This window comes from Bradyrhizobium vignae (assembly GCF_900324035.1).
GTDB classification, from domain to species: Bacteria; Pseudomonadota; Alphaproteobacteria; order Rhizobiales; family Xanthobacteraceae; genus Bradyrhizobium; species Bradyrhizobium vignae.
Genome location: NZ_LS398110.1, coordinates 1,230,822 through 1,287,156, shown reverse-complemented (window position 1 = coordinate 1,287,156; position 56,335 = coordinate 1,230,822). Strand labels below are relative to the sequence as shown.

General features: G+C 64.7%; 52 protein-coding genes and 1 tRNA gene (2 of these 53 only partly in view). 24 read left to right on the top strand and 29 right to left on the bottom strand.

Annotated features, from left to right (window positions below; all coding sequences use genetic code 11):
• The 4 genes from BRAD3257_RS06230 to BRAD3257_RS06215 form a co-directional block, all read right to left on the bottom strand.
• On the bottom strand, positions 1–382 hold the 5' end (the start) of the coding sequence (locus BRAD3257_RS06230) for a sensor histidine kinase (protein ID WP_122401118.1). 695 nt of this gene lie to the left of the window's left edge; the window shows 382 of its 1,077 coding nt (coding positions 1–382); it begins with the start codon at positions 380–382; its stop codon lies beyond the left edge, outside the window.
• Positions 369–1,061: a response regulator transcription factor gene (locus BRAD3257_RS06225; protein ID WP_122401117.1), complete on the bottom strand. Its 693-nt coding sequence runs from the start codon at positions 1,059–1,061 to the stop codon at positions 369–371. The genes BRAD3257_RS06230 and BRAD3257_RS06225 overlap by 14 nt, the downstream gene beginning before the upstream one ends.
• Positions 1,062–1,158: 97 nt before the next feature.
• On the bottom strand, positions 1,159–1,653 hold the full coding sequence (locus BRAD3257_RS06220; protein ID WP_122401116.1) for a hypothetical protein: 495 nt from the start codon (positions 1,651–1,653) through the stop codon (positions 1,159–1,161).
• Between the two features lie 290 nt (positions 1,654–1,943).
• Entirely contained in the window at positions 1,944–4,280 is a 2,337-nt protein-coding gene (locus BRAD3257_RS06215; protein ID WP_122401115.1) for a Tex family protein, read from the bottom strand.
• A gap of 327 nt (positions 4,281–4,607) precedes the next feature.
• Between BRAD3257_RS06215 and atzD the strand changes: the two genes are divergently transcribed.
• Complete coding sequence (gene atzD, locus BRAD3257_RS06210; RefSeq protein WP_122401114.1) at positions 4,608–5,714, top strand: cyanuric acid amidohydrolase; 1,107 nt, start codon at positions 4,608–4,610, stop codon at positions 5,712–5,714.
• A gap of 107 nt (positions 5,715–5,821) precedes the next feature.
• Positions 5,822–7,291 carry an amidase gene (locus BRAD3257_RS06205; RefSeq protein ID WP_162500134.1) on the top strand — a complete coding sequence of 490 codons (1,470 nt, stop codon included), beginning with the start codon at positions 5,822–5,824 and terminating at the stop codon, positions 7,289–7,291.
• A gap of 39 nt (positions 7,292–7,330) precedes the next feature.
• Here the strand turns inward: BRAD3257_RS06205 and BRAD3257_RS40015 are convergent, their stop codons facing one another.
• Complete coding sequence (locus tag BRAD3257_RS40015) at positions 7,331–7,648, bottom strand: hypothetical protein (protein ID WP_162500133.1); 318 nt, start codon at positions 7,646–7,648, stop codon at positions 7,331–7,333.
• 144 nt (positions 7,649–7,792) lie between these two features.
• Here BRAD3257_RS40015 and BRAD3257_RS06195 point away from each other — a divergent pair, with 144 nt between their 5' ends.
• The 3 genes from BRAD3257_RS06195 to BRAD3257_RS06185 all read left to right on the top strand — a co-directional run bounded on the left by BRAD3257_RS06195 (position 7,793) and on the right by BRAD3257_RS06185 (position 9,762).
• Positions 7,793–8,701 (top strand): PaaI family thioesterase, encoded by a 909-nt coding sequence (locus tag BRAD3257_RS06195; protein WP_122401112.1) that lies wholly within the window; start codon positions 7,793–7,795, stop codon positions 8,699–8,701.
• Positions 8,702–8,808: 107 nt separating this feature from the next.
• Entirely contained in the window at positions 8,809–9,099 is a 291-nt protein-coding gene (locus tag BRAD3257_RS06190; RefSeq protein ID WP_122401111.1) for a hypothetical protein, read from the top strand.
• 297 nt (positions 9,100–9,396) lie between these two features.
• The gene (locus tag BRAD3257_RS06185; protein WP_162500547.1) at positions 9,397–9,762 is read left to right on the top strand and encodes a hypothetical protein; all 366 of its coding nucleotides are present in this window, start codon (positions 9,397–9,399) and stop codon (positions 9,760–9,762) included.
• 197 nt (positions 9,763–9,959) lie between these two features.
• On the opposite strand, the gene poxB is transcribed toward BRAD3257_RS06185, so the two are convergent.
• The 3 genes from poxB to BRAD3257_RS06170 form a co-directional block, all read right to left on the bottom strand.
• Positions 9,960–11,696 carry a ubiquinone-dependent pyruvate dehydrogenase gene (gene poxB, locus BRAD3257_RS06180; protein WP_122401110.1) on the bottom strand — a complete coding sequence of 579 codons (1,737 nt, stop codon included), beginning with the start codon at positions 11,694–11,696 and terminating at the stop codon, positions 9,960–9,962.
• A 103-nt stretch (positions 11,697–11,799) separates the two neighbouring features.
• Positions 11,800–12,432 (bottom strand): 2-dehydro-3-deoxy-6-phosphogalactonate aldolase, encoded by a 633-nt coding sequence (locus BRAD3257_RS06175; RefSeq protein ID WP_122401109.1) that lies wholly within the window; start codon positions 12,430–12,432, stop codon positions 11,800–11,802.
• 1 nt (position 12,433) lies between these two features.
• A complete protein-coding gene (locus BRAD3257_RS06170) occupies positions 12,434–13,360 on the bottom strand; it encodes a 2-dehydro-3-deoxygalactonokinase (RefSeq protein ID WP_122401108.1) in 927 nt (308 codons plus the stop codon).
• Positions 13,361–13,576: 216 nt separating this feature from the next.
• On the opposite strand from BRAD3257_RS06170, the gene BRAD3257_RS06165 reads away from it, so the two are divergent.
• Together BRAD3257_RS06165 and BRAD3257_RS06160 are read left to right on the top strand one after the other, a co-directional pair.
• On the top strand, positions 13,577–14,674 hold the full coding sequence (locus BRAD3257_RS06165) for an LLM class flavin-dependent oxidoreductase (protein WP_122401107.1): 1,098 nt from the start codon (positions 13,577–13,579) through the stop codon (positions 14,672–14,674).
• A 57-nt stretch (positions 14,675–14,731) separates the two neighbouring features.
• A complete protein-coding gene (locus BRAD3257_RS06160) occupies positions 14,732–15,286 on the top strand; it encodes a flavin reductase family protein (RefSeq protein WP_122406402.1) in 555 nt (184 codons plus the stop codon).
• A gap of 154 nt (positions 15,287–15,440) precedes the next feature.
• On the opposite strand, the gene BRAD3257_RS06155 is transcribed toward BRAD3257_RS06160, so the two are convergent.
• From BRAD3257_RS06155 to BRAD3257_RS06145, 3 genes are all read right to left on the bottom strand, one after another.
• Positions 15,441–17,294: a sigma-54-dependent Fis family transcriptional regulator gene (locus BRAD3257_RS06155; RefSeq protein ID WP_162500132.1), complete on the bottom strand. Its 1,854-nt coding sequence runs from the start codon at positions 17,292–17,294 to the stop codon at positions 15,441–15,443.
• Positions 17,295–17,534: 240 nt separating this feature from the next.
• On the bottom strand, positions 17,535–20,840 hold the full coding sequence (locus BRAD3257_RS06150) for an acetyl-CoA carboxylase family protein (protein ID WP_122401105.1): 3,306 nt from the start codon (positions 20,838–20,840) through the stop codon (positions 17,535–17,537).
• A gap of 13 nt (positions 20,841–20,853) precedes the next feature.
• Positions 20,854–22,575 carry an AMP-binding protein gene (locus BRAD3257_RS06145; protein WP_122406401.1) on the bottom strand — a complete coding sequence of 574 codons (1,722 nt, stop codon included), beginning with the start codon at positions 22,573–22,575 and terminating at the stop codon, positions 20,854–20,856.
• On the opposite strand from BRAD3257_RS06145, the gene BRAD3257_RS40725 reads away from it, so the two are divergent.
• From BRAD3257_RS40725 to BRAD3257_RS06130, 3 genes are all read left to right on the top strand, one after another.
• Positions 22,574–23,572, top strand: coding sequence for a hypothetical protein (locus BRAD3257_RS40725; protein WP_244607871.1), 999 nt, complete (start codon positions 22,574–22,576; stop codon positions 23,570–23,572). The genes BRAD3257_RS06145 and BRAD3257_RS40725 overlap by 2 nt on opposite strands.
• A 13-nt stretch (positions 23,573–23,585) precedes the next feature.
• Positions 23,586–23,711: a hypothetical protein gene (locus tag BRAD3257_RS41660; RefSeq protein ID WP_283809938.1), complete on the top strand. Its 126-nt coding sequence runs from the start codon at positions 23,586–23,588 to the stop codon at positions 23,709–23,711.
• Positions 23,712–23,863: 152 nt separating this feature from the next.
• Positions 23,864–24,259, top strand: a complete 396-nt coding sequence (locus tag BRAD3257_RS06130) for a GFA family protein (RefSeq protein WP_122401104.1) — start codon at positions 23,864–23,866, stop codon at positions 24,257–24,259.
• Between the two features lie 15 nt (positions 24,260–24,274).
• Here BRAD3257_RS06130 and BRAD3257_RS06125 read toward each other — a convergent pair whose 3' ends face one another.
• Both BRAD3257_RS06125 and BRAD3257_RS06120 read right to left on the bottom strand, forming a co-directional pair.
• On the bottom strand, positions 24,275–25,204 hold the full coding sequence (locus BRAD3257_RS06125; protein WP_122401103.1) for a CobW family GTP-binding protein: 930 nt from the start codon (positions 25,202–25,204) through the stop codon (positions 24,275–24,277).
• A 3-nt stretch (positions 25,205–25,207) separates the two neighbouring features.
• The gene (locus BRAD3257_RS06120) at positions 25,208–26,698 is read right to left on the bottom strand and encodes an amidohydrolase family protein (RefSeq protein ID WP_244607870.1); all 1,491 of its coding nucleotides are present in this window, start codon (positions 26,696–26,698) and stop codon (positions 25,208–25,210) included.
• Positions 26,699–26,849: 151 nt separating this feature from the next.
• On the opposite strand from BRAD3257_RS06120, the gene BRAD3257_RS06115 reads away from it, so the two are divergent.
• Both BRAD3257_RS06115 and BRAD3257_RS06110 read left to right on the top strand, forming a co-directional pair.
• Entirely contained in the window at positions 26,850–27,065 is a 216-nt protein-coding gene (locus BRAD3257_RS06115) for a hypothetical protein (RefSeq protein WP_181956129.1), read from the top strand.
• A 184-nt stretch (positions 27,066–27,249) separates the two neighbouring features.
• A complete protein-coding gene (locus BRAD3257_RS06110) occupies positions 27,250–28,272 on the top strand; it encodes an alpha/beta hydrolase (RefSeq protein WP_122401101.1) in 1,023 nt (340 codons plus the stop codon).
• A gap of 218 nt (positions 28,273–28,490) precedes the next feature.
• Here the strand turns inward: BRAD3257_RS06110 and BRAD3257_RS39600 are convergent, their stop codons facing one another.
• The 4 genes from BRAD3257_RS39600 to BRAD3257_RS06095 form a co-directional block, all read right to left on the bottom strand.
• Positions 28,491–28,631, bottom strand: coding sequence for a hypothetical protein (locus tag BRAD3257_RS39600; RefSeq protein WP_160118753.1), 141 nt, complete (start codon positions 28,629–28,631; stop codon positions 28,491–28,493).
• 25 nt (positions 28,632–28,656) lie between these two features.
• Positions 28,657–29,193, bottom strand: a complete 537-nt coding sequence (locus BRAD3257_RS06105) for a right-handed parallel beta-helix repeat-containing protein (RefSeq protein WP_122401100.1) — start codon at positions 29,191–29,193, stop codon at positions 28,657–28,659.
• Positions 29,194–29,398: 205 nt separating this feature from the next.
• Positions 29,399–31,216 (bottom strand): UvrD-helicase domain-containing protein, encoded by a 1,818-nt coding sequence (locus BRAD3257_RS06100; RefSeq protein ID WP_122401099.1) that lies wholly within the window; start codon positions 31,214–31,216, stop codon positions 29,399–29,401.
• 487 nt (positions 31,217–31,703) lie between these two features.
• Positions 31,704–32,318, bottom strand: a complete 615-nt coding sequence (locus tag BRAD3257_RS06095) for a TetR/AcrR family transcriptional regulator (protein ID WP_160118752.1) — start codon at positions 32,316–32,318, stop codon at positions 31,704–31,706.
• Positions 32,319–32,429: 111 nt separating this feature from the next.
• On the opposite strand from BRAD3257_RS06095, the gene BRAD3257_RS06090 reads away from it, so the two are divergent.
• From BRAD3257_RS06090 to BRAD3257_RS06065, 6 genes are all read left to right on the top strand, one after another.
• Positions 32,430–33,320 (top strand): metallophosphoesterase, encoded by an 891-nt coding sequence (locus BRAD3257_RS06090; protein WP_122401097.1) that lies wholly within the window; start codon positions 32,430–32,432, stop codon positions 33,318–33,320.
• A gap of 23 nt (positions 33,321–33,343) precedes the next feature.
• The gene (locus BRAD3257_RS06085) at positions 33,344–34,648 is read left to right on the top strand and encodes an ABC transporter substrate-binding protein (RefSeq protein WP_122406400.1); all 1,305 of its coding nucleotides are present in this window, start codon (positions 33,344–33,346) and stop codon (positions 34,646–34,648) included.
• Positions 34,649–34,721: 73 nt separating this feature from the next.
• Positions 34,722–35,690: a carbohydrate ABC transporter permease gene (locus tag BRAD3257_RS06080; RefSeq protein WP_244607869.1), complete on the top strand. Its 969-nt coding sequence runs from the start codon at positions 34,722–34,724 to the stop codon at positions 35,688–35,690.
• Positions 35,680–36,558 (top strand): carbohydrate ABC transporter permease, encoded by an 879-nt coding sequence (locus tag BRAD3257_RS06075; RefSeq protein WP_122401096.1) that lies wholly within the window; start codon positions 35,680–35,682, stop codon positions 36,556–36,558. The genes BRAD3257_RS06080 and BRAD3257_RS06075 overlap by 11 nt, the downstream gene beginning before the upstream one ends.
• Entirely contained in the window at positions 36,558–37,295 is a 738-nt protein-coding gene (locus BRAD3257_RS06070; protein WP_244607868.1) for a tyrosine-protein phosphatase, read from the top strand. The genes BRAD3257_RS06075 and BRAD3257_RS06070 overlap by 1 nt, the downstream gene beginning before the upstream one ends.
• On the top strand, positions 37,295–38,416 hold the full coding sequence (locus tag BRAD3257_RS06065) for an ABC transporter ATP-binding protein (protein WP_122401094.1): 1,122 nt from the start codon (positions 37,295–37,297) through the stop codon (positions 38,414–38,416). Before BRAD3257_RS06070 ends, BRAD3257_RS06065 begins: the two co-directional genes overlap by 1 nt.
• A 545-nt stretch (positions 38,417–38,961) precedes the next feature.
• Here BRAD3257_RS06065 and BRAD3257_RS06055 read toward each other — a convergent pair.
• Together BRAD3257_RS06055 and BRAD3257_RS06050 are read right to left on the bottom strand one after the other, a co-directional pair.
• Positions 38,962–39,036 (bottom strand) — tRNA-Glu (locus BRAD3257_RS06055).
• A 217-nt stretch (positions 39,037–39,253) separates the two neighbouring features.
• Positions 39,254–39,598: a hypothetical protein gene (locus tag BRAD3257_RS06050; protein WP_122401093.1), complete on the bottom strand. Its 345-nt coding sequence runs from the start codon at positions 39,596–39,598 to the stop codon at positions 39,254–39,256.
• On the opposite strand from BRAD3257_RS06050, the gene BRAD3257_RS06045 reads away from it, so the two are divergent.
• Positions 39,597–40,604 carry an RluA family pseudouridine synthase gene (locus BRAD3257_RS06045; RefSeq protein WP_122401092.1) on the top strand — a complete coding sequence of 336 codons (1,008 nt, stop codon included), beginning with the start codon at positions 39,597–39,599 and terminating at the stop codon, positions 40,602–40,604. The genes BRAD3257_RS06050 and BRAD3257_RS06045 overlap by 2 nt on opposite strands.
• Before the next feature lie 217 nt (positions 40,605–40,821).
• On the top strand, positions 40,822–41,721 hold the full coding sequence (rpoH, locus tag BRAD3257_RS06040; RefSeq protein ID WP_122401091.1) for an RNA polymerase sigma factor RpoH: 900 nt from the start codon (positions 40,822–40,824) through the stop codon (positions 41,719–41,721).
• A 167-nt stretch (positions 41,722–41,888) separates the two neighbouring features.
• Here the strand turns inward: rpoH and BRAD3257_RS06035 are convergent, their stop codons facing one another.
• The 5 genes from BRAD3257_RS06035 to BRAD3257_RS06015 all read right to left on the bottom strand — a co-directional run bounded on the left by BRAD3257_RS06035 (position 41,889) and on the right by BRAD3257_RS06015 (position 46,522).
• Positions 41,889–42,515, bottom strand: coding sequence for a peptidoglycan recognition protein family protein (locus BRAD3257_RS06035; protein ID WP_122401090.1), 627 nt, complete (start codon positions 42,513–42,515; stop codon positions 41,889–41,891).
• Between the two features lie 35 nt (positions 42,516–42,550).
• Entirely contained in the window at positions 42,551–43,762 is a 1,212-nt protein-coding gene (locus BRAD3257_RS06030) for a GGDEF domain-containing protein (protein WP_122401089.1), read from the bottom strand.
• A gap of 635 nt (positions 43,763–44,397) precedes the next feature.
• Positions 44,398–45,009 (bottom strand): LysE family translocator, encoded by a 612-nt coding sequence (locus tag BRAD3257_RS06025; protein WP_122401088.1) that lies wholly within the window; start codon positions 45,007–45,009, stop codon positions 44,398–44,400.
• Between the two features lie 56 nt (positions 45,010–45,065).
• The gene (locus BRAD3257_RS06020) at positions 45,066–45,440 is read right to left on the bottom strand and encodes a response regulator (RefSeq protein WP_122406398.1); all 375 of its coding nucleotides are present in this window, start codon (positions 45,438–45,440) and stop codon (positions 45,066–45,068) included.
• A 275-nt stretch (positions 45,441–45,715) separates the two neighbouring features.
• On the bottom strand, positions 45,716–46,522 hold the full coding sequence (locus BRAD3257_RS06015) for a lytic murein transglycosylase (protein ID WP_122401087.1): 807 nt from the start codon (positions 46,520–46,522) through the stop codon (positions 45,716–45,718).
• 158 nt (positions 46,523–46,680) lie between these two features.
• On the opposite strand from BRAD3257_RS06015, the gene BRAD3257_RS06010 reads away from it, so the two are divergent.
• Positions 46,681–47,091 (top strand): hypothetical protein, encoded by a 411-nt coding sequence (locus BRAD3257_RS06010; protein ID WP_244607867.1) that lies wholly within the window; start codon positions 46,681–46,683, stop codon positions 47,089–47,091.
• Positions 47,092–47,347: 256 nt separating this feature from the next.
• On the opposite strand, the gene BRAD3257_RS06005 is transcribed toward BRAD3257_RS06010, so the two are convergent.
• Together BRAD3257_RS06005 and BRAD3257_RS06000 are read right to left on the bottom strand one after the other, a co-directional pair.
• Positions 47,348–48,232, bottom strand: a complete 885-nt coding sequence (locus tag BRAD3257_RS06005) for a DUF4231 domain-containing protein (protein ID WP_145986952.1) — start codon at positions 48,230–48,232, stop codon at positions 47,348–47,350.
• An 85-nt stretch (positions 48,233–48,317) separates the two neighbouring features.
• Entirely contained in the window at positions 48,318–49,634 is a 1,317-nt protein-coding gene (locus tag BRAD3257_RS06000; protein WP_122401085.1) for a tetratricopeptide repeat protein, read from the bottom strand.
• Positions 49,635–49,812: 178 nt separating this feature from the next.
• On the opposite strand from BRAD3257_RS06000, the gene BRAD3257_RS05995 reads away from it, so the two are divergent.
• The gene (locus tag BRAD3257_RS05995) at positions 49,813–50,049 is read left to right on the top strand and encodes a hypothetical protein (protein ID WP_122401084.1); all 237 of its coding nucleotides are present in this window, start codon (positions 49,813–49,815) and stop codon (positions 50,047–50,049) included.
• A gap of 152 nt (positions 50,050–50,201) precedes the next feature.
• Here BRAD3257_RS05995 and rpoD read toward each other — a convergent pair whose 3' ends face one another.
• Both rpoD and dnaG read right to left on the bottom strand, forming a co-directional pair.
• Complete coding sequence (rpoD, locus tag BRAD3257_RS05990) at positions 50,202–52,337, bottom strand: RNA polymerase sigma factor RpoD (protein ID WP_122401083.1); 2,136 nt, start codon at positions 52,335–52,337, stop codon at positions 50,202–50,204.
• 374 nt (positions 52,338–52,711) lie between these two features.
• Positions 52,712–54,715, bottom strand: coding sequence for a DNA primase (gene dnaG, locus BRAD3257_RS05985; protein WP_122401082.1), 2,004 nt, complete (start codon positions 54,713–54,715; stop codon positions 52,712–52,714).
• Between the two features lie 279 nt (positions 54,716–54,994).
• Between dnaG and BRAD3257_RS05980 the strand changes: the two genes are divergently transcribed.
• A complete protein-coding gene (locus BRAD3257_RS05980; RefSeq protein ID WP_122406397.1) occupies positions 54,995–55,558 on the top strand; it encodes a chlorite dismutase family protein in 564 nt (187 codons plus the stop codon).
• Here BRAD3257_RS05980 and BRAD3257_RS05975 read toward each other — a convergent pair.
• Positions 55,555–55,953 carry a gamma-glutamylcyclotransferase family protein gene (locus BRAD3257_RS05975; protein WP_122401081.1) on the bottom strand — a complete coding sequence of 133 codons (399 nt, stop codon included), beginning with the start codon at positions 55,951–55,953 and terminating at the stop codon, positions 55,555–55,557. The genes BRAD3257_RS05980 and BRAD3257_RS05975 overlap by 4 nt on opposite strands.
• Before the next feature lie 76 nt (positions 55,954–56,029).
• On the opposite strand from BRAD3257_RS05975, the gene BRAD3257_RS05970 reads away from it, so the two are divergent.
• Positions 56,030–56,335, top strand: partial view of an N-formylglutamate amidohydrolase gene (locus BRAD3257_RS05970; protein ID WP_122401080.1) — the start only. It continues 498 nt past the right edge of the window; 306 of the gene's 804 nt are visible here — the first part of the coding sequence; it begins with the start codon at positions 56,030–56,032; its stop codon lies off the right edge, out of view.

The window sequence follows — 56,335 nt, the reverse complement described above, 5'->3', positions numbered from 1 at the left end:
CGAGCATCTGGTTGAGATTTTCGGCGACGCGATCCCACTCGTCATTGCTGCCCCGCAGGGGAATACGCTGGTCGAGGCCGGAGAGCATGATGGCGCGGCTGGTGGCGTTGATCTGTTCGATCCGTCCGACCGTGCGTCGCGTCACCAGCACGGCTGCGAGCCCGGCGAGCACCAGCAGCAGCGCAGCGACGGCAGCCATCGCGAGCTCGATCATGCCGGTGAAACCGTCATGATCGACGACAGTGCCGACCCGGCGCTCGACATAGGCGAGCGTGCCGAAATAGACATAGGCCATGATCGCCGCCACGATCAGCCCGAATGTCGCGATCGCGATCAGCGCCAGGCGGAAGGTCGAGGAGCGGAGGGTCTTAGCCAGGAGCACGGAGACAGTATCCGATGCCGCGGATGGTGTGGATCAGCGGATAAGCCTGGGCGTCGTCGACCTTGCGGCGGACGCGCCCGACATAGACGTCGATGATGTTGGTAGAGGGATCGAAATGCAGGTCCCAGACATGCTGCAGGAGCATCGCGCGGGAGACGACGCGGCCCTCGTTGCGGACGAGATATTCGAGCAGCTGGAATTCACGCGGCAGCAGCGGAATCTTGCGGCCGCGGCGGCTCGCGCTACGCGCGATCAGGTCGATGGCGAGATCGCCGACGCGCAGCAGCGTTTCCTTGGCGATGGTCTCGCTGCGGCGGCCGAGCGCCTCCAGCCGCGCCAGCAATTCGGTGAAGGAAAATGGCTTGACGAGATAATCGTCGCCGCCGGCGCGCAGGCCGCGCACGCGGTCGTCGACTTCGCCGAGTGCGGAGATGATCAGAAAGGGTGAGGCGACGCCGTCATCGCGCAGCTGGCGCATCACGCTGATCCCGTCGATATCGGGTAGCATGCGGTCGATTGTGATCACGGCATAGTCGCGCGCCGAACCATGGCTCAGCGCTTCGCGCCCGGTGGCGGCGAGATCGACGTCATAGCCCGAGGTCGTCAGTTCCTCGACGAGCTGGCCTGCGGTTTCCGGATCGTCCTCGACGACCAGGATGCGGCGGTGACCTCCGGTCATGCAAGACTCCGCGCGACGGTCGCCACCAGACTATCCCGTTCCGGGGCTGAGCGGAACTGCCCGGTGGCGATCGCGACAATGGTGCGGTCCGGCGATGCTAGTACCAATCGTACCCGCACACATTGACCCATTGCCATCCGTAGGGCGTCCAGCTCCTGCGCCAGCAGCCGTCATAGTAACTGGCATAGATGAAAGGCGCGCCGAAGAAGGCGAAGCGGTGGAAGCGATGATGCCGGAAGAAGAAGGCATGTCGGCCAATGAAGGGCCTGTGGAATGCCGTGCCGGCAAACCGCGGTCCGAAGGCGGCGCGGGTCGCGAACGGCGCACCGGCAAAGCGCGGCCCGATCGCCGCGTGAGCGGCCATCGGGGAACCGGCGAAGCGGGCGCCACCGAAATGAGCGCCGCCCATGCCGCCCATCCGCATGCCCCCGCCCATTCCGCCGACGTGCATGCCGCCACCACCGAAATGCCCGCCGCCAAAGCCACCATGGCCGCCGCCGCCAAAACCACCGCGCGCGAGAGCGGGCGCCGCAGCCGCCAGCGTCGCAGCAACTGTCGCCGCGACGAGCCCTGTGAGAAGCCTGTTCTTCATCGGAATATCCTCCTTGCAGTGCAGCGCTAGTCCCGCTGCACGAAGGGGATCAGGAGATGCGAATGGGCTGTCCCTATCAACTTACAAATGCGCCAGTTTCTGACGCCGGTGTTAGGGAGGGCAGGCTCTCTCCCCGTCATTGCGAGGAGCCCTTGCGACGAAGCAAATCCAGAGTCCCGCCGCGAAAGGGTTCTGGATGGCTTCGCTGCGCTCGCAATGACGATGTGGAGAGAGTTTGCCGTACGGCGAGTAGCCGACCTCTCTCCGCAAAGAGCGGGGAGAGGCAGAAGTCACGCCCGCTTACCGCCGCTCTTCTCCGCAGCCCTGCGCAGCGCCTCCGCGAGCGCGCCGCCGCCGGAGGACTCCTGCTTGCGCGGCGCCGACGAGGTCATACGGCTCGCGTTGCGCGAGCCGTTGTCGCGCTGCATGCCGGGGGCGTCCTTCTTGGCGCCGACCTCGTCGTCGAGGCGCAGCGTCAGCGAGATGCGCTTGCGGGCGACCTCGAAATCCAGCACCTTAACCTTGACGATGTCGCCGGGCTTCACCACCTCGCGCGGATCCTTGATGTAGTTCCTGGACATCGCCGAGATGTGCACGAGGCCGTCCTGGTGCACGCCGATGTCGACGAAGGCACCGAAGGCAGCGACGTTGGTCACGGTACCCTCGAGGATCATGCCCTTCTTCAGGTCCTTGATCTCCTCGACGCCCTCCTTGAACACGGCAGCCTTGAACGCCGGTCGCGGGTCGCGGCCGGGCTTTTCCAATTCGCGCAGGATGTCGGTCACGGTCGGCAATCCAAACGTCTCGTCGACGAAATCCTTCGGCTTCAGCGTGCGAACGACGTCGCTGTTGCCGATCAATGCCTTGATGTCGCTCTTGGTCGCTTCGAGAATCCGGCGCACCACGGGATAGGCTTCGGGATGCACGCCGGAGGCATCGAGCGGGTCCTCGCCGCCGAGGATGCGCAAGAAGCCCGCGCACTGCTCGAACGCCTTCGGCCCGAGCCGTGGCACGTCCTTGAGCGCCTTGCGCGACTTGAACGGGCCGTTGGCGTCGCGATGCGCCACGATGCTCTGGGCAAGGCCGGAGCCGACGCCCGACACGCGTGCCAGCAGCGGCGCGGAGGCGGTGTTGACGTCGACGCCGACGGCATTCACGCAATCCTCGACCACGGCATCGAGCGATTTGGCGAGCTTGGCCTGGCCGAGGTCGTGCTGATACTGGCCGACGCCGATCGCCTTGGGCTCGATCTTGACGAGCTCGGCGAGCGGATCCTGCAGGCGACGCGCGATCGAGACCGCGCCGCGCAGCGTGACATCGAGGCCGGGCAACTCCTCCGAGGCAAAGGCCGAGGCCGAATAGACCGAGGCACCGGCTTCCGACACCACGATCTTGTTCATCTTCAGCTCAGGCAGCCCCTTGACCAGCTCGGTCGCGAGCTTGTCGGTCTCGCGCGAGGCGGTGCCGTTGCCAATCGCGATCAGCTCGACGCGATGCTTCAGCGCGAGCCGGCCGAGCGTCGCCAGCGACTCGTTCCACTGCCGCTGCGGCTCGTGCGGATAGATCGCGGTGGTGTCGACCACCTTGCCGGTGGCATCGACGACGGCGACCTTCACGCCGGTGCGGTAGCCGGGATCGAGCCCCATGGTGACGCGGGTGCCGGCGGGCGCCGCCAGCAAGAGGTCGCGCAGGTTCGAGGCGAACACGCGCACGGCCTCGGTCTCGGCCGAGTTCCACAGCCGCATGCGCAGGTCGATGTTGAGATGGACCTGGATCTTGGTGCGCCAGGCCCAGCGCACGGTGTCGATCAGCCAGCGGTCGCCGGGGCGCTTGAGATCGGCGATGCCGAAGCGCTTCATGATCTTGAGTTCATAGGCACTCGGCACGCCCGGCGGCGGCGCTTCGGCCTCGGCTTGAATTTGCAAGTCGAGGATCTCTTCCTTCTCGCCGCGGAACATCGCGAGGATGCGGTGCGACGGCAGCTTGGTCAGCGGCTCGGAGAAATCGAAGTAGTCGGCGAACTTTTCGCCCTCGGTCTTCTTGCCGTCGCGCACCTTGGAGGCCATGCGCGCGTTGGTCCACATTTCCTCGCGCAGAGCACCGATCAAGTCGGCGTCCTCGTCGAAGCGTTCGACCAGGATGGCGCGGGCACCGTCGAGCGCGGCGGCGGCATCCGCCACGCCCTTCTCGGCGTTGACAAAGCCTTCCGCCACGACCTTCGGATCGTTGCCGGGCTCGGCCATGAGCTGATTGGCGAGCGGCTCGAGGCCGGCTTCCTTGGCGATCTCCGCCTTGGTGCGGCGCTTCGGCTTGAACGGCAGGTAGATGTCCTCGAGGCGTGCCTTGCTGTCGGCGGCCATGATGGAGGCTTCGAGGGCTGCGTCGAGCTTGCCCTGCTCGCGGACCGATTCGAGGATGGCCTTGCGGCGGTCTTCGAGCTCACGCAGATAAACCAGGCGCTCCTCCAGGGTGCGCAATTGCGCGTCATCGAGCGCACCGGTCGCTTCCTTGCGGTAGCGGGCGATGAAGGGAACGGTGGCGCCGCCGTCGAGCAGCGTCACCGCCGCCTCGACCTGCTCGGCGCGAACCCCAAGCTCCTGCGCAATTTTCTGGTTGATGTTGGCCACGCGAGATTCCCTCTGTCAAAGCACGCGGCGCAGGGGCGAACCACCGGCCGCGGGACGGAGCTTATGGACCAACCAAGGTTGATTCATCAAGGTGCGGCGGAGGACCTTCGACAGAGGATTTTTTGCTGGATCGATGCGATCTCGCCACATTCGTGGGGGCTGGCGGCTTCTCTCTTGCGTCGCGGCAGACCAGAATAGCCGGCCGTCATCCTGAGAGGGTGTGAACCTTTTCAGGCTGACGGTGAAAGTGCATCGCTTGCGGCTTGACATCAGCCCCGCGTTCCGCGCCTGCTTGATCCGCCGGACCACCGAACTCTGAGGACCAGTATGCCTGCAACATCGGTCGGCGTTTTCAAGATCGCCACCAGCGGCCCCGGCGACGTCTCCGGCCTCATGAGCCTGATCAGCTCCGGCACGATCGATCCCAAGTCGATCCTCGCGATCCTCGGCAAGACCGAGGGCAATGGCGGCGTCAACGACTTTACGCGGGAATATGCCGTTGCCGCGCTGTGCACCGCACTTGCACCACACCTCAACCTGCCGCCGCACGACGTCGAGCAGCGCATTGCCTTCGTGATGTCCGGCGGCACCGAAGGCGTGCTCAGCCCGCATGTCACGGTATTCACACGCCGGACGGTCGAAGCTCGTCCGGACGGCCGCTCCGGCAAGCGGCTGAGCATCGGCATGGCGCAGACGCGGGACCTCCTCCCTGAGGAGCTCGGCCGCGCGGCGCAGATCACGGAAACGGCGACGGCCGTGAAGGCCGCGATGGCGGACGCCGGCATCAGCGATCCCGCCGACGTCCATTTCGTGCAGATCAAATGCCCGCTGCTCACCAGTGATCGCATCGCGGCGGCAGCGGCGCGCGGCAGCAAGACAACGACGACCAGCGCCTACGCCTCGATGGCCTATTCCCGCGGCGCTTCCGCGCTCGGCGTCGCCGTCGCGCTCGGCGAGATCGCGCCTGGTATCCGCGACGAGGACGTGCTGCGGCGCTACGACCTGTTCTCGAAGGTCGCCTCGACCTCGTCCGGGATCGAGCTGATGCACAACGTCGTCATCGTGCTCGGCAATTCAACATCGTCAGCAAGTGAGTTCGAAATCGGGCACGCCGTGATGAAGGACGCGATCGATGCCGCCGCAGTGATGGCGGCCCTGAACAGCGTCGGGCTTGGTACTACGCCGCGATCAAGCCGTGAGCTCGTCAACGTCTTCGCCAAGGCCGAGGCTTCGCCTGACGGCAGCGTCCGCGGCTTTCGCCACACCATGCTGGAGGACACCGACATCAGCGCGACGCGCCATGCCCGCGCTGCGGTCGGCGGACTGCTCGCGGGCCTTGCCGGCAATGGTGCGGTCTACGTCTCCGGCGGCGCCGAGCATCAGGGACCTGCGGGCGGCGGGCCGGTTGCAGCGATCGCGCGGCTCTCTTCCTGATAGGGCGACCCCACCGCGCCGTGCAACCCTGCCCCTCGCGCCGGCTCGGTTGATTCACGCCCGCCCTTGCGAAAAAGGTGACGCTGCTACCGAGGGGATTTGATTTCATGACTTTGCCGATGAGCTGGAGTGAATGGGCGCAGCACGATGGCGTCGCGCTGGCGGGACGCGTCCGCAAGGGCGAGCTGACGGCGAAGGAACTGGCACGGCAGGCCGCCGCGGGCATCGCCAAGGTCAATCCGGCACTGTCGGGCGTAGTCGAGCTGTTCGAGGACGTGATCGCCGATCCCGCCAAGGATGGCGCCAATCTTGCGGGTCCGTTCGGCGGCCTGCCCTTCCTGATGAAGGACCTCGGGCCGACCATGAAGGGCCGGCTCCAGGAAATGGGCTCGCTGTTGATGCGCGGCAATCGCGCCGCGGCCGACACGTTCCTGACAGGTAAATTCCGTCAGGCGGGGCTCAATCTGATCGGGCGCACCACGACGCCGGAATTCGGCGTATGCAGCTCGGCCGACAATCCCGCCGTCTACGTCACGCGCAATCCCTGGAATACCGACTACACCACCTGCGGCTCGTCAGCCGGCAGCGCCGCGATGGTCGCCGCCGGCGTTGTGCCGATCGCGCATGCGACCGATGGTGGCGGCTCGATCCGCATTCCCGCCGGCGTCAACGGCAATATCGGACTGAAGGTCTCGCGCGGCGTGTTCTCGCTGGCGCCGCACATGTCCGACCTCACCGGCCTCGTCTCGATCCAGGGCTGCCAGTCGCGTTCCGTGCGCGACACCGCCGCCTTCGTCGATCACGCGAGGGGACCGGCGCCGGGCGAGTTCATGCCGTTCTGGACCACGGCGCAGCCTTATTGCGAGATGATCAAGCGGGACCCGGCAAAGCTTCGCATCGCGCTGTCGCATACATGGGGCGACTACACCGCGACGCCCGAGATCGCCGCCGAGCTGGCGAAGGCCGGTCGCTTCCTCGAAGGCCTCGGCCATCACGTCGACTACGCGCTGCCCGAGCTCGATTTCCGTGCCGCGTTCGCAGCGCAGACCACCTGCTACATCTCGAACTTCGCGGTGGTGATCTCCAACTTGCTGGCCGCGCGCGGGCTGGAAAGGCCGCCGGAAGACCTGATCGAGCCCATGAACGTCCGGATCTGGGAAGCCGGCCGGCACACGAGCTTCGCCGAGCGGGCGAAGATGCAAGGCGTATTCAACACGACCTCACGCGGTTTCGGCGCGTTCTTCGAGCAGTGGGACGTGATCCTGACGCCGATCACGGCGCTGCCGACGCCGAAGGTCGGCACCAAGGAATACCTCACCATCTCCGATAATCCCGATGTGCTCGACTGGTTCGGCAATCTCTGGCGCTTCTTCGCCTTCACGCCGCTCGCCAATCTCTGCGGCATGCCGGCGATCTCGCTGCCGATGGCCGCGCAGGACCACGGCCTGCCGCTAGGCATCCAGGCGATCGCCAAGCAGGCCAATGACGGCCTGCTTCTCCAGCTCGCCGCCCAGATCGAACGCGCACTCGATGGCAAGTGGAACGGCGGCAAGAAGCCGAAGGTGCATGTGGGCTGAGAAGCTGGGATTGCCCTGACAGGCGATCGCGCTTCTGCCTCAATTCTTCACCGCCGGGATGTCCTCCGTCGGCTGCTGCTGGCCCTGCTTGTACATCGCGAGCGCCTTGTCGAGCGCTTCGCGCAGCGCCAGCGCGGCGGCCACGCTGCAACGTAAGTGCGCGGTCTGGACCACGTCGACCCTGACGGCGGCGCCGACCGGCATCAGCAGGTTTGCGGCGAGTTCGATCTGGATCGCGCCGTTGTGGTGGCCGAAACAGGAAGCGCCATCGAAATAGATGATCGGCGCCCGCTCGGCGCTGGAGGTCGAAATGGTGACGGGCCCCTGGGCGGTCGAGGGCGTTTCGGGATCGGCCATGGGCACTCCTTACAACGAGTCGAACGAACGGAGCCCCACCATCGTCGCTTCGGACCGCCCTGTCGAGGCCAAACCGCTCCAGGCCGAGCAGCGACGCCCATTCGGGGTTTTGCACGGCGCCCGGCGCTGGTCTAGAACCTGCTCATGTCCAGCACACCGACCGCACTCCCTTTCGAGGAACTCGCCGAGGCCATCCAGGGCCGGCGCTCCGATTACGGCCATATCAGCGGGCTCCAGCTCGATCGCTTCGCGCCGGCCGAGGCCTGGTCCAGCCTGCCCTACCGTCCCGTCTTCGTCGGCGACACCGAGACCGGCGTTCTGCATGGCGGCGTCGTCACCGCGATGCTGGACGAGAGCTGCGGCATGGCGGTGCAACTTGCGCTCGACGGCACGCGCGCGATTGCAACCCTGGACTTACGTATCGACTACCAGAAGCCGGCAACACCCGGCCTCGACATCAAGGCGCATTCGGTGTGCTACCGCACCACGCGCTCGATCGCCTTCGTGCGCTCCACCGCCTATCAGGAATCCGAGGACGATCCGGTCGCGACCGCGACCGCCTGCTTCATGATCGGCGCCAACCGCACCAACATGCTCGCCGATCGCCGGATGGACTTGCGCAGCATCCCGACTCTGGAGGCGCCGGAGGATCCGGATGGCCCGTTTGCGAATAGCCCGTTCGCGCGCTGCCTCGGCATCCGCGTCAACGACAATGGCACGCTGACGATGCCGTTCTCGCCGAAGATCATCGGCAATCCGATCCTGCCCGCGATCCACGGCGGCATGACCGGCGCCTTCCTCGAGACCACCGCGATCGTCGGCGTGGCACGTGAGCTCGGCGCTGCCGCGCCGCCCAAGCCGATCGGCCTCACCGTCAACTACTTGCGCTCCGGTCGCGCCCTCGACACGTTTGCCAACGTCTCGATCGTGAAGCAGGGCCGACGCATCGTGGCCTTCGAGGCGCGGGCCTGGCAGGACGATGCGAACAAGCCGATCGCCACCGCTTTCGGTCACTTCATGCTGCGGTCAACGCCGGGCCTCGAGCAGGATTAAGTCGCATCTGGCGGTACGCTACCCAAGACCACGAGCCTACACCGACGACCGTAAATTCCGATTCGTGATCGCGGCGCCATCGCCGTCGCACAAGCATTCTTGAGATCATGCTGCCCGATCTGGAGCGCGCCGTCGCCAGGTTCTCCACCCGCTCGTCGAAACGCGATGCTGCGATCGACGAGGCGAGGATTGAGTTGCTCGAGGAGTCCATCGACACCGCCATTCGTGGGCTGATCGCCGAGCGGACCGGCTTGGCTCCGTGGCTAAACCGATTTCTGGATGAACCGGAAGCGCTAAAGCGCGATGAGATTTGGATGAATCGTCATCGCGCTTTAGCTTGTTGTTTACGCATGATCTTTCCGGAAAACCGCTTCGCACTTTTCCGGATCATGCTTTAGCAACTTGGATCTCCGCGAATAAGATGCAGCCACCCAAATCGGAGCTCGAGCGCGTCGAGAGACGTCTTCGTCTACTCGATCGCCAGATCTTGGAATGCCGACACATCGAGCGCACGATCGCAAATATGCGCGTCCTGGCCGGTGGCGCAAGGCGAACCGCGGGTGTATGAGTCAGCAGCCTACGTTGCCGGCCCGGCGTTGCCGTGCGACCCGGAGTGCCTGATCTTCACCACATTGGGGCTTGACGGGCGACGCGCGCGTCTACAACGATACCGTGGTTCCACGAGAGGTACCGTCGTGCGGCATCCGATCGACATCGTCGCCATGTTCGCCGCGCTCTGGCTGCTGGCATCAATGGTGCTCGACGCGTTGACGCCGAAGGAGCTGACGGCGATCATGATCGCCATCGCCATCGGGCCGGCCATCGTCATCACCGCCGTGTTTTATTATCTGCGCTGCCCGCGAACCGACTTTGCGGTCATGTTCGCAGCGCTGTGGCTGATCTCTGACATCGCCATCGCCTTCATCTCGCCGAAGGAGCTGCCGCACTTCCTGATCATGCTCGGCTTTGTGCCGGCGCTGCTGATCGGCATCGTGCTGCACTGGCAACGCTTCCAGCGCCGCCATGAGCGGTTGCCGCTACCCTCGGCGAAGCGCGGCTGAGGACGCGCATTGGTATTCACCTCTCTCCATCGGCGGGAGGTCGGAAATGCTCTTGGCGATGCGAAGCGTCGTCCAGTGCAATCCGGGTGAGGGGCCGCAGCAGTCAGTGAGACTGCAACCCCTCACCCGGACCGCATTTGCAATGCGATCCGACCTCTCTCTTCAGGAGAGGTGAGGCCGAGCCGCCTCAGCCGGAATCAACGCGGCAACAAATTCGTCTTCGCAAGGTCCAGAACCTCGTCGCCGCGCCCGTTCATCACGGCGCGCAGGACCCACAGGCTGAAACCCTTGACCTGCTCGGCGGTGATGGTCGGTGGCATCGACAGCTCCTGCTTGGCGGTGACGACATCGAGCAGCGCCGGCCCATCGTGCGCCAACATCTCCTTCATCGCGCCAGGGAGCTCGCCGGGATCTTCGACGCGTTTCGCGAAGATACCCATCGCACGCGCCATCGCGGCGAAATCGGGATTCTCCAGATCGACATTGGTGTCGACGAAGCCTGCCGCCTTCATCTCCAGCGCGACGAAGCCGAGCACGCCATTATTGAAGACGACCACCTTCACCGGCAGCTTCATCTGCGTCAGCGTGATGAGATCGCCCATCAGCATGGTGAAGCCGCCGTCGCCGGAGAGCGAGATCACCTGTCGCCCGGGCTGTGCGGCCTGCGCGCCGATCGCCTGCGGCATGGCATTGGCCATCGAGCCGTGCGCGAAGGAGCCGATCAGCCGGCGCCGGCCGTTCATGTCGAGATAGCGCGCCGCCCACACCGTCGGCGTGCCGACATCGGCAGTGAACACGGCATCCTCAGATGCGTGGTCGCTGATGACCTTGGCGAGATATTGCGGATGGATCGGCTTGCTGCCGGGCGTGCCCTTGGCGAGCGAGTCCAGACCTTCGCGCGCCCTCTTGTAGTGCACGATGGCATCGTCAAGATGCCTGCGCTGCGTCTTGGTCTTCAGCAGCGGCAGCAGCGCCTCGATGGTCAGCTTGACGTCGCCGACGAGGCCGAGATCGATCTTGCAGCGTCGCCCGAGATTTTCCGGACGGATGTCGATCTGCGCGATCTGGCAGCCGGTCGGGAAGAACTGCTTGTAGGGAAAATCGGTGCCGAGCATCACCAGCGCGTCGCAAGCGTGCATGGCGGCGTAGCCTGAGGAGAAGCCGATGAAGCCGGTCATGCCGACGTCGTAAGGATTGTCGTACTCGACATGCTCCTTGCCGCCGAGCGCATGCACGATCGGGCTCTTGAGCGCTTCGGCCAGCTGCATCAACGGCGCATGCGCGCCGGCGCAGCCGCGGCCGCAGAACAGCGTGACACGCTCGGCGCGGTTCAGGAGGTTCGCAAGCGCCTTCAGCTCATCGGGCTGCGGCTCGACCTTCGGCGCAGCCAGCGCAAGCCCGCGCGCCGTCGATAGCGCGCGCTTCGGCGGGCTGCGGAAAGCGACATCGCCGGGCATGGCGACGACCGCGACACCGCGCAGGCCCACCGCCGCGCGGATCGCATTCTCCAGCACGTAAGGCAGCTGGCTCGGGTCCGAAACCAGTTCGCAATAATGGCTGCATTCGCGGAACAGGTTCTGCGGATGCGTCTCCTGGAAATAGCCGCCGCCGATCTCCGCGGTGGGGATCTGCGCTGCAATCGCCAGCACCGGAACGCGACTGCGATGCGCATCGAACAGCCCGTTGATCAGATGCAGATTGCCCGGGCCGCAGGAGCCCGCACACACCGCAAGACTTCCCGTCATCTCGGCTTCGCCGGCCGCGGCGAAGGCCGCAACCTCTTCGTGGCGAACATGGATCCATTCGATCGTGCCGCGGCGACGCAGCGCCTCAGTCAGCGCGTTCAGACTGTCGCCGACGATGCCGTAGATGCGTTTGACGCCGGCCTGCTCGAGCGTTGCCACGAACAGATCGGCCACGTTGTTGATCGCCATGTCGGTCTCCTGCTTCAGCCATTCGCATGCGCACGATGCGCGAACATCGCGGCACCGCGAAGGACAATAAGCTATCACACGATCAAGGCTTGTCTGTTCCGGCTCACTTTTTCGCAATCGCCCGATCGTAGGCCGCGACTGTCACCTTTGCGCGAGCTGCGACATCGGCTGCACTCATGCCGGGCTTGTAGAGGCTGGAGCCGAGGCCGAATGCGGTCACACCACCGTCGATGTACTCCGCAAAGTTCTGGTCGGAGACGCCGCCGACGGCGGCGATCATCACGCCTGATGGCAGCACGGCGCGGATTGCGGCAATGCCGGAGGCGCCGAGCACGCTCGCCGGAAAGAATTTTAGGCTCGACGCGCCGGATCGCATGGCGAGCAGCGCTTCGGTCGGCGAGAAAACGCCGGGCATCGTGATCATGCCGTGCTGATGCGCGCGCGCCAGCACCTCGGTGTCGACATTGGGCGAGACCATCAGTCGGCCGCCGACATCGTTGAGACGATCGACATCTGCCGTGGTCAGCACCGTGCCGGCGCCGATCAACACGCCTGATGGCGCCCGCTTCACCGCCATCGCGATGGAGCGGAATGGATCCGGCGAGTTCAAGGGAATCTCGATCGCGGTCATGCCGGCCTCGATCAGCACGCCGACGATCGCCTCGGTCTCCTCGGGCCTGACGCCGCGCAGGATCGCGACCAGCGGCCGCTTCATCGACGGAAAGGGAACGCTCATCTCAAGAATCCTTCCACTTCGTCCAGATCGCGGCGGCCGCCATCGACAGGCCGCGGCGGACGGCTTCATCCGCATCGACGGGCCTTGCGGTCACCGACAGCGCCTCGAAACCCAGCCGATACAGCATCGCAAGCCGCCCCGAGGCAATCAGCTGGACACCCGCTGGCGGCACGGCGCCGGAGAGCCCCGCGGCCAGCTCGACGCCGATCAACGTGCCAGACAGCGTCTCGCGCGCCGCGGCCGGCGTGCCGCCGAACAGAAGCTGCCGCGACCGCGCGGTGAACAGAAGGTTGGCAGCGAAGGCCGGGGCGTCGAACGCGGCCTTCACGGCCGCCTTGAAGCTCACGACATCCTCAGTGTCGTCTGCGCCGGCGACCGCGAGCGACAGGATGGTCTCGCGCGAGACGACACTGAACAGCTCGCCGGTCATGAACGTGGAAAATCGTTCGACAGTCCCGTCCGTCACGCGAACCCATTTCGAATGCGTGCCGGGCATGCAGACCAGCGCCTCACCCGCGGCATCGAGGCCGAGCGCGCCGAGCAATTGCGTCTCCTCGCCGCGCATCACGTCCGGCGCTGTTGCATCGCGCTGCGCGATGCCCGGCAGGATGCGGATGTCGCGCGCCTCGCCCGGCACGCGCACGGCCTGTTTCAGAACGGCGGAGAGCGGCGCCGGCGTGTCGACATAGCCGGCCTCGACCCAGCCGTTACGGGCACCGGCCATGCCGCAGACGAGCACCGGCAGATGATCCGGCGCTTCGACGGCCGCAAGATGCGATTGCAGCACGGTGGGAAAGCCAGCCTTGGCCGCGGCCAGCATGCCCTCGCCGCTGCGGCGCTCGGTCAGCGCCTGGCCGGCGCGATCGATCAGCCAGAGCCGGAAGCTGCTGGTGCCCCAGTCCACCGCGACGTAAGCGGGTTCGGTCATGTCAGGTCTCGTCCTCGTCTCACGGCTAAGACGCCGTCTCGCGACACATGAGACGATGTCTTGCAGGCTCCCGTCGAGATACCGGCTATTGCGCGGGCAAACCAGCCCTTTCTCTTCAATTTGAGACCCCGCCGCGCTGGCACACCGCTTGCTCAAGCTGGGTCACTCAATCCGTCAACGCGCGGCAAGACGCGTCAACATCAGATGAGGAAACCCATGGAGATCGGTTATTTCACGATGCCCTCGCATCCGCCGGAGTGCGGCCTGAAGGAAGGGAACGACTGGGACCTGCAAGTCATGCGCTGGCTCGACGAACTCGGCTATCAGGAGGCCTGGGTCGGCGAGCACCACACCGCACCCTGGGAACCCAATCCCACGCCGGACCTCCTGATCGCGCAGGCGCTGATGCAGACCAAACGCTTGCGCATCGGACCGGGCGGCTTCCTGTTGCCCTATCACCATCCGGCCGAGCTCGCCAACCGCGTCGCCATGCTCGACCATCTCTCCGAGGGCCGGCTCAATTTCGGCGTCGCGGCTTCTGGGCTGCCGAGTGACTGGGCGATGTTCAACGTCGACGGCATGAGCGGGCAGAATCGCGACATGACCCGCGAGGCGCTGGAGATCATTCTCAAACTCTGGACCGAGCCGGCACCCTTTACCCACAAGGGCAAGTTCTGGACGGTGACCAAGCCTGACACGATGTTCGACTTCCTCAAGCCGCACATCAAGCCGCTGCAGGCGCCACATCCGCCGATCGGCGTCGCCGGGCTTTCCAAGAACTCGGACACGCTGAAGCTCGCCGGCGAGCGCGGCTTCATCCCGATGAGTCTCAACCTCAACCCGGCCTATGTCTCCAGCCATTGGGACTCGGTCGAGATCGGCGCGGCCAAGACCGGGCGCAAGCCGAACCGGCAGGATTGGCGTCTCGTGCGTGAAGTGTTCGTCGCCGACACTGATGAAGAGGCCTGGAAGCTCTCGACCGGCGACATGATGGGCCGGATGATGCACGAGTACTTCCTGCCGCTGCTCGGCCATTTCGGCTTCAAGGACTATCTGAAGCACGCACCCGACGTGCCCGACAGCGACGTCACCGTCGAATATTGCGCCAAGCGGAACTGGATCGTCGGCTCGCCTGCGACGGTCGCCGAGAAGATCGAGAAGATCTACGACGAGGTCGGCGGCTTCGGCGTGCTGCTGGTGTTCGGTTTCGACTACAAGCACAAGGCCGAAGCCTGGCATCACTCGCTGTCGCTGCTGAAGAACGAGGTGATGCCGCGTCTTGCGCATCTCGGCTCCGCGAAGAAGGCGGCTTGACCCGCAGCGGGTGCGGCGCGATCGTGCCGCACCCGCATTCATTTGGGAGATTTCCGCGTGTCCGTGGATGCAAAGGATTTCAAGCAGGCCATGCGCCAATGTGCCGGCGCCGTGGCGCTGGTCACGGTCGGCGCGGAGCACGGCAAGCGCACGGGGCTCACAGTCACGTCGGCCTGCTCGCTGTCGGACAATCCGCCGTCGCTGATCGTCTGCGTCAACCGCAATGCCAGCGCCCATGCACGCATCCGCGAGGAAGGCGCCTTTGCGATCAATTTCCTGCACGAGGAACACGCGCTGCTGGCGCTCACCTTCAGCGGCCAGAAGGGCGTCAACGGCGACGATCGCTTTGCCTTCGGGCAATGGACACGCGGCGCCACCGGCGCGCCGGTGCTGACGGATGCGGTGGCGGCATTCGACTGCGTGTTGGCGCAGGAGTTCGAGACCAAGACGCATTCGATCTTCGTCGGTGAGGTCCGCGGTGTCTCGCATGCGGATGCCGCCAAGCCGCTGGTCTATCTGCGCGGCAATTTCCATACGCCGCACGAGATCCGCGAGATGGTCGCGCTCGGCGACCTCGATGCGCGGCATCTGAGCTGGACGGATTTTTCGTGACGAGCGCTCGCGTTCTTCCTAATGCGCGATGAGATTTGGATGAATCGTCATCGCGCTTTAGCTTGTTGTTTGCATGATCATTCCGGAAAACCGCTTCGCACTTTTCCGGATCATGCTTTAGGGGGAAGACCCCCTCGCCACATGCAGTTGAGCCCTACTGCGCCGTCTCGATATTCAACTGCTTGAGCTTCCGATAAAGCGTCGCGCGGCTCAGCTTCAGCGCGCGTGCGGCCTCGGTGACGCGGCCGCCATGCCGGCGCAGGGCTTCCACGATCGTCGCGCGCTCGGCTGCCGCGAGATCCAGCTCCGCCCTCCCGCCAAACGGCGGCAGATCGAGGTCGGAGTCGGCAATCACACCGTTCTCCGCCGTACAGCCGGCGAGCCGTAGCACGTGGCGGAGCTGGCGCATGTTGCCGGGGAACGGATAGGTCGCGAGCTGCGACCAGGCCTGGTCCGAAAGGCGGCAGTTCGGCGCCTCCTCGCGCGCGATCTGGCGGATGATGTCGCCGCGGTCCGCACGCTCGCGCAAGGCCGGCAGGTGCACCTCGAGGCCGCGCAGGCGGAAATAGAGGTCGGCGCGGAACGCGCCCTCTTGCGCCATGCGGCCGAGATCGCGATGGGTGGCGCTGATCAGGCGGATGTCGACGGCGACAGGCTTGAGCGCGCCGAGCGGCCAGACCTCGCGGTTCTCCAAAACGCGCAACAGGCGCGTCTGGAGCGCAATCGGCATATCGCCGATCTCGTCGAGGAACAGCGTGCCGCCATCGGCCTGCACGATCAGGCCCTTCGAGCCCTCGCGCCGCGCGCCGGTGAAGGCGCCGGCCTCGTAGCCGAACAGTTCGGCGTCGATCAGGCTCTCGGGCATGGCCGCGCAATTCAGCGCGACATAATTGTTGCGCGCACGATTGCTCGCGGCGTGGATGGCGCGCGCGAACACGTCCTTGCCGACACCGGTCTCGCCATGCAGCAGGACCGGCAGATTGTGATCGCCGATGCTCATGAGCCGCTTCACGCTTCGGATCAGACCGGGATCGCGTCCAGCAAGCCGATGCAGGGCATCGAACCGGCCAGCAGGCGCATCGCGGCGCGGCACATGCGACCTTGCACGCAGCGGCGGAGCAACGCGCCCCTGTCCCAACGGACTGCCATCGGCGCGGCGCAGCTCGACCAACTCGTCCGCACCGCGCGCGGCGTGATGATCGAGCTTGATGTAGCGCGACAGATCGATGCCGGATGCGATGAGGCCATCGGTGAGGCCCAGCAGCGCACGCGCGGAACGGCAGGCGCCCACGATGCGGCGGTCGTCGTCATAGGCGACGAGGCCGCTGCCGCCGTCGCCGGGCAGGGTCGCGATCCAGGCGTTGCGGAAATGGCCACGGAAGATCGCGCCCTCCATCCGCCGCGTCGCCTCCATCGTCACCGCGAGTGCAAGCTGATGTGCGGCGCGCTCCAGATCCTCGCGGCAGGAGGTGATGTTGATGGCACCGGCGAGGCGCCCGGCCTGGTCGAACAGCGGCGCCACGGCGCAGGAGAACATGTGCCATTGCGCGCGGAAATGTTCGTCGCGATGCACCAGGATCGGCTTCTCCTCGGCCAGCGCGGTGCCGAGCCCATTGGTGCCTTCAAATGTCTCGGCGAAGTTCGAGCCCGTGTAGATCTTCCAGTCCAGGAACATCCTTGCGTCGGCCTCGCCCGGCAGGCGGCTGAACAGCATGGTCGCGTTCGCATCCGCGAGATTGACGCAATAGCCGGCGTCGCGCAGCACGCGGGCGAGATCCTCGAGCTCGGGCGTGGCGAGCCTGATCGTCTCCTCCATCGGTTCGGCGGCATGCCGGATCTCGGATTCGGTCAGCGTTTGCGGCGGGCCCTGACGGGCGGGATCGAGCTTGTGATTGACGAGGCACCGCCGCCAGGAATTGGCAATCCGCGAAGAGGCATCGACGTCGGCCACGTGGTTGGCGACGGACAAGACACGGGCGACATGGTTCGAGGCCGAAAGGCTGGCCATCGCGGACGTCTCCACCCTGTATTATTGTGCAAAGTCTGGCACCACAGGCGGGGATGTCAATCGGAAACCGGGGACGCAGTTGTATCGCGCGATGCCTCAGCGCCGTCATGGCGGGGCTTCGTCGCGGCCATCGACGTATTTCAGCGCGTGCGAAAGAACGTGGATGCCCGGGACGAGCCGGGCATGACGGTGCGGAGGCGAGTTCGCTAGAAACTTACGGCGCGCATTGCTGCACCGCCCTCACCACGTGTCGATGCACGGCCGCTTCTTCGCCGTCCTCGGCTCGGGCTTCGGCACGGAGCGCAGCCCCGCCATGATCCAGCGCCGCGTCTCGGCGGGATCGATGACGTTGTCGATCTCGAACACCGAGGCGATCGAGACCGCCTTGCCGTTGGCATAGAGCTCGGTAACCTTATTGCGGTAATAGGTCTCGCGCTGCTCGGGATCGGCGATCGCCTCCATCTCCTTGCGGAAGCCGAGGCGGACATAGCCCTCCAGGCCCATGCCGCCGAACTCGCCGGTTGGCCAGGCCGCGGTGAAGAAGGAGGCGTGGAAGCCACCGCCGATCATCGATTGCGCGCCGAGACCATAGCCCTTGCGCAGCACGATGCCGAACAGCGGCACGGTGAGGCTCGCGCCGGTGACGAACATGCGCGAGACGTGGCGCACGATCGCAGTCTTCTCCGCTTCGGGGCCAACCATGAAGCCGGGCGTGTCGCAGAGCGAGACGATGGGCAGATCGAACGCGTCGCAGAGCTGGAGGAAGCGCGCAGCCTTGTCGCCGGCATCGGCATCGATGGCGCCGCCGAGATGGCGCGGATTGTTGGCGATGAGGCCGAACGGCTTTCCCTCGATGCGGATCAGCGCGGTGATCATGCCGACGCCGTAATCGCGGCGCAGCTCAAGCACGGAATCCTCGTCGGCGAGGAGGTCGATCACGTCGCGGATGTCGTAGACGCGCAATCGGTTCTCGGGGATGGCGCGGCGAAGCAGGCGCTGGTCGGCGGCTTCCCACTCGGTCACCGCGCCCTGGAAATAGGACAGATATTTCTGCGCGACGCGCGTCGCCTCTTCCTCGTCCTCGACCAATATATCGATGACGCCGTTCGGCGACTGGAACGAAACCGGGCCCACCTCGGCCGGGTGATAGACGCCGAGCCCGCCGCCCTCGATCATCGCGGGACCGCCCATGCCGATCGAAGCGTTTTTGGTGGCGATGATGACGTCGCAGCAGCCGAGCATCGCCGCGTTGCCGGCAAAGCAATAGCCGGAGACCACGCCAATCACCGGCACAAGGCCCGACAGTCTTGCGAACTGCACGAAGGACGGACCGTCGAGGCCGGTCATCCCGAGCCGGTCGGTATCGCCGGGTCGGCCGCCGCCGCCTTCCGCATAGAACACCAGCGGCACGCGCCAGTCTTCCGCGAGCGTCAGCATGCGGTCGATCTTCTTGTGATTCATGTGGCCCTGCGTGCCCGCGAGCACGGTATAGTCATACGCCAGGACGATGCAGCGGCCGCCTTCGGCGCCGAACTTCTCGGCATTGACCGTGGCAACGCCCATGACCAGGCCGTCGGCCGGCGTGTTCTTGATGAGGTCGTCGAGCTTGCGGCGGCGGCGCTGTGCCGCGATCGCGAGACTGCCATACTCCATGAAGGAGCCGTCGTCGACGAGCTGTGCGATGTTCTCGCGCGCGGTGCGCTGGTTGGTGTTGCGGCGGCGCTCGACCGCAGCCGGGCGGTTCTCGTCAAGCGTGTTGGCCTGGCGCGCGATCAGCTCGGCAAGATCAGGGCGGATGTGGTCGAGATCGATCTCCGATTCCGCCGCCGCGCTATCAGCCGCGACGTCGAGCGGCTCGAGATACAGGATCGGCTCGCCATGCAGCAGCGTAACGCCATCGCCGGCGACGAGCTTCATGACGCGGCCGCCCTGCTCGGCCATGATCAGATGCTCCATCTTCATGGATTCGATCACGGCGAGTTGCTGGCCGGGGCGGACGATCTCGCCTTCCTTCACCTGAATGGTGACGATGGTCCCTTGCAGCGGCGCCGCAACCATCACCGCGCCTTCGGGTACGACTTGCGCGACGTGCGCCTCAGCGGCGAGCGTGCCGCTTCGCTCGGTCGCAGCGAAGTAAAGCGGCTTGGCTGCGCCATCGGCGGCTTCGACAAGTCTTGCGATGTTGCGATCGATGAAATCGGTCGCGATGCGGTTGGTCCTGAAATCGGGATGCGCGAGCACGGCCTGGAGGAAGGCGATGTTGGTGACGACGCCGTCGATCCGGAACTCGCGCAAGGCACGCGAAGCCTTGGCGACCACGTCATGCCAGGCCTCGCCCGGCGTATGCACGATGACTTTCGCCAGCAGCGAATCGAAAGCTGCGCTGGTCTTGTAGCCGGCATAGCCAAAACTATCGACGCGGACGCCTGGGCCCGACGGCGGCTCGAACACGGCAAGCACGCCGCCGGTCGGATGCGTCGCGCCGGTCTCGTCCAGCGTCTCCATGTTGACGCGGAGCTGCATGGCATAGCCGTGCGGCTTCGGGATCGAACCCTGCGCAAGACCCAGCGAGGCCAGCGTGCTGCCTGCAGCGACCGCGAGCTGGGCGCGGACGAGGTCGAGCCCGAGCACCTCTTCCGTCACGGTATGCTCGACCTGGAGCCGCGGATTAGCCTCGATGAAGGCAAAGCTGTCTTCGGCGGTGCCGTCGATCAGGAATTCGAATGTACCGAGACTATCGTAGGACGCGGCTGCCGCGAGCTGCTTCGCCGCCTCGATGATACGGCCGCGCAGGGCATCGCTCAGCGAAGGGCTCGGCGCCACTTCGATCAGCTTCTGGTGCCGCCGCTGGATGGTGCATTCGCGCTCCCAGAGATGGGAGATCGCGCCATGGCGGTCGCCGATGATCTGCACCTCGATATGGCGCGCCTGCCGGATCAGCCGCTCGGCGTAGACGCCGTCGAAGCCGAATGCCGCCTTCGCCTCCGACTGGCAGCGCACATAGGCTTCCGCGAGATCGGACGCGTTCTCGACCACGCGCATGCCGCGGCCGCCACCGCCTGCCATCGCCTTGATCACGATCGCCGCCTTGCTGCCCAGAGAAGTGAAGAACGCCGAAATCTCCTCCAGCGAGGACGGCCCGCTGGTGCCGGCGATGATGGGGACGCCGCAGCGCTTTGCCAGTTGCCGTGCCGCAACCTTGTCACCGAACAGTTCGAGCGCCGCGGCCTTCGGCCCGACGAAAACGATGCCCGCATCGCTGCAAGCCTCGGCGAATGCCGCGTTCTCGCTGAGAAAGCCGTAGCCGGGATGCACGGCATCGCAGCCAGCCGCCGTCGCCGTCTTCGCCACCGCATCGATATCGAGATAGGCCCGGGCGCCGCGGCCGGGGATTTCGACCGCTTCGTCGGCAACGCGCACGTGCAGCGACAGCGCATCGTCGGCGGGGTGGATCGCAACCGTCGCGATGCCGGCGTCGGCCGCCGCGCGCGCGATGCGGATGGCGATCTCGCCGCGATTGGCAATCAGGAGCTTCTTGAACGACATCGTGGTCTCTCACTCAAACGGCAGCGGGCAGGTTGGGATTGAGCTCTTGCTTCTTCACCTTGCCCGTCGCCGTCAGTGGCAGGGCTTCGATAATACGCACTTCCGGGACCTTGTAGACGGCCATGCGCTCGGCGCACCAGGCGCGCAGGTCTTCCGCGGAGATGGTGCCTACCGCCTCCGGCTTGAGCTGGATATAGGCCACCGGCACCTGGCCCTTATCAGGGTCGTCGCGCCCGACCACACCGGAGCCCAGCACCTTCGGATGCTGGCCGAGCAGCGCCTCGATCTCCGGCGGAAACACGCTCATGCCCTTGACCTTCAGCATCTCCTTGCGGCGGCCGAGGAAGTGCAGAAAACCGTCCTTGTCGATGGTGCCGATATCGCCCGTGCGCAGCCAGCCGTCGACGAGCGACTCCGCGGTGGCCTCCGGCTTGTTCCAGTAGCTCTTGAGCAGCGACGGCGTCCGCACGCGGATCTCGCCTTCCGCGCCGAGCGGCAGCAGCGCGCCGGTTTCGAAATCGGTGATCTTGAACTCGGCGCCGGGGACCGGCAGGCCGACGAAGATCGGCTGGCTGTTGAGATCGAAATCATCGTCCTGGAAGCCCGCCGTGAACGTGTTGGACGTGTGGGTCTCGGTCATGCCCCAGGCCGCCTCCATCAGGATCGTGCCGGTGAGATCCTTCCAGCGCCTGCGATAGTCGGCATTGAGCTTCTTGACGAAGGAGACGACGCGCACCTGCTTCAGGGACGACAGGTCGAACTCGCGCCAGCGCGGATGATCCATCAGCTCGACCGCACCGTCGACCGGCATCGCGGTGATCGTGACCTTGTACTTGTCGATCGCCGCCATCACGCCGACGGCGTCCCAGCGCGCGAGCAAAACCAGCGTCGCGCCAGAGAACAGCGGGAAGATCAAGCCGAAATTCTCGCCCGCGATCCAGAACTCCGGGAAGAACGACAGAAACACGCTGCTCTCGTCCGACAGCACCGAGATGCCGTAATTGGCGGCGGCGGTGTAGACCATGTCGCGATGGGTATGGACGCAGCCCTTGGGCATGCCAGTGGTGCCGCCGGTGTAGTTGAGCGCCGCGACATCATCGAGATCCGGTGGCGGCAGCGGGGTTGGCGCGGGCATTGCCGCGAGCGCGGTCAACAGATCGGTTGCGCCCGGTACCGCGATGCGCGGTGTGCGGATCGAGTCAGGCGCGGGAAACGCAGGCGCTGGCGGAACGACGTCGGCAAAGCTGGTGACGATGATTTCGCGCAGGCGCACCTCGCCGCGGACCTGCTCGACGACCGGGATGAGCTGGTCGAGCGCGACGATCACTTCGGCCTGGGTGTCGTTGAGCTCGTAAGACAGCTCGAACGCGCGCGACAGCGGGCTGACGGGGACATGGACCGCACCGAGCTTCAAGATACCGAAGAACACGATGTGGAATTGCGGGCAGTTCGGCAGGAACACGGCGACGCGATCGCCCTTGCGCACGCCCTTGGCCTCGAGCAGCGCCGCGAAGCGATCGCTCTGCCGGTCGAGATCGGCATAGGTGGTGACGTGACCGTAAAAGATCACCGCGGGCCGCTCGGGACTGCGCTTTGCCCAGGCGCGCAGATATTCCGTCAAGGGAACTTCGCCGTGCAGATAGTTCGGCGAGCGCGGCATGCCCCGCGGCCAGGCCTTGTCCCACAAACCGCGCAGGGTGGCGAGGTAGTCCTTCTCGTCGAGGCCCACGTTCATGACGTCCTTCCCGTGTTGCTTTTCTTCTCGCGAAGGCACGCAGGTGCCGTCGATCGACATCGCTACAGGTCGAGCACGGCAGAGGTCATGTCAAGAAAAACAGCACCGCGTCGCGGCCGATGCCGCGACGCGGAAATACCAGACGTCTCGCAGCGCTCTTTCGCTAGCTCATGCCTGCAACGAAGGCGCTGACCTCGGTTTCGAGCGATTGCAGCTTCTGCGCCAGCCGGCCACTCGATTGCAGGACGAGGCCGGCGGCCTCGCCGGTCGCCGCCGTGGCGTCGGTGAGGCCGGAGATGTTTTGCGAGACCTGCCCGGTGCCGGAGACGGCATCGAGGCAAGCGAGACTGACTGCATCAGAGATACGAATTCTTCCAATCTAGAACACCTCGACGTCGCCTCTCCGAGCGTTGACTTGATGAGGTCTCTGGCAGAACGATCGGCGCAGATCATCCGCGCCAACTCCGGCGTGAGCGCAGCCAAAGGCCAGAGGCTCAATGCATCAATCGACACATACCAGGGTCCTCGAGCTCCCTGCGCTGAGCGCGGCGGAGCGGCTCTTCATCTGGGGATTCAGGCGAAGGCACGCAGCGGAGGCGCCGTTCCGACCGCGGCCGATATCAAGGAGGTGTACGACCATTTTTGCGTCGGCGATGCCGTGCCGTCGCTGGAGTCCATCATCGAGATCTTCGCCTGCACGGCCCATACCGCCATCGAAGTGCATTGCCCGACTTGTCCCCGCATGTCGGACGGCGAGCACGGAATTCTGCGCGCCATCGCCGCGGCGCAGCGGGACCGCATCGATGTCGCGCGCGAGCAGTTCGAGCGCTGGCTGCTACCGGTCGGCGCCGATTGGGCGCTCGCGCCGGTCCAGGGGCTTGCAACGATCTTCCGCATGGCCGGTCTCATCCTGCCCGACCGGCACCTGCGGTCTTTCGAGCATGACCGGATGATGGCGATGAAGAGCTGGCTGGTCGGAAGCCCCACGCTGCATTGACCAGGCGGGCTTGATGCGCCTGCTTGCGGTCGCACGGCGCAAGCAGCCGGGTGAGCTCGCCTCACTCGTTTGCCAGTTCGTCGGCTCCGACAAGGAGGACGCGGCGACGCTGGCGCGGTTGCGTTCTGCTGAGCTTTGACAGGCTCTGGTCGCATATCTCCTCTTGAGAATTGATCGCCGGAAGGCTCTGATGGGGTGCGGAGATCGATACGATGATCCGACTGCGCGGCGCCCACGGCGCTCCCCGGACGAGACGGACGAAGGCACCGGCCGAGCCGGAGGTTGAATGAGATGGTGGTGTTCCGCGGCAGCTGCCTGTGCGGAGAGGTCGCCTTCGAGGTCGATGGTCCGTTCGACCGTTTCCTCAACTGCCACTGCTCGCGCTGCCGCAAGGCGACAGGAACGGCGCATTCCTGCGAGGTCATCGTGAAGGCGCAGGCGCTGCGATGGCTGCGCGGTGAAGCATCCGTCGCGCGCTTCGATCTGCCCAATGCGCGAAGCTTTGCCACCGCGTTCTGCAAGATCTGCGGCAGCCCGATGCCGCATTTGACTCGCAGCGGGCGCGAGGCGATCATCCATGCCGGCGCGTTCGACGAGAAGCTGGATGCGACACCCGACCGGCATGTGCAGTGGTCATCGCGCGCCGAATGGTATGTCCATGGGGATGGATTGTCCGTGGAGGATTGAGACACGACGCGGGCTTCACACCCCATCAACGCACGCCTCCATGATCGCGTCGAGCTGCGCCTTCGAGAGAACGCCGAGCTCGGCGATGAAGACGATGCGTGATCGCGGCACGCCCGGCGCCGGCGCATCGCCGGGTGCCAGCGTCGCGCGGCCGGCCGCGAACTGGAACACCATCATGCGGCCGGGCTGCTCGACGGTCTCGAACAGGCCTTTGGCGCGCGCCAGCTTTGGCGCCAATCGGTTGATGGCCTGCTGCAGGCGGGGCAGCGAGACCGGCTTGTCCGAGGTCCAGCTCAGCGTCTCGAAGCGTTCTTCCGCCGGCCGGCGCGGGCCGACCTCGCGCGGCGCGGGCGCGCGATCGGCATTCGCAGGGAACAGCAGCGCGGCCGGAATCTCGCCGTGGTTTGCATCAACCACCACGGCGGGAACACGCAGCGCGCGGATGGCCGCGCGCATCCGCGCCCCCGCGCCCGCATCCGCCAGATCCAGCTTGCTCAACGCGACGATATCGGCGACGCGCAACTGCGACCGCAGCAGCGCGTCATCCAGGGCCGTTGCCGGCGCCGTCGCATCCATCACGCAGAGCACCGTCTCCAGCGGCGCCTCGCGCAGGATCACCGGGTCCATCAGATTGCGCACGATGTCGGCGGGATCGGCGACGCCGCTGGTTTCGATGACGATATACTCGGGCTTGGGATCTCGCCGCAGCAGCGTCGAGAGCGTGCGCAACAGATCGCCCTCGAGCGAGCAGCAGATGCATCCATTGCTGAGGCTGACCACGCCATCGCTCGCGCCCGCGATCAGCTCCGCATCGATGTTGATCGCGCCGAAATCGTTGACCACGGCGGCGATGCGCCGCCCCTCAGCATGCGCCAGCAGATGGTTCACGACCGTGGTCTTGCCGGCCCCCAAAAAGCCCGTCACCAGGAGAATGGGGACCTGCATGGGTCAGCCCTCAACGACAGGGCGGCGCACGGGCTTACCCGGCCGCGCCGCCACATCAAGCACGCCGTCGCTGATCAGCACCTCGCCGCTGACAATCAGATGCCGCACGCCTTCGGAGGGACGGTTCATCGCCGTGAAGGTCGCGCGGTCCGAGAGCTTCTCGTAATCGAACACGACGACGTCGGCATCCGCGCCTTTCGCAAGCCGGCCCTTGGCCCGCATCGCGGGCGTGCTCTGCGAGAGGATCTCCGCGGGGATCAGCGCGCATTTGCGCACGCCCTCCAGCAGCGAAACGGTCTTGCGCTCGCGCACCCATTCGCGGATGAATTTCGTGAAGCAGCCGGCCGAGCGCGGATGCGAGGTGGCATCATCCGGCAGCGGCCAGGCATCGCCGGTATAGGTGGTGCCGTCGGAGAGCGTCCATGGCATCGCGTCGGAGGCAATCGCGCCGCCGGGATAGAGCACCGACATGTCGAGCAGGTCGCGGTGATGCGCATTGTTCTCGGTGTCGAGGATGTGCCAGAGCACCAGCGAGGACGGCTCTTCGGCCTGCGCCTTGAGCAGCTCCTCGCGGTCGTGGAAGCGGTAGCCGTCGGTCACGCGCTGGACGGAATCGTAGCCGGTGCCGTTGCGCTCGACGAACTCCGGATCACTGAAGAAGGCGGCGGCCAGCACGGTCGAGCCGGTGCCGTAAGGATAGGCTTCGACCGTGATCGGCAGCCCCTGCGCCTGCGCCTTCTCGATCAGCACGCGGCAGCGCTCGACGTCGGTCTTGCTCGACGAGTTGAAATGGCAGATGTGCATGTGCGCGCCGGTGGCGCCGGCATAGCCGATCAGGCGGATATAGGCCTCCGCCGCGCTTTCGGGGTCGATGCGCGACATGAACGCGACATGGGTGAAAGTCGGCACGTCCTTGGCCGCAGCCAGCTGGCACACCGCCGTCAGCTCCTGGACGCCGGCGCCCGGCGCATAGGCGTTCAGAATGCCGATGCCGATGCCGCCTTCGTTGAGGCCGCGGGTGAGACGCTCGAGGATGCCTGATACCTCCGCATCGGTTGCGACATTGTCCATCCAGCGGCGATCGCGCATGGCGTTGCCGAACGCCTCCAGCGAGCTCTCCGCATTGGAGCCGGTCATCGCGCCGATGCGCGCGAAGGCCCAGTTGGTGGCTGCGCCATAGTTCAGCACGCGGCCCTTCCGCGCCTGGCGCTCATACCAGGATGCGACCGGCAGCACGCCGGCCTCGAGATCGAGCGTCGTCGTGACGCCGTCGAACGCCTGCATGCGGTCGGCCGGGATCGACTGTCCATGCGCATGCAGGTCGATGAAGCCCGGGGCCACCACAAGCCCGGTCGCGTCGATCACCCGCTCGGCGCCGCCGAGGCCCGTGCCGACCGCGGCGATCTTGCCGTCCACCACCGCCACATCACCAACGGCGTCCATCCCGCTCGCGGGATCCACCACCCGGCCGCCAGAGATCACCAATCCGCTCATCTCGCCACTCCTCCGCCTTGAAATCGCATCAAGGCAGATTCCGGGGGCAACGACCACCTTCACGAAGGCCGATGCATCATGCTTCAGCGGAAGGCCATTTAGGGGATCGCAGACACGCGCCCGCATCCTCGCGGCAGGATTTGCCCGAGCTATGCTCCGCTTCACGCTCGATTTTGCCCGCGAGTGTCTGCCTGATGATTTCGACGACGTCCGTTATTTCTTCAGCAAGCGAGGCGCTTACCCGAAATTCAAGGCCCTGCTCGCCAGACGAGGTGCGATCGATCGATGGCATGCATACGAGAATAAGGCGATAGAGCAGGCCTTGCGCGAGCGGTGCGCGCTGCATGAGATCGAAATCGTGGGCTGATCTGACGTCCCCGCTCGGACACGGTTGGAACTTCGCCGGACGCTCGCAAGTCCTGCGGCGGGAACGTGGACGCCATGTCCACGCTGCCGAGTGCGAAACTGGCTCTGCCGTCTTCTCGCCCCCATTGTCATTCAGGGAGCTGGGCGGGGCGGCGTTACGGTGGGCAAAGTTCCCGAGGTTCCGTGTGATCGTCCGACGTCTTCTGCAACGCGACTCCCGTCATTCTGTTTCGCGCCGCGCGCTTCTTGGCGGACTCGTGTCGGCAGGAAGCGCACTCGCGCTGGGCGGATGCGCCGGCTTGGGTGCGACCGGCGCACGCTTCGACGCCTCGTCGCTGTCCGTTGACCCCACATTGCTCGTCGTCACCACGCGTAAGCCCGTGAACGGCCGCACCAAACCCTGGTTCGGGCCGGAGCGCGCGACGAGCATGACGGTCGCGCGGGCGAAGCTGGTGGCCCCGGACGAGAGCCGTCTTTCTCTCGCCTCGGTTGGACTCGACGATTGGCGTCTCGACCGGATCGAACCGGTGTCGACCGACGCCGGCGATCTCGCTGCGCAGGCCGGCGCAGGGGACGTGCTGATCTATGTGCACGGCTTCAAGCAGACATTCGAGACGGCGGTGCTGGATGGCGTCCATCTCTCCGACGGAATCAAGTTCCGCGGCCGGACCATGGTGTTCTCCTGGCCGTCCAAGGCCGGACTGTTCGACTACGCCTATGACCGCGACAGCGCGATGTGGTCTCGCGACGCTTTCGAACGCGTGCTCTCCGCGCTCGTCTCGGCGCCAGGCGGCGGCCGCGTGCACATCGTTGCGCACAGCATGGGAACGATGCTGACGCTCGAAAGCCTGCGTCAGCTTTATGCCCGATACGGCGATACAGTCACGAGCAAGATCGGCGCTGTGGTGTTTGCCTCGCCCGACATCGATATGGACGTGTTCTCGTCGTCAATCCAGCGCATCGGTCCGCTAACCGGCAAAATCACCGTGATTGCCTCGACGAACGATCGTGCACTGGCGCTGTCGGGGCAGATCGCCGGGGGAATGACCCGGGTCGGCGCCGCCGAGAAGGCCACCATCGCGCGGCTCGGCGTGCGCGTGGTCGATGCCTCCCAGGAAGGCTGGGGCATCATCAACCACGACCTGTTCTTGTCGAATGCGGAAGTGCAGCGCGTGATCCGCCGCTCGATCGACGGCACCACGGCGTAAGGGCGCGCACTTGCGCAGCTAGGGCGCGATCAGATTGGGATGAATCGTTGCCGCGCTTCAGGTCATTGCTTGAGCAGGATCTTTTCAGACCACCGCGTCGCGCTTTGAGCAAACGCGGCCCTCCGGGTGGCGGTGTCGCCACGGCGCCGCTAGCCGGCGGCAACACCGCCGCCGGCTAGCTGGCTCTTGGCGCTCGCTAAGCAGTTCGTCCCATCTGCTTACGCGAAGTGGAAGTCGTGGCTGTTCAGCTTGTCGAGCTGGGTGTTCTTCAGCGTGAGGGTGTCGCTCCCCGCCGCGATAACGACGTCGTGGCCTGACTGGGCCGCGTGGGAGAGAACGCTCGCAAAACTGTCGAACACGCTCTTGCTGAACTCACCGAAGTCATTATTGAATGATCATCACGGCCGACACGTAGCTGTTCTCGTTGATGACCGTGTTGTGCCGAATGACGACGTCTGAAACGCCGCCGTCGATCTCGATACCATCGTAGTGCGGGCCACCCAATGACGTGCCGAGACGCACATTCGGCGCATTCATGTGGTGGATATAATTGTCTTGGACGAGGCTCGAGCCTGTAACAATAATACCGTTCTCCACGTCATGGATATCGTTGCGCAGGAATGTGCCGGACCCGACAATGCCGTTCGCGCCATTTGGGCTGCTTCCAACGTTTATAATCTCGCTATCCTTGACGACAGTTCCTGCAACGCCATCCTTGATCCAGATGCCGGTCCAATCGCTGGACGTGATGCGGCTATTCTCAATCGTGACGTTATCGGCCTGGACCGAAATCGTGCCTTTGACATCGAGAGCGTCGATTACGGTACCTGGCTGAGTGACAGTCACGTCGCCCGATGGAGTCGGAATAACGCCACTAGGAAGACCGGTGCTATTCGCGTCTGGAAATCCAGCAATTGCCATGTTGTGTTCATCCCCTTGAGCAATGCACGCGCAGACTAAGTTTCATGCGGTTCGATACGTCGCGGCTCAGTCCGACTTGATCTGGTTCTTTGCCGCCCCATCAGGAGAACTGAAAACTAATGATCAGGATTTAATTTCGACGGAGCGCGTTGTTTAAAAGCAGGCGACGAACGACCGATGTGGTTCGCGTCGATACCAACATGCTCTACGCTATCAAACGCTGCACCAATGCCGACTCGCTCGAATACGTCAGCAGCGCTTCGTGAGTCGCCCGGGTCACCCCGACATAGGTCAGCCGGACACATTCCTCCACGGTCTCGCCGTGGCGGCCGAGCAAGCCCAAGCCGGCAATGGCGACGCACGGAAACTCCAGTCCTTTCGCGGTGTGCATGCTCAGGAACCGCACGGCGACGCGCTTGACCGAAACCCTGTTGCGATTGTCCTTGGCCATATCGATCGGCACGTCATGCCTGGCGAGGATCTGCGCGACCCGCCCGCCGATCCAGTGCTCCGGGTAGAGACACGCCATCTGCGACCACTCGTACCCGGCTTTCTTCCGGTCGAGAAACCACTCGGCGACGCAGTGAGCTTCTGCGTCGATGCTCACGCAACGCCGCACCGCGGGCTCCAGTCCCTGCCGACCCGCATCCTCGGGCAACAGGATGGCGTGCTCATCGTCGGCCGTGACGCCGGGAGCGCCAATGACGTCTGCAGCGAAGCGTCGTGCGAAGGCAACGATTTGCGCCGTGTTGCGATAGTTGACTTTCAACACGGTCGTTCTGCCCTTCGCCTCGATCCCGAGCTGACTCCACACCGGGCGCTCACGTCCTTTATAGATGGCCTGAATATCGTCGTAGACGACCATCAGCGCCTTCGTGCGCGGGTTCACCATCTTGGCCGCCAGCGCGAGCCATTGCGGCTCGAAGTCGTGCGCCTCGTCGATCAGGACAGCGTCGTACTGCTCCATTGGGATGTGGCCTTGATCGACGGCCTTCACGACCTCCGACACGCTCGCAGCCAGGCGTTCTGCGTAGTCAGGATAGTCTCGCTCGGAGGGGGCCGGAATCCCATAAGTCCGCAGCATCCGGTAACACCAGGAATGAAAGGTGAGAACCTGAACGCGGTGCTCCACGCCCCTGCTCTGCATGGCGTCCTCGAGCCGCCCGGCGATGCCGTTGGCGTAACACAGGATCAGCACCGGCTTTGCCGCCGCACGTGCCAGATACTCGGCCCGAAATGCCAGGATCAGCGTCTTGCCCGATCCGGCGACGCCGCGAATGATTCGATGCCCTTCTCCCAGACTGCGCGCGAACTGCTCCTGATGCAGGTCCATGACCGCAAGCGTCCGGTCCGAAGGATCGGCCCGAGGCGCGTCGTCCAGAGGCAGGGCGATCTGCCGTATGCGGATTTCCGGAAAGAGCAGCGCCCGCAGGCGGTCGAACTGCGGCATGGATAGGGGGTCTCCGAGACGCGGATGAACCATGCGCCACAATCTGGCCCGGAATTCCTCGGGATCGGCGCCCTCCGTCATTTCGTCCTTGAACAGACAGAGGTGCTCGGCGAACACCTCCTTGAGATCGGTCTGGTCGAACTGCCTGCGCGTGATGTTGGTGAACACGGTCCCGAAGCCGAACGGAACAATGGCCCGGCCCGCGAAGCGATGACCGGGCGGAAACAACAATTGCCCGTCGCGCTCCAGTGTGCGCACGACCTCGAACGTGTACTTGCGAGCCCGCTCGAGCGGATTACTCTCCCGCACGACACCACGACTTGTCAGCAACTCGACCTTCGTCTTGTCCGCCGAAACGATCGTCTCCAGCCGCCAGTCTTTCACCTCGAGCACGAGCAAACCGTTCGCGGGATGAACGATAATGAAATCCGGATGCCGGTTGAGAGGGCCAACCGGGAGGTTGTGCCAGACGACGGTGTTGTCTTCGAGGAAGTCCTTGAGCCGCTCGGCCAATCGAAGCTCGCCACGGCTGTCGAAGCGCGCGAAGCCGAGACTCGGGATCAGGATTGCCATGTTGCGACTGCGAGGGCCATTGCGGACCACCTTGTGAGACTACGCATGTGGCAGGGCAGTCTCTCCAGGTTCACATGGTCGCCTAGAGTGTGCAGGTTTTCAATGGCTTAGGATTATCTGGCGCTCCCTGGGGGGAATCGAATCCCTGTTTCAGCCTTGAGAGAATTGCATCTCGTACGTTGGTGTTGGCGAACACCGGCGAACGTCAATAAACGACGTATTTTCAATCGCTTAGTTCGTTCACGCTCGGTACTATGCGCCTCAATTCTCGACCGGCTTTTGAAGAAACCTTGAAGAAATGGAGCACATGGTTGGCACGCGGAGCTCGTCACTCGAAACGCGAACAGCTCCCGAAACGAGTGCCAGGCGCGCCCCCCTTACGATGATGATGCGCGACGCGCCCGACGGGCGTCACGGGCGGAACTCAGCTCGCGAGTTCGGTTACTCGCGCCGTCATTCGTAGTTAGGGCGGTAACGCCAGACGCGGTCAGTCCTCGCCGATCGCCTCGGGCTCCGCAGCGATCGCCGACCAGCACATCGCCGCAAGTTGCCGGCGCCTTTCCGGGCTGAGTTCCTCGCCGCGGGCGCGCATCCATTTCAAGGTGTTGCGCAGGCCGCCGCCGATGAAGGCGCCCATGTCGTGGGTTCCGAAATCGCGCAGCACGCCGGCCTCACGCGCCTCCCGGATGGTCTTGTTGGTGAAAGCGATGACTGGCGCGAAGATCTGCAGCATCTCGGCGGCGGGGACGATCGGCACGTTCGAGAGATATTCGAACAGCAGCGCCCGGTCGGCATCCGTCCAGACGAAGGCGATATAATCCTCGATATAACGGCGCAGCCGCGCCTCGGGCGAAGTCGCGGCATCGTGCTCGACGATCAGCGCCGCGACGATAGCTTCGGTCAGCTGCGCATAGACGCCGCGGACTAGGTCGTCCTTCGATTTGAAGTAGGTGTAAAGTGAGCCGGTGGCCACGCCGGCCGTCGAGGCGATCTCCGCCATCGAGCATTGCAGGCCGTTGCGAACGATGAGCTTGGCGGTGGCGGCCAGGATCCGCTCGCGCTTGTCGAAAACGATGGCATGCATGATTGAATGAACGTTCATTCGGTTGTCATGATGCCTAGATAGGGTGCCGCCGCCCTCGCGCAAGAGCGAATACGCTGCCTTCAACAAACGTATCCGTCTGCGCCCCTCGATTTGACGCAGAGCCCCGCCATGTCGCATCCGCTGACCTTCGTCCACCTCACCGACCTGCACATCGGCGACCCCGCCGTGCAGGACGACCATCTCTATTCCGACACCACCGCCACGCTGCGGGCGATCCTCGCCGATGTGAAGCGCATCGAGCCGAAGCCGAGCTTCGTGATCGCCAGCGGCGACCTGACCAATCGGGGCGACATCGGGAGCTACGAGCAGCTCAAGGCCATCCTGGCCGAGGCCGCGCTCGACATGCCGGTGCTCTTCACCCTCGGCAACCACGACAAGCGCCAGGGCTTCTATCCTGCCATGCTCGGCCGGACCAAGGATCTGTCCGTCCCTTACGACCATTCTGCGGTGATCGACGGCATCCATGTGATCCTGGTCGACACCAGCACGCCCTACAAGATCGGTGGGCATTTCGAACCGGGGCAGCTCGACTGGTTGGCGGCCGAGCTCGACCGCGAGCCGGGACTGCCGAAGCTGATCGCGATGCACCATGCGCCGGCACTCGATGCCGACCGGCCCGACCTGGAATGGGAGGCACTCTCCTTCACCGATACAGAGGCGCTCCGCGCGGTGCTCGACGGCCGCCGCAACGTGCTCGGCATCCTCTGTGGCCATATGCATTACGACCGCGTCAGCAACTGGCACGGTATCCCGGTGATCGTCGGCATCGGCCAGCATGCCGCCACCGACGTGCTGCGGCTGCATGAGGAACTGCGCATGGTCTCCGGCGCCTCCTTCGCGATCGGCACCGTGCGCTCCTCCGGGCTGACGATCTCCTTCGTGCCGCAGCCGGCCGAGCGCCGCGAGCTCAAGGTTCACAGCTTCTCCGGCATGGCCGAGATCATCAAGCGCTACGAGGCCGAAGCTGAGGCCCAAGCCCAGACGCTGGCCGCCGAATGACCCACCTCACAGGAACCATGATCATGAACGTCAGATCCTTCCTGCGGGGCGCGCTCGCGCTCCTGGCGGCAGGCGCCGTGCTTCCGGCTCTCGCTCAGAACGTCCCTGCGACCGTCGACCGCCCTGTGACGATCAGCTACTACAACTACAACCTCGCCTCGGCCGGCATCGGCGCCGAGGCGACTAAGCGGCTGATCGCCCAGTTCGAGGCCGTCAATCCTAAGATCAAGGTCGAGCCGGTCGGCGCCAGCTCCTTCGAATTGACCAGCCGCGTCCAGGCCGATGTCGCCGCCGGCCGCATTCCGGACGTGGCGCAGATGGTGTTCTCCGACCTCGCCTTCGGCGTCGACAATCTCGGCGTCGCGGCGCTGGAGGACATCGTGTCGGAGGAGGAGCGCAAGGCTCATTTTGCCGGGATGTCGCCCAACGGGCTGAAGCTCGGCATGCTCGACGGCAAGACCTACGGCCTCGCCTATACCTTCTCGACCCCGGTGCTGTTCTACAACGCCGATCTGTTCAGGAAGGCCGGGCTCGACCCGGACAATCCGCCGAAGACCTGGGCAGAGGTGAAGACCGCGGCGCTCGCCATCACCAAGAAGACGAAGGCAGCCGGCGTCGCGACCGGCATCTTCGGCGCCTCGGCCGGTGACTGGCTGTTCCAGGGCGTGCTGCGCTCCAACAACGGCAGCCTGATGAGTGACGATCGCAAGAAACTGACCTTCTCCGAGCCGGCTTCGGTCGAGGCGGTGGCGATGCTGCGCGATCTCTACGACAGCGGGGCCTACACCAATCTGGAGATCGACGCGGCGATGGAGGGCATGGCCGCCGGCAATATCCGGATGTACCTGCAGACCTCCGCCATCCAGGGTTTTTTGGTCCGCGGCGCCCAGGGCAAGTTCGACTTGCGCGCCTCCACCATGCCGCGCTTCGGCGACAAGCCGCAGCGTCCGAACAATTCGGGCAGCGCGCTGGTGATCCTCAGCCGCGATCCGCTCAAGCGCCGCGCCGCCTGGGAGCTGATGAAGTTCATGACCTCGAAAGAGGCCTATACCGTCATCACCTCCGAGATCGGCTATTTGCCGCTGCGCACCGACATCGTCGACGATCCGCAATATCTCGGCGATTGGGTCAAGAAGCACCCGCTGATCAAGCCCAATCTCGAACAGCTCGCGATGCTGGAGCCTTGGGTCTCCTTCCCTGGCCCCAACTACCGCCAGATCCAGAAGATGATGATGGAAGGCGCGGAGATGGCCGTGTTCGGCGGCATGAATCCCGCCGACGCGATGAAAGCCGCGCAGGACAACGCCCAGGCCCTGATGCCGCGCTGATCGCCCGGACCCCGGCTCGCCATGCGCGGCGGGCCGGGACTTCCACGTTCGTTTCATCGCCCTGCCGAGAGACATGATGTCGGACGCCACCTTGAGCGGGCCTGTGCAGGCCCCACCACAGCCCCTGCGCCTTCCCCGCCCCGCGACGCCCACCCGGCGCGCCTCGGCCTGGCGGATCGCGCCCTGGCTCTATCTCGCGCCAGCCGCCGCCACGCTGATCCTGTGGATCTACTGGCCGCTGCTCGACGCCTTCCGGCTCAGCTTCTTCCGCTGGAACATGCTGCCGGGCGCGCCGATGACCTTCGTCGGCTGGGAAAACTACCAGAACATCTTCGCCCTGCCGAAATTCTGGCAGGCGCTGCGCAACACTGGCCTCTACATCCTCGGCCTCGTCCCGCTCGCCGTCATCGTCCCGACGGTGGTGGCAATCTACACGCACGACCTGCCGGCCCGCTCGCGCAATTTCTACCGCACCGTCATCTTCGTGCCGATGATCATCGCGCCCGTGGTCGCGGCCGCGATCTGGCGCTGGCTGCTCGATCCCGCGCACGGCATGGTCAACGAGGCGATCACGCTCTTCGGCTTCCGCCCGGTGCGCTTCCTGCAGGACCCAACCGTCGCGATCTGGACCATCATCGTCCTGACCGGCTGGAAGCTGATCGGCTTCTCGACGCTGATCCTCTCGGCGGCCAACGCCAACATCAATCCGGCACTGATCGAGGCCGCCCGCATGGACGGCGCTTCCAAATGGGAGATCGTCCGCGACATTCGCCTACCGCTGCTGCGCTCGACCATCCTCTTCCTGGCGCTGATGACGATCCTGCTCGGCGCGCAGTGGAGCTTCTCCTATATCCATGTGCTGACCGGCGGCGGACCGCTCGGCTCCACCACGAACATCTTCTACATCCTATGGGATTTCGGCTTCTCCACTCTCTCGGTGGGCTGGAGCTCTGCCGCGGCCGTCATCCTCTTCCTCGGCTTCGGCGCGCTGGCCTTCGTGCTCTTGCGCCTGATGGACAGGTACTCCTTCCATGACAACTGACGCGATGACGCTCACGCCGGCCCGGCCTCTGCCGAAGCCGGCCCGCCGCCCGCGCAAGGCGAAGCCGAGCCGGAGCTGGAACACCGCCGCCGGCCATCTGGTGATGGTCGTGCTCGCGATCTTCTGCCTGTTCCCCGTCTACTGGATGATCGTCTCCTCGCTGCGCCCGGCGAACGCCATCTTCGAGACCACGCTCTGGCCGAGCACGGCCTCGCTCGACAATTACTCCTATGCGCTCAAGGCGATCCCGATCCTGCGGATGCTGGTCAACACGCTGGTCGTCGCCGCGACCGTCACCGTGGTGCAGCTCTTCACCGGGCTACTGGCCGCCTATGCCTTCGCGCGCTGGCGCTTTCCCTGCGACAAGCTGATCTACACGCTGATCGCGCTGACCTGGCTCGTGCCCTTCCAGGTGGTGATGATCCCCAACTATCTGCTCGTCGCCAATCTCGGCCTGCTCGACAATCTTTTGGCGCTGATCCTGCCGCATTTCGCGGCGGCGCTCGCGATCCTGATGCTGGCGCAGTCGATGCGCTCCTTCCCGCGCGAGGTGCTGGAGGCAGCGCGCATGGACGGCGCCCGGAGCTGGCGCATCCTGTGGGAGATCGTCACGCCCAATCTGCGCGGCACCATCGCCTCGCTGGCGATCCTGATCTTCATCTCGACCTGGAACGAGTATTTCTGGCCGCTGCTGCTCTCGCGCTCGCCGCAGAACAGCGTCGTCCAGATCGGCATCCAGATGTTCATGAGCTCGGAGGGCACGCAATGGGGCCCGCTGATGGCCGCTTCCACCCTGGCGAGCCTGCCGATCCTCGTCATCTACGTCGTCCTGCAGCGGCAGGCCTTCATGAAATCCGGAATCCGTTGATGTACATCACCGTCCAGCGTCACCTGCCGATCCCCGGCACCTTCAACATCCGTGACCTCGGCGGCTATGCCGCAGGCTCCGCCGAGACCCGTTGGCGTCGCATCCTGCGCGCGGACGGCCTGCACCATCTCGATGCCGCGGGCATGACCGCTCTGACCGGAGAAGGCGTCACCACCGTCATCGACCTCCGACACGATCACGAGCTGCAGAGCCGCCCCAACCCGTTCCACGGACATCCCACCGTCGCCTATCACAACGTCTCGCTGTTCGAGCGGCTGGCGCCGGCCGACATGTCCGTCAGCGACGTCCTGCTCGATCTCTACATCCAGGCGCTAACCACACGGCACGGCGCGATCTCGCAGGTGCTGACCCTGATCGCTGAGGCGCCGCGGGGCGTCGTGCTGTTCCATTGCACCGCCGGCAAGGACCGCACCGGCCTTGTCGCCGCGCTGCTGCTGGCGCTGGCCGGGGTCGCCGACGCGACCATCCTCGACGACTATGCGCTGACCAAGCTGATGATCGCGCCGCTGCTCGACCGGCTGATCGCGGAGGCCGAAGAGCGCGACGCCGATCTCGCGGCCTTGCGCCCGCTGCTGGCCTGCGAGCCGCAGACCATGGCAGCGACCATCGCGCATATCCTCGACAACCACGGCTCGGTCGAAGCCTATCTCCTCGCAATCGGCCTGAGCGACGCCACCATCGCGCGGCTGAAGGCGCGCCTGCTGGAGGATGCGTGATGGCGAAGCTCTCCCTCTCCGGGCTCCGCAAGAGCTATGCCGGCAAGCAGGTCCTGCACGGCGTCGACGTCGAGATCGACCAGGGCGAGTTTGTGGTCATCGTCGGCCCATCCGGCTGCGGCAAATCCACCCTGCTGCGCATGATCGCCGGGCTCGAGGAGATCACCGAGGGTGAGATTGCGATCAACGGCCAGGTCGTCAACGATCTCGACCCCGCCGACCGCGGCTGCACCATGGTATTCCAGAACTACGCGCTCTATCCGCATATGACGGTCGCCGAGAATATCGCCTATCCCCTCAAGATTGCGCGCGTGCCCAAGCCCGAGCGCGAGAGGCGCGTGCGCGAGGCGGCCGCGATTGTCGATCTCTCCGACTATCTCGACCGCCGGCCGGCCCAGCTTTCGGGCGGGCAGCGCCAGCGCGTCGCCATGGGCCGGGCGATCGTCCGCGAGCCGCAGCTCTTCCTCTTCGATGAACCGCTTTCCAATCTCGACGCCAAGCTGCGCGTCTCAATGCGCATCGAGATCAAGCGACTGCACAAGCGGCTCCAGGCCACCTCGATCTTTGTGACCCACGACCAGGTCGAGGCCATGACGCTGGCCGACACTCTGATTGTGATGAATGGCGGCCGGGTTGAGCAAATCGGTGCGCCGGCGGAGATCTACGACAAGCCGGCATCGACTTTCGTCGCGGGCTTCATGGGCGCACCGGCGATGAACCTCCTGCCGGCTACGGTCTCCGGGCCCGGTCGGGTAACCCTCGACGGCATCCCCGACTCCTCGATCCAGATCGAAGGCTACGATGTGGCACCTGGAACGAAGGTCGTCTTAGGCATCCGCCCAGAGGACCTTGTGATCGACGCCGGCGGCGCTGACAGCTCCCTCTCCGGCGCGGTCGATCTTGTGGAGGAGCTCGGGAGTAGTCGTGCGGCGTATTGCTCCGTTGGGCCGCAGGAGCTGGCGGTCATCCTGCCCAAAGGTTTTGCTCTGGATCGCAGCGGTGCGATCGGGCTGGCGGTGCCCCCCAAGGCGGTTCATCTCTTTGATGCGGCAACGGGGCGGCGGCTGGAGTCCATGGAGGGCCAACGCTCCTGCGCAACGGCCATGAACGCCTCCGAATAGTCGGCACTGCTGCGCCCCCCCCCCGATCGTAGGCGATAGATGCGTCTGGCCGCGCTGCCGAAGGGCACATGCATAGGAGCCGCGGCCCGCCGGACCCGGGATGAGGCTGACCAACAAAAGACTGCCGGCGTGGCGCAGAGCAGCTGCTGGGACGCATCTACGGAAAGTCGGAGAAAACGATCGCTCGGGGAAAGACCGCTGGGCTTTTTGGCACTAAGCAGCGGGTCGCCTACGAGCTAATGCTAAACGTTGGCACTGCTCGCGTGGACACCCATTTGATCACATGGGTTCAGGCCGACGCTGACGAGTTCGAGTATACAAGACGCGGAGCTACCGCACACGAAATCATGGCCGCGCTCGGCCATCTCACTCTCGCTGAAGCTGAGCGCTATACGCGTGAAGCTGATCGCCGGCGCGGGGGGGGGGGGCGGCGAGCAATCGTGAAGCTTGAAAATCACAAAGCGAACAGAACACCCCAAACCCCTTCGAAAAGTTTGGGGAAATCAGCGAAAACGATAGGAAAATCAAAATGAAGAAGAAAGCGCTGGCGCTCCCTAGGGGAATCGAACCCCTGTTTCAGCCTTGAGAGGGCCGCGTCCTAACCGCTAGACGAAGGGAGCGTGAGGGGTACGACATAGCCGCGAATTCCGCCGGCGGCAAGGTGAGATTCACGGGTTTCAAACGGCTTCGGCAACGCCGTCCTGGCGAAAACCCGGGGCCCAAAGGCAAATCGGAGCTGACGGGATTCGTTAACTGAACCCTGCGGCTTTGGGTGCCGAGTTGCGCTTCGCTTGTCCGGGACCACAGCGGAGTTATGCGTCGCGACTGCGGCCCACCTCACGGCTCATTGGCAAATTTCAGCTTCCCGGCCGGCTTCAAGGTGTGGGCATCGAAGGTGCGGATCTCGATGATCCCGCCGACATCCAGCGTGACCACGAGGCGGTCGCCGGCGACGCCGGTCGAGACGATCCTGGCGCCCTTGGGCAGGGTGGCGGTGACGTCGCTGGCCGCTTCGACCGCCCTTCCCTCGGACTTGAAAAGGCGGTAGCCCACCGCGATCACCACGGCGCAGATCGCCAGCGCCGTGGTCAACCCCGCGATCAGCATCATCCGCCGCACCCGCGCGAACAACGCGGCCTGCTCGGGGGTCGGCTCGGGAACAGCGGTATCAGACGTCGTCATGGAAAGCTCTGGGTCAGCGCAAAGGTTGGAGGTCGTGGTCGCCGGCGATGAGGGCTCGGCGCGGCTCGACCGCGTGCTGGCGGCGCGCCTGCCGGAGCTGTCGCGATCGAGGCTGAAAGCCCTGATCCTGGCGGGCGCAGTGCACCTGAAGGCCTCCGCGGTCCGCGACCCCGCTTATCACGTCGCATCCGGCGATACGATCATAATCGACGTGCCGGAGGCGGTGCCTGCGGAGCCCAAGGGGGAGGACATCGCCCTCGATATCGTGTTCGAGGACGACGACATCGTCGTCCTCAACAAGCCCAAGGGGCTGGTGGTGCACCCCGCGGCCGGCCACGAGACCGGCACCCTTGTGAACGCGCTGATCGCCCATTGCGGCGCCTCGCTGTCGGGCATCGGCGGGGTGCGCCGGCCCGGCATCGTGCACCGGCTCGACAAGGACACGACGGGGCTGATGGTGGTCGCCAAGAACGACCTTGCCCATGCCTCACTGACCGCCCAATTCGCCGATCACGGCCGCACCGGCGCGATGCGCCGCGGCTACATGGCCTTCGCCTGGGGCGTTCCGAACCGGCACCGCGGCACCGTCGATGCGCCGATCGACCGCCATCCGCACGCGCGCGAGAAGATGGCGGTGCGCCAAGGCGGCCGCGAGGCGGTGACGCACTGGGAGATTCTTGAGAGCTTCAATGGACGCGACGGCAAGGGCGTCGCCGCCCTGCTCGCCTGCGAGCTCGAGACCGGCCGCACCCATCAGATCCGCGTCCACCTTGCCCATATCGGCCACCCGCTGATGGGCGATGCCGTCTATGGCCCGCATTTCAAGACCAAAGCCAACCAGCTCGGCCCCGAGTCGCAAGCCGCGTTGGCGGCGCTTGGGCGACAGGCCTTACATGCTTACCTGCTGGTATTGGAGCACCCGAGGACAGGAGAACTTCTGCACTGGGAAGCGCCTCTGCCGGAGGATTTGCTTCTCCTTCAAAGCGCCCTCAAAGCGGCGCTATGACGCAGGCCGCTTCAGAAAGTCTTTACATTACAAAAAGTTATAGCTGCCACACGGGGACGTGACGTCAGCAATCCTTCCCTTTCCGCCCCCCGATGGGGTATATTGCCCCTGCGTTGAAATGATCAACGCGGAACATCGCAGCTACGGCCGGCTTTAACACAGCGGTCGTCTGCCTGGCCCGCCGCTATCGGGGGCCTGAACCTTTGGAGGGCGCACTATGGCCCGTACCGCTGCTTTGCCGGTCCTCAATGGAGAATCCGGCCTTTCTCGCTACCTCGCCGAGATCCGCAAGTTTCCGATGCTGGAACCCCAGCAGGAATACATGCTCGCCAAGCGTTGGCGCGAGCATGACGATCGCGACGCGGCACACCAACTCGTCACCAGCCACCTCCGCCTCGTGGCCAAGATCGCCATGGGCTATCGCGGCTATGGCCTGCCGATCTCCGAGGTCGTCTCGGAAGGCAATGTCGGCCTGATGCAGGCGGTGAAGCGTTTCGAACCCGAGAAGGGGTTCCGTCTCGCCACCTACGCCATGTGGTGGATCAAGGCGTCGATTCAAGAGTACATCCTGCGTTCCTGGTCGCTCGTGAAGATGGGCACTACCGCGAACCAGAAGAAGCTGTTCTTCAACCTGCGCAAGGCGAAGAGCAAGATCAACGCGCTGGACGAAGGCGATCTCCGCCCCGACCAGGTGCAGATGATCGCCAAGCGCCTCGGCGTCACCGATCAGGACGTGATCGACATGAACCGCCGCCTCGGTGGCGACGCGTCGCTCAACGCGCCGATCCGCGACGACGGCGAAGCCGGCGAATGGCAGGACTGGCTGGTCGACAACACGCCCAACCAGGAAGCCATGATGGCGGAGCACGAGGAGTATGATCATCGCCGTGACGCGCTGAACGGCGCCATGGGCGTGCTCAACCCGCGCGAACGCCGCATCTTCGAGGCCCGCCGCCTCGCCGATGAGCCGATGACGCTGGAGGACCTCGCCGCCGAGTTCGGCGTGTCGCGCGAACGCGTCCGCCAGATCGAGGTCCGCGCCTTCGAGAAGGTGCAGTCCGCGGTCAAGGGCACGATCGCGAAGCAGGAACAGGCTGCGCTGGAAGCCGCGCACTGAACGACGGCCCAGCGCCAGAGATTGGCGGATCGAAAGAGACGAAAAGCCGGCGGCAACGCCGGCTTTTTTGTTTTGGACTTGAGAGGATCAATGCTCCATGCTCGCTGCAGGAGACGTATGCGCCCAGATGTTGCTTACCTTGAGCGCACCGCCGACGCCGTACTAACTCACTCTCCCCATTCCCTTGCCAGCGTCGCGAGCGTGCAGCCTTCGCAATAGCGCGCGTCCTTGTAGTCGATCCAGTTGTGCGCATAGACGCGACCAGCCGGGATGTCGTAGCGCGCGCGCAGCACCTTGACGAGGATCTTCCAGGCCGCGACCTGTGCTTCGGTCGGGGCCGCCGTCACGTCGGGATAGTTGCCGGCGAACTCGACGCCGATCGAATTGTCGCGCACGACCTGACGATAGGTCGGCCTGTTGTCGATGTATTTGTTGTCGTTGCGGTTGGCGCCGTCGCCATGGGTCGGCACCAGGTTTTCGGCGACCGCCCAATAGACCGTGCCGTCGGTCTCGACCCAGATCGTGACGCCGCGCCGCGTCGGGTTCTTCGCCTGCGCTTGCGCGCCGCCGCGCGCCGAGCCCGCTGGTCCCTCGGTCTGGTGCACGATGATGTTGCGCCAGGCTCTTGCGTTGCGGACGTCGCCCCATGGCGCCAGCCAGACGATCTTCAAGCCGGGGATGTCGGGCGTGCCGGAGGCGCGCGCGAGTTTTGCGAGCTCGGCGTCGGCTGCAACGGCTGGTGCGGTCAAGAAGAGTGCGGCGAGGAGGAACGCGAGCAGGCGGGACATCATCATGCGGGTCCAATGACGGACCCCAATCGTAGCAGGCTTTACGCGAATGTGCGCTTGCCCTCGGCCAGCCTGATCGGCTCCGGCGCGAGCGGCGGAGCGGGATCATAGACCGCAAAATCGTTCTTGCCGTCCTTCTTGGCGGCATAGAGGGCGTGGTCGGCGTTGGCCATCAGTCGGTCCGGGAATTCTCCGATGCCGCGATCCCACTGCGCGACCCCGATCGAGATCGCGATCGGAATGTCGCTGCCGGTGCAACCGGCGGCATCCCGACGGCAGACCTCGAGCACGCGGCGGGCGATCGCGGCAGCCTCGCGCAACGACGAGGACGGCAGCACGACGCAGAACTCGTCGCCGCCGGTGCGGGCGAGCATGTCGCCGGGCCGGAGGCGCGTCTGCGCCATCAAGGTGAAGTGCTTGAGGCAGGCATCGCCGGCGGCATGGCCATGGGTGTCGTTGATGGTCTTGAAGCCGTCGAGGTCGATCACCAGCAGCGAGAACGGCTCACCGCTGCGCGCTGATCGGGCGCATTCCTCGGACAGGCGCTGCAGCAGATGGCGCCGGTTGGCAACGCCGGTGAGATCGTCGAGCAGCGCAAGGTCGGCGACCTCGCCCCGCAGCCGGTCCATCGCCATCAGCAGGAAACCGAAATTGAGCGTCATCGACAGGAACAGCAGCCCCAGCACCATGACGGCATGGTTCTGACCGCCCGCGACCGCCGAGAAATCATGGCCGAGCAGGTTGCCCAGGACGCGCGTGCAGAACGTCGCGACCATGGCGGTGATGACGATGCCGGACAGCCGGGCTCCCGGGCTAACTCGGCCTTCCGGTGGCGACAGCAACAGACCCAGCGAGCGCAACAGCGGCAAACACTGCCCGAGCGTGTAGCAGAGCATCCGCAGCGGCATGTGATCGAAACCGAACTTGAAGAAAGCGGCGCCGCAGAGGCTCAAGACGCCGGTCGCGAGCATAAATCGCCAGGACACTGGCCGACCATAGAAGCGTTGGATGCCCATTGCGGCGAAGCAGCTCGCCGCGATGATGCCGGCGCCGCCGATCAGAAGCGGCATAGGGGACATGGCCAAGAGGCCAATCAGGGCGACCATCGCGCCGGCCGCACCGACGAAGGCCGATGCCATCCAGAACCGCGCAGCCGCGAATTTCGGATAGGAGCGCGTCACGTAGGCCCAGATCAGGCCGAGCGCGAGGAAGTTGACGATGAAGACCGTCCAGAGTGTCGGTACGTTCAGCATGGCGAGCGCAGCGCGCGCAGCGTCGCGTCCCCCATTCCTGGCAGCCGTTCGTCCATGACCCGCCCCCGTTTTCTTGCGGGGAAGAATGCGCGGGTTGCACTTAACGGAGTCTCACTGGAATCCTTCAAAGCGCGCCTTTGGTTTTGGATTCATGAACGGCGCAGTCGCGTTCTCGGATCGTTAGGCATTTCGCTGCCGTCGCGGCGCGACACGCTTGATGCGGATTCGCGCGGCAAAATCACCCGAAAATGCATCTGAGCTGTGGATAACGCGATGACGGAGATATGACAGCGCGGGGCAGCCGGCTCCGAATCTGCTGAGTTTGTGGTCGAGGATGTTGCGAGGCTGGCCCTCCGCCGAGCATGCCTCGAGTCGCGTTCCACCATTAACCCTTAAGAGGATACTATGGCTAAGAAAGCGAAGAAGGCGGCGAAGAAGAAGGCGAAAAAGGCCAAGAAGGCGAAGAAGAAGTAACGAGGCTTCTGTTCTTTGCCCGGGTGGGGTTCTCGCTCCGCCCGGGCTTCGGGTGGCATCGATCGGGTTTGAAGATGGCGGGCGGCGGGCCCGCTTTTTTATTGCCTCACTCCGCTCTCTCGCTCCCTCTTCCCACGCTTGCGGGAGAGGCGAAGAGACGCCTACCGCTCGGCAAACGCCAGCTTGGCGCCGAGCGCGGCGAAGCCGGCGGCAAAGCTGCGCCGCAGCCAGGCCATGACGCGGGGACGGGAGATGACGCGCTCGCGCACCGCAGCGGCGAGGAAGCCGTAGAGGACGAACACCGCAAAGGTCATCGCCATGAAGGCGCCGCTCAATTCCAGCATGCGCGCCAGCACATGGGCCTCCTCCGCCGCGATGAACTGCGGCAGGAAGGCGAGGAAGAAGATCGACAGCTTTGGATTGAGGATATTGATCAGAAAGCCGGTGACAATGACGCGGCCACTCGATCGCTCCTTGATCTCGCCGCTAACCGCGAGCGTCCCCGCCTCGCGCAGCGCCTGCCAGGACATATAGAGCAGATAGGCGACCCCGCACCATTTCAGCGCGGCGAAGGCAAGCGCGCTGGTGTGGAGCACGGCCGCAAGGCCGAGCATCGCCGCCACCATGTGCGGCACGATTCCGAGCGTGCAGCCGAAGGCGGCGGCTATGCTGGCCTGCGAGCCGCGGGTCAGCGCCGCGGCCAGCGTGTAAAGCACGCCGGTGCCGGGCGAAGCGATGACGATCAGCGAGGTGAGCAGGAAGGACAAGGTCATTGGCTGACCTTATCACCACTGGCTCGCGGCGAGAAAGCGAGCTCTCTGGCGAGCCGTCAGGACAGCTGAGCGATCTCGGCCTCGCGCAGCACGTCGAGCGGCGCCCAGGGCTTGGCCCAGAACTTGGCGCCGTCGGGCAAGGGCTGCTTCAAGGGGCGGCCGGAAGTGACGACGACATCGAGCTTCGGATTGCGGTGCTTGGCCACGTGCGCGAGCTCGACGCCGTTCATGCGGCCGGCAAGCTGGATGTCGGTCAGCATCAGACAGAGCGAGCCGGCGCTCGTGTCGAGGACGCGCTCCGCCGCCTCGGCGCTCTCGCACTGGATGACTTGGTAGCCGCTCTCTTCCAGGAGGACGCAAAGCATCTCCCGCTGCATGGCGTCGTCCTCAACGATCAGCGCTGTCGCGCGAAATGGCGTCGCTTGTCCCATCGGCAGCTCCCAATGCATGCCTCCATAACACATGTTAAAAACCCGAAGCCGGCAACGGTTCGGTTTCATTTCAAAAAAAGTGATTGATGGTTCCGCCGATTGGACTCGACGGGGAAAGCATGACCGGGACGAGGCGCAGCGGCGCCACCTCACACTCCGCTGTCCTTCCCCGCGAAAGCGGGGAATCCGGTACGCCGCGGTTTATCGATCGAACCACAACCATCTCGGACTGGATCGCCCGGTCAAACGGCCGATGAAACCGATTATGTGAAGCTCTATTGCCCCATCAATCGGTCGGCGAAATACCCGATCGTCTTGCGATAGACCACCGCCCTGTTCCACTCGCGCATCGCCTCGAAATTGGCGGTGCCCTCGCCATAGGGCTGGCCCATCTTGAAGCCGCTCATGTGCAAGAGGTTCGCGGTCGAGGCGAGCACGTCGGGGACGCTGTGGCGGAGGTCGACATGGCCGTCGCCGTCGAAATCGACGCCGTATTTGATGTAGGACGACGGCAGGAACTGGGTCTGGCCGATCTCGCCGGCATAGGCGCCGATGAGGTCGCGCAGCGGCAGGTCGCCGCGCTGCACGATTTTGAGCGCCGCGAGCAGCTCGCCCTGGAACAGATCGGTGCGGCGGCAATCATGCGCGAGTGTCGCCAGCGTGCGGATCACCGGCAGCTTGCCCATGTCGCCCTTGCCGAAATCGCTCTCCAGCCCCCAGATCGCGACCAGGATGTAGCGGGGCACGCCGAACTGCTGCTCGATGCGCGACAGCAGCGCAGCATGGCGCTGCAGCAGAGCCCGTCCGCCATTGATGCGGCCGGGGCCGACGCGGGTCGAGACATACTGCTCGAAGCTCTTATTGAAGGTGTGGCGCTGGCGCCGGTCGAAGGCGAGCACGGCGCCATCAGGCGTCACGCCGCCGAGCGCCGCGCTCGTCACGCTCGCGGAGACGCCGGCCGCCTGCGCCTCCGCGGCCATGCCGGCAATGAAGCTGTTGAAGTCGCCGCCGCAGCGGGCGGCCTGCGCCGGCCCGCCGGCCAGAGTCACGACCAACGCGGCGGCGAAAAGCAGTCTCAGCATGTGGAGCAATCCCCCAAAATCCCAGCGCGAAGCAGTGCGCGATCATGCCCGGGAACACTGCGAGCGTCAAAGCGCAACGGCTTGAAGCGCAAGGCTTGATCCGCATCAAACTGTCTCACGCCCTGCTTTCTAAACTGAGCGAAACAGGAGAGCCGCACATGACCGGAATTACCTTGACCGCCGAGCAGGTCCGCAATGCCCCCGCCGTGGTGCGGCAATGGATCGAGCAGGAGGTGATCGCCGCGCTCGGCCTCGCGCCGCCGACGCCCGCGGCCGCACCGGCGCAGGCTGCCCATCTCATCGCCTGCAGCGTGGAGGACATGGCTGGCGTGCTCGAGCACATCCGCGGCTTGCTTCCCGCGGTGAACGTGCTGTTCGAGCTCGGCCGCCCCGGCATCAGCTTCGGCCGTCCCGCGGTGATGACGTTCCGCCTGATGGACATCCTGCATCACACGCGCCTCTCGGACGTCGGCCAGGTCATGACATGTCTCTGGAACAGGTGCAGGCCAACGCACTTTCCTTACAGAGCGCGTCGCTCTAGCCGCATTGCATGCGCAAAAAGAAGATGAACAGGATGATTTGGTAACCAAAACAATCGTTTCGATGCGGGGCTGCATCACACGTCAAAACCAACACAGATCCGATGCGCTCGCTGCGACATCGACACCACCACGATTTGCCTTGCCATCGCGGGGCGCAATCGATAGAATTCTATTTTAGGTTGTCACCCCACCAGCCCCGGGCGACGCTGAGGACCAGGATAAACGGCGGGCTTCGGCCCGCCGTTTATTGAGCGCCATGCGAGTTGCGACCTCGGAATCGAACTCACTTGGTCTGTTTCGCGATCCAGGATGCGTTCTCCGCCGCCAGAATATTTTCGCAGTCGTTGACGAAGTCCGAGAGCGGTTGCTTCGCGCCGTCCACGCGTCGCTGCAGCTGCAATGCAGTTGCGCGATACGTGACCACGAGAAAGCTATAACGCTCCGCCTCGATATGGGCGATGACGGCGCCGCCGAGGGTCGTGAGCACGGCCGTAAGGGCGGCGAGATCGAAGTGGACGCCCAGAATAACCGGCTTGGCAACGACGCTGGCAATGGCCGTGAGCAGCGTCGCGGCTGCCGCCAGAGCCATCTCGAGGGACCTGAGTCGCCAGGCCGTCGACTGGTACTCCTTGGCCCGATTCTCATAGAATGCGATCTGCTTGTTCGCGCGCTTCGCCACATACTCGTCGATCCCAAGAAAAACGCGCGGCGATGATCCCTGGTCCTTGGCCGGGATTTGCTGTTCGAGCAAGTCTTTGGCCTCTTCATCGATCTTCTGAAGCTCGGCGCGGAGAACGTCGTCCGCCTTGGCCGGATCGTCATAGGGCGCAGTCTTCGTCGCATATCGGTAGGCCTCACGCTTCAAGCGTTCCGAGATTGCGCGGGAGCGAACCCAGGCAATGACGCGCTCGGAGCCCAGCAGGCGGTGCGTGAAGAAAGTCGCGAATGCGAGGCATATTGCTGCCGTGATCGCGACCCAGGTGCGGGGATTGGCATTCCCTTCCTGCAGCTGGCTCGCCACTGCCGCCAGAACCGCGCCCAGTGACGACAGAGCGAAGACAAACCACCGCGCGCGATCGATCGTCGACTTCATCCCGTTTGCGGTGGTCGACCATTTGGCCTGACTATCCGCAACGGACTCCAAGATGGTCATCGTCGTTTCCTCCAAGATGCTTCGATTGAACACGAGGTGTCAGGGCATTTGACGCGGTGGGCGTTGCGCCTCGCCTCTGAACCAGCGGAGGCCCGTTCGGTCACTCCGGCGGCAATTTCTTCTCCAGCTCTTCGAAGCCCGTCTTGAATCCCGGAAGCTCACTCTCTGCGGGTAGCAGCCCGCGCATAGCGTCGATGAAGCTCTTGCGTTGCCAATTGACCGTGTCCAGATCCGCAAATCCATCCTTGGCGATCTTGAGAAAGGCAGCGGCATCCCCTTGATACAGCCTGATCTCCGCCAGATCGAAGTAGCACCAGGGTCGATCGAACGGCGGCTGCTGCTTCAGCTGCGCCTCCCGGACGCGGGCGGCACGCGCCAGCGCGAGCTGGTCCGACTCGGACAGGGCAAGACGTCCGTTGACTTGCGCACGCAGCTTCAACGCGTTGAGCAGCGGATACGGATGTCCGCCCGAAGCCTTCATCGACTCCTCATAGGCCGCAAGTGCAGGCACAAGGCGCCCTGCACGTCTGAGGACGCCGCCAAGGGAGGCGAGAGCGTCGAATCCCTTCGGGTTGAGTCTGATCGCCTCGCGAATGGATGTTTCGCCGGGCGCGGGATCGGAATCGAGTGGCGGCCGTTTGGCGATTTGCGCGACCTTGTTCTCGGCGACTCCCTTCTCGCGCCAGGCTTCGCTATAGGTCGGCGACGCGGCCGCCGCAGCGGTGAATTGTTCGAGCGCTTCGTCCCATATGTCGTTGTCTCGGCATAACAGGCCGAGCTTCATCCGCGGCAACGGATTGTTGGGATCGGCCGCAACCACTTGGCGATAGATCTCCATCGCGCCGGTGACGTTGTAGGCGCGGATCTCGTTTTCGGCCTGTGTCAACAAGTCGTTGACCGGCGGAGACTGCCGCTGCTCGTCGAGGGCCTGCCGTACCGGACTGTCGATCCGGTTTCGCTTGAGCGACTCTGTCAACACCTGCGTGATCAGCGCCCGCGATTTCTGGGCCTCCGTAGCAGGCGCATATTCGTAGGGAAAAGCCTTGATCGACGCGATATCAAAGGGCGGGGCGGAGTTGCCCTGGCGGAAGATCGCCGTGCCGGCCTCACGAGCGCGGTGCCGAACCCCGAGCTCGTAGGCGACGTTGAAGTTGAGCCCGCTGAGGTCGGCCAACGCGAAGCGCGAGTACTCCAAATACTCGAACATGTCCTGCGTGATCAGTGCCGTGAAGAAGTCCTGATCGGTACGCCGCGGCTCGAGCTTGCCGCCCTCGGGCAGGTCGACCGCGGCAATGGCGGGGAGAAAGATGTCACTGTAGATCACATCGAAATCGACATCCTTGTCGCCGACTTTCTTCAAACCGAACGGCATGATGACGAAGCAGATCTTGGAATAATCGATGGCCGTATTGGGCATATCACGCGCTCCCAAAATGCAGCGGAGCAATTGAAAGCTTCATGTTCCTCCAAGGTCAACCTCAGGTCAAGTGTGGGCTTCAAGGAAAACGCGGAGGCTTCGCCCCGCTCGGCAGGAGCCCACCTATGCAAGCCGCAAAGTCATTTGACTGCGGCGTCCTGATCGACGACAAGCCGCCATGGCCAAGAAACCCGGAACCAACCCGAAAGGCGAATTCGCCTTCTTCAACGTCGTCTATGAAGACGGCTCCCAGCGCTCAAACCGCCGCGTGCCCGCCGAGCTGCTCGGCGGCCTCGACGGCGACGAACCCGCCCGCCGCTTCATCATGGAGCAGGACCGCGAGATCGCGGAAAAGAGCGGCCGACCGGCGTTGGAGATCAAGCGGATCGAGCGGGTGGGGGCGAGGAAGAAATAGGCCTTCAGCCTCTCCCGTCATTGCGAGCGCAGCGAAGCAATCCAGAAAACCCTCCGTAGAAAGACTCTGGATTGCTTCGCCGCGCTCGCAATGACGACAAATGAAAAACGGCGGGTCAAGGCCCGCCGTTTGCTTTGAATCGCTGTCTACGATCAATTATCCAAGAAGCTCCGCAGCTTCCTCGACCGCGACGGATGCTTCAGCTTCCGTAGCGCCTTCGCCTCGATCTGCCTGATACGCTCGCGCGTGACCGAGAACTGCTGGCCGACTTCTTCCAGCGTGTGGTCGGTGTTCATGCCGATGCCGAAGCGCATGCGCAGCACGCGTTCTTCGCGCGGCGTCAGGGACGCCAGCACGCGCGTGGTGGTCTCGCGCAAATTGGACTGGATCGCGGCGTCGATGGGGAGGATCGCGTTCTTGTCCTCGATGAAATCGCCGAGATGTGAATCCTCTTCGTCACCGACCGGCGTTTCCAGCGACAGCGGCTCCTTGGCGATCTTGAGGACTTTTCGCACCTTCTCCAGCGGCATACCGAGCTTTTCCGCTAGCTCTTCCGGGGTCGGCTCGCGGCCGATCTCGTTGAGCATCTGGCGGCTCGTGCGCACGATCTTGTTGATCGTCTCGATCATGTGCACGGGGATGCGGATGGTGCGGGCCTGGTCCGCAATCGAGCGGGTGATCGCCTGCCGGATCCACCACGTGGCGTAGGTCGAGAACTTGTAGCCGCGGCGATACTCGAACTTGTCGACCGCCTTCATCAGGCCGATGTTGCCTTCCTGGATCAGGTCGAGGAACTGCAGGCCGCGGTTGGTGTACTTCTTGGCAATCGAGATCACGAGGCGGAGGTTGGCTTCCACCATCTCCTTCTTGGCCTGGCGTGCCTCGCGCTCGCCCTTCTGCACGGAGTGCACGATCTTGCGGAATTCACCGATCTCGAGGCCGGTCAGGGCTGCGAGCTGATGCACCTCGTGGCGGAGGTCCTTGATGCGGTCCTTCTCGTGATGGACGAAGTTCTTCCAGCCCTTGGCCGACAGTTTCGAGACGCGATTGAGCCAGCGCGGATCGAGCTCCGAGCCGGTGTAGTTGCGCAAGAAGTCCTCGCGCGCGACGCCATGGCTGTCGGCAAGGCGCATCAGGCGGCCCTCATGCGAGACGAGGCGCTTGTTGATGTCGTAGAGCTGCTCGACGAGGCTGTCGATGCGCGCCTGGTTGAGGCGCAGCGACTTCACCTCGACGATGATCTCGTCCTTGAGCTTCTTGTACTTGCGCTCCTGGTGCGGCGACAGCGACTCGTTCTGGAGCTGGTTCTGGATGTCCTGCTCCTGAAGCTTGCGCAGCTTCTTGTAGCTGTCGGCGATCTTGTCGAAGATCTCGACCACCTTCGGCTTGAGCTCGGCCTCGATCGCCGCGAGCGACATCTGGTTCTCGAACTCGTCGTCGTCCATGTCGGCTTCGGCCGCGGCCTCGCCCGGATCCTTGTCCTCGCCTTCGCCGCCGGCGGCAGGCGCGGCGCGGAACGGGGTCGGCGCCGGCGGCGCTGCGGGCGGAGCGACATGCGCAGGCGCGGCGGCTGCCGCCGCGGCCTCGCCACCCTCGGCCGGCGCTTCGCCGTTCTCACCGGTGGGACCTGCAATCATCGCAGTGTTCATGCCGCCCTTGGCATCGGGGCCGGCATAGGTCGCTTCGAGATCGATGATGTCGCGGAGGAAAATCTTGCCTTCGTTGAGCTCGTCGCGCCAGATGATGATGGCCTGGAAGGTCAGCGGGCTTTCGCAGAGGCCCGCGATCATCGCCTCGCGGCCGGCTTCGATGCGCTTGGCGATCGCGATTTCGCCCTCGCGCGAGAGCAGCTCGACCGTGCCCATCTCGCGCAGATACATGCGCACCGGATCGTCGGTGCGCTCGCCCGGCTCGCTCTTCTTGACCTCGGTGACGGCCTTCTGGGTGACCTCGACGAGCTCGTTATCGGTGTCGTCGTCGGCCTCGTCCTTCTCTTCCTCGCCTTCGGTGTCGTCGGCTTCGGTGACGTTGATGCCCATGTCCGAGAGCATCGACATGATGTCCTCGATCTGTTCGGGCGAGGTCTGGTCGGAGGGGAGGACTTCGTTGAGCTGATCGAAGGTCACGAAGCCGCGCTTCTTGGCCTGCTTGATCATCTTCTTCACGGCCGCGTCGGACAGGTCGAGCAAGGGCGAGGGCGCGTCCTGGGAGTCCTTCTCCGGCGCATCCGCTGCCTTGTCGTCTTTTTCCTTGTCCTTCGCCTGCAGCGTCTTTGCCTTGGTGGCCATCCATTGCTCCTAAACGCGCTTCATGCGAGACGCCCGCCGCGCCTGCGTGAATTCACTTGATCCTGTTGCTCGACGCTCTCGCTTCGGCAGCTCTCGACACGGAAAGGGCGGCGCACAAACCTCTCGCCACCCCCAACTTTCTCTCGCCGGAATTGCCTAACGCTTCGTCAGCCTCTTTGACGCGGCGGATGCAGGTGTAGTGCCAACAGCGATTGCGCGGATTCATTCCTGACGCGTCTGTTATGCCTGCGGCCGCCTCTGGGCCAAAGTGCTACAAGACCGTTAAGCCTCGATTAACCCTGTTTTTGCCGCCAAACCCAGGATTTGGCGAGTCTTTTAGCGGTTCCGGCCGCGGCCGTCCGCATGATTCTTCATCACATGCTCTTCTGGAGCCGGCCCGACAGCTCACCAAAACCCTCGATCAGGGCCTCGGTACCGTCGACTTCCCCTATCCGAGCCTTGACGTCACGCAGCCATGCCAAATTGGCCTCACTGGGATCCTCCCCCAAGGCCAGCTCGGCGTCTTTCAGCTCTCTAAGTAGTGAATGCCATTGCCGATGCAAGGCAACCAGCTGGTGCCAGGTGGCAAGAACGTCATCCCTTGCTGCGCCCTCGCGGGCGGCCCATACCGCCTGGGTCGTGATGACGTTCTCAACCCTTTGAAGAACCTGGGAAAATCCACCCCGTTCGAGGTCGCTGCGCATCTTTTCGGCCTGCTCGCCAGGGTCAGGCGAGTGGTGATGGTCGTTGGCAAAGGCGGCGATGATGCCGGCCCTGAGCTTGTGGGCCTCGGGATGGGCCAGCTCCAGGGCGGCGACCTCCTCGAGATGCTCATGCAGCAGCCAGGGGTGATTGATCAGGCATTGCAGGATCAGGGCCTCGCGGCGGGAGATGGCGCTGCGCTGGCCCCGCATGATCGGGCTTGCCGCCAGCTGGGGGCTCGCCGCCTGGTAGGGGCCGGACGGTAGCAGGGTGGGACCCGGGGCCCCGCGGCGGCCGCCGCCGAATCCCTGGGCGCCGAATCGATTCGGGCCCCCTGCCCTCGGCTGGAACGGCCGGCCGCCGCCGGGCCGGAAATTGCCCCGGCCGCCAAAGCCGCGCCCACCTTCGGGGGCGAAGGTGCGCTGCAACCGCTCGACGAACTCGTCGCGATAATAGCGCCGCACCACCTCGTCGCGGATGCCGTTCGTGAGCTCCTTGATGCGCGCCTCCAGCGCGGCGCGGCGCTCCGGCGTGGCGAAATTGCCGCCCTCGAGCTCGCGCGACCAGATCATGTCGGCAAGCGGCCGCGCTGCCGCGATCACCTCCTCGATCGCGCCGCGCCCGCCCGAGCGCACGAGATCGTCGGGGTCCTGCCCTTCCGGCAGCAGCGCGAAACGAAGACTCTTGCCGGGGCTGAGGAAAGGCAAGGCAAGATCCGCGGCGCGATAGGCCGCCTTCTGCCCGGCGCGGTCACCGTCGAAACAGAGGATCGGCTCGTCCGCCATCTTCCAGAGCAGCGCGAGCTGGCTCTCGGTGAGCGCTGTGCCGAGCGGCGCCACGGCACCCGCAAAACCCGCGGTAACCATGGCGATCACATCGACATAGCCTTCGACCACGATCAGCGCGCTGCCGTCATGCGTGGCTTTGCGCGCGGTCTGATGATTGTAGAGATTGTCGCCCTTGTGGAAGAGCGGTGTCTCCGGCGAGTTCAGATATTTGGCTGGAACGTCCTTCTCCAGCGCGCGCCCGCCGAAGGCGATGACACGGCCGCGCAAGTCCGTGATCGGAAACATCACGCGATCGCGGAAGCGGTCGTAGGGCACGGGGATGTCATTGCCGGCAACAAGCAGCCCGGTCTCGATCATGTCCTCGACGGAGATGCCCTGCTGGCCGAGGTGCTCCTTCAGCGCGAAGCGATCAGGCGGGGCATAGCCGAGGCGGAATTGCAATTGCGTCGCCGGCGAGATCGCGCGGTCGGCGAGATAACCACGCGCTTTCGCCCCCACGCGCGAGGCCAGCGTCTCCGCGAAGAATCTTGCGGCGAGATCCATGACGTCATGCAGCGACTTGCGCCGCTGCTCATGCCGCGCGGCATCGGGCGTCACCGCCGGCAGCGGCAGGCCCGCCATATTGGCGAGCCGCTCCACGGCCTCCGCGAACGGCACGCCCTCGGTCTCCATCAAGAAATCGATGATGTCGCCGTGCTTGCCGGAGGAGAAGTCGTGGTAAAAACCCTTCTGGTCGTTGACGTAGAAGGACGGCGTCTTCTCCTGCTGGAACGGCGACAGCCCTCTCCACTCCCGCCCGGCCTTCTTCAGCTTGACGCGCTTGCCGACGACTTCGGAGACCGAAAGCCGGGCACGAAGCTCGTCGAGGAATTGGGGCGTGAAGCGCATGGGATGAGTTTAGCCGAGCGTTTGAGTCGGGCGAAGGATCAGGGATATAGGCGCGGCCTCGCCAATAGTCAGGTTTAGGCGGGTTATCCGGGTTATTCGACCTATGCACAGGCCTTGGTCCCGTCACCCCTGAAAGTGCTCGCCTCTTCGGCGAGCCTCGAAGGCCGACGGCCCGGCTGCATCCAGGCCGATTCATCCCTCGAGGATGACGGAATAAGTGGCCGGAATGACTTGACGGAGCCACTTGAACCGCGCCCGGTTCCGCGCTTCCATGCCTGCATGTTCAGGACCTTTCGAGGCGGTCAGAGCGGGGGCTGGCGCGTGACCTCGATTTCGCCAGTGACGGGCGAGCCCCTGCCCTTTGTGCCGGCGCTGTCGGTGACCGACAGCGAGGCCGTCTCGTTGCCGCAGGTGCCCTCGCGCAATGCCTGGCGGCTGGTCGGGGTCGCGAGCAACTTGCGCTACACCGAGCGGGCCGAGAAGCAGCAGCTCGTGGCCGTGCAGGCTGGCCTCGGCCGGCTGGAGGCAACCAGCGCGGCGCTGATCCCGATCCGCAAGTCGCAATCCTGGTGGGAGCTGACGCAGGAAGAGCGACGCAAGATCTTCGAGGACCGATCGCACCACATTGCGAGCAGCCTGCGCTTCCTGCCGGCGATCGCGCGCCAGCTCTATCATTGCCGCGACCTCGGCGGCCCCTTCGACTTTCTCACCTGGTTCGAGTTCGCTCCCGCAGACGCCTCGCTGTTCGAGGAGCTGGTGGCGATGCTCCGGCGGACCGAGGAGTGGACCTATGTCGAGCGCGAGGTCGACGTGCGCATGGTGAAGGAAGTGCTGTCGGCTTAGTGCTCCAGGAACCGCCCGGACTCGATGCACGGCAGACCGGTGACGGGCCAGTTGTAGACATAGGTCCAGGCCCTTTCCGTGGCACCATCAGGCAACGTGACCTCGATCATCTGCCGCAGATATTCCGTCGGCTCCGGAAAGCCCTCGCCACAGGCCTCGTACATGTCGAGCTCGCGCAGGAGCTCGTCCGGCACGCGCAGGTGAAAGAGCTCGCCATGGACGATGTCCGTCGGCGCGTCGGAAAGCAGCAATCCGGGATAGTGCTTCACCAGAACGAGCCGGCCGCGGCAGGTCGCTTCGCACAGAAATTCCGCATGGCCCGCGAGCAGCCGGGCCATCGGATGATCGAAGCCGCGCATCAGGGTGCCGTAGACGAAAAGTCGATCGGAGCTCATGGTGTTCCAAAGTTGCAGCTTCGGTGCGATACCGTTACTCCGTTTACACACGTTGTTATTCCATAGGCAAATCAGGATGGCTTTGGACACAGCCGAGGCAACCGATCAACTGCTCGGCGAGGGCGATATTCCGCCCGTGCATGAGGTGAATGCGGCAGGGACATCGCCGTTCCTGCTCACCGCGGATCACTACGGACGGATGCTGCCGCGCGCGCTCGGCGATCTCGGCCTCGCGGAAAGCGACCTTGTCAGGCACATCGCCTGGGACATCGGCATCGCCGGCGTCGCCGAGCGGCTCGCCAAGATGCTCGACGCGCATCTGATCGCGCAGCGCTATTCGCGGCTCGTGATCGACTGCAACCGTCCGCCCGACGTCGCGAGC

Coding starts and splice junctions, on each gene's coding strand:
- BRAD3257_RS06225 (WP_122401117.1), bottom strand. CDS start 1,061: ATGACCGGAGGTCACCGCCGCATCCTGGTCGTCGAGGACGATCCGGAA.
- BRAD3257_RS06220 (WP_122401116.1), bottom strand. CDS start 1,653: ATGAAGAACAGGCTTCTCACAGGGCTCGTCGCGGCGACAGTTGCTGCG.
- atzD (WP_122401114.1), top strand. CDS start 4,608: ATGCCTGCAACATCGGTCGGCGTTTTCAAGATCGCCACCAGCGGCCCC.
- BRAD3257_RS06205 (WP_162500134.1), top strand. CDS start 5,822: ATGACTTTGCCGATGAGCTGGAGTGAATGGGCGCAGCACGATGGCGTC.
- BRAD3257_RS40015 (WP_162500133.1), bottom strand. CDS start 7,648: ATGGCCGATCCCGAAACGCCCTCGACCGCCCAGGGGCCCGTCACCATT.
- BRAD3257_RS06195 (WP_122401112.1), top strand. CDS start 7,793: ATGTCCAGCACACCGACCGCACTCCCTTTCGAGGAACTCGCCGAGGCC.
- BRAD3257_RS06190 (WP_122401111.1), top strand. CDS start 8,809: ATGCTGCCCGATCTGGAGCGCGCCGTCGCCAGGTTCTCCACCCGCTCG.
- poxB (WP_122401110.1), bottom strand. CDS start 11,696: ATGGCGATCAACAACGTGGCCGATCTGTTCGTGGCAACGCTCGAGCAG.
- BRAD3257_RS06175 (WP_122401109.1), bottom strand. CDS start 12,432: ATGAGCGTTCCCTTTCCGTCGATGAAGCGGCCGCTGGTCGCGATCCTG.
- BRAD3257_RS06170 (WP_122401108.1), bottom strand. CDS start 13,360: ATGACCGAACCCGCTTACGTCGCGGTGGACTGGGGCACCAGCAGCTTC.
- BRAD3257_RS06165 (WP_122401107.1), top strand. CDS start 13,577: ATGGAGATCGGTTATTTCACGATGCCCTCGCATCCGCCGGAGTGCGGC.
- BRAD3257_RS06155 (WP_162500132.1), bottom strand. CDS start 17,294: ATGGCCAGCCTTTCGGCCTCGAACCATGTCGCCCGTGTCTTGTCCGTC.
- BRAD3257_RS06150 (WP_122401105.1), bottom strand. CDS start 20,840: ATGTCGTTCAAGAAGCTCCTGATTGCCAATCGCGGCGAGATCGCCATC.
- BRAD3257_RS40725 (WP_244607871.1), top strand. CDS start 22,574: ATGACGTCCTTCCCGTGTTGCTTTTCTTCTCGCGAAGGCACGCAGGTG.
- BRAD3257_RS06145 (WP_122406401.1), bottom strand. CDS start 22,575: ATGAACGTGGGCCTCGACGAGAAGGACTACCTCGCCACCCTGCGCGGT.
- BRAD3257_RS41660 (WP_283809938.1), top strand. CDS start 23,586: ATGCGCCTGCTTGCGGTCGCACGGCGCAAGCAGCCGGGTGAGCTCGCC.
- BRAD3257_RS06130 (WP_122401104.1), top strand. CDS start 23,864: ATGGTGGTGTTCCGCGGCAGCTGCCTGTGCGGAGAGGTCGCCTTCGAG.
- BRAD3257_RS06125 (WP_122401103.1), bottom strand. CDS start 25,204: ATGCAGGTCCCCATTCTCCTGGTGACGGGCTTTTTGGGGGCCGGCAAG.
- BRAD3257_RS06120 (WP_244607870.1), bottom strand. CDS start 26,698: ATGAGCGGATTGGTGATCTCTGGCGGCCGGGTGGTGGATCCCGCGAGC.
- BRAD3257_RS06115 (WP_181956129.1), top strand. CDS start 26,850: ATGCTCCGCTTCACGCTCGATTTTGCCCGCGAGTGTCTGCCTGATGAT.
- BRAD3257_RS06105 (WP_122401100.1), bottom strand. CDS start 29,193: ATGGCAATTGCTGGATTTCCAGACGCGAATAGCACCGGTCTTCCTAGT.
- BRAD3257_RS06100 (WP_122401099.1), bottom strand. CDS start 31,216: ATGGCAATCCTGATCCCGAGTCTCGGCTTCGCGCGCTTCGACAGCCGT.
- BRAD3257_RS06095 (WP_160118752.1), bottom strand. CDS start 32,318: ATGAACGTTCATTCAATCATGCATGCCATCGTTTTCGACAAGCGCGAG.
- BRAD3257_RS06090 (WP_122401097.1), top strand. CDS start 32,430: ATGTCGCATCCGCTGACCTTCGTCCACCTCACCGACCTGCACATCGGC.
- BRAD3257_RS06085 (WP_122406400.1), top strand. CDS start 33,344: ATGAACGTCAGATCCTTCCTGCGGGGCGCGCTCGCGCTCCTGGCGGCA.
- BRAD3257_RS06080 (WP_244607869.1), top strand. CDS start 34,722: ATGATGTCGGACGCCACCTTGAGCGGGCCTGTGCAGGCCCCACCACAG.
- BRAD3257_RS06075 (WP_122401096.1), top strand. CDS start 35,680: ATGACAACTGACGCGATGACGCTCACGCCGGCCCGGCCTCTGCCGAAG.
- BRAD3257_RS06070 (WP_244607868.1), top strand. CDS start 36,558: ATGTACATCACCGTCCAGCGTCACCTGCCGATCCCCGGCACCTTCAAC.
- BRAD3257_RS06065 (WP_122401094.1), top strand. CDS start 37,295: ATGGCGAAGCTCTCCCTCTCCGGGCTCCGCAAGAGCTATGCCGGCAAG.
- BRAD3257_RS06045 (WP_122401092.1), top strand. CDS start 39,597: ATGGAAAGCTCTGGGTCAGCGCAAAGGTTGGAGGTCGTGGTCGCCGGC.
- BRAD3257_RS06050 (WP_122401093.1), bottom strand. CDS start 39,598: ATGACGACGTCTGATACCGCTGTTCCCGAGCCGACCCCCGAGCAGGCC.
- rpoH (WP_122401091.1), top strand. CDS start 40,822: ATGGCCCGTACCGCTGCTTTGCCGGTCCTCAATGGAGAATCCGGCCTT.
- BRAD3257_RS06035 (WP_122401090.1), bottom strand. CDS start 42,515: ATGATGATGTCCCGCCTGCTCGCGTTCCTCCTCGCCGCACTCTTCTTG.
- BRAD3257_RS06030 (WP_122401089.1), bottom strand. CDS start 43,762: ATGCTGAACGTACCGACACTCTGGACGGTCTTCATCGTCAACTTCCTC.
- BRAD3257_RS06025 (WP_122401088.1), bottom strand. CDS start 45,009: ATGACCTTGTCCTTCCTGCTCACCTCGCTGATCGTCATCGCTTCGCCC.
- BRAD3257_RS06020 (WP_122406398.1), bottom strand. CDS start 45,440: ATGGGACAAGCGACGCCATTTCGCGCGACAGCGCTGATCGTTGAGGAC.
- BRAD3257_RS06015 (WP_122401087.1), bottom strand. CDS start 46,522: ATGCTGAGACTGCTTTTCGCCGCCGCGTTGGTCGTGACTCTGGCCGGC.
- BRAD3257_RS06010 (WP_244607867.1), top strand. CDS start 46,681: ATGACCGGAATTACCTTGACCGCCGAGCAGGTCCGCAATGCCCCCGCC.
- BRAD3257_RS06000 (WP_122401085.1), bottom strand. CDS start 49,634: ATGCCCAATACGGCCATCGATTATTCCAAGATCTGCTTCGTCATCATG.
- BRAD3257_RS05995 (WP_122401084.1), top strand. CDS start 49,813: ATGGCCAAGAAACCCGGAACCAACCCGAAAGGCGAATTCGCCTTCTTC.
- rpoD (WP_122401083.1), bottom strand. CDS start 52,337: ATGGCCACCAAGGCAAAGACGCTGCAGGCGAAGGACAAGGAAAAAGAC.
- dnaG (WP_122401082.1), bottom strand. CDS start 54,715: ATGCGCTTCACGCCCCAATTCCTCGACGAGCTTCGTGCCCGGCTTTCG.
- BRAD3257_RS05980 (WP_122406397.1), top strand. CDS start 54,995: ATGTTCAGGACCTTTCGAGGCGGTCAGAGCGGGGGCTGGCGCGTGACC.
- BRAD3257_RS05975 (WP_122401081.1), bottom strand. CDS start 55,953: ATGAGCTCCGATCGACTTTTCGTCTACGGCACCCTGATGCGCGGCTTC.